Genomic DNA, 56246 nt, shown 5'->3' with positions numbered 1-56246 from the left:
ATGACAGCCGGAGCGAGTAGAAACAAACGACGGTCGGCGGCCGTCGGAACGATATCTTCTTTCTGGAGAAGCTTTAACAGATCGGCAAAGAGCTGGAGCAGGCCCCACTTTCCAGTTTCCATCGGACCCAGTCGATCCTGCATAAATGCCGATACCTTCCGTTCGGTGTAAACACCAACAACGACAAACCCCGAGGCAATGGCGAGAAAAATAGGAAGGGCGAGCATGACTTTTTGTTTGCCTGTTTGGTTGTTTGCCTGTCTGGCTAACGCGGCAAGCGAAAACCCAAACAGGCAAACAACCAAACTACGTTAAAATTCAGCCGTTTTGGGGGCTCTTGGAAACGGAATCACATCGCGGATGTTGCCCATCCCGGTCACAAACAGGACTAGCCGCTCAAAACCAAGCCCAAAACCCGCGTGGGGCGCTGAGCCAAACCGGCGGGTGTCCAGATACCACCAGATGCTTTCGGGATCGATACCGACTTCCTGCATCCGGGAAACCAGCTTGTCCAGGTCGTCTTCGCGCTGCGAGCCTCCAATAATCTCACCGATACCGGGAAACAATACGTCCATCGCCCGCACGGTCGGACCGAAAACTTCGCCACGTGAGTTTGTGGCTGGGCTATCGTCCTGCTTCATATAGAACGCTTTGATGTCGCGGGGGTAGTTCGTCAGGATAACGGGTTTTTTGAAGTGCTTTTCAACCAGGTAGCGCTCATGCTCCGACTGTAGGTCAACGCCCCAACTGACTTCGTACTGGAATTGACCTTTTTTAGCTGGTTTCGAATTAACCAGAATGTCAATTGCTTCGGTATAGGTGAGCCGGACGAACTCGTTGCTGATCACAAACTGAAGTTTTTCCAGCAGTCCCAGTTCGCTTTGTTCTTCCTTTTTCTTGGTTTTTTCTTCTTCCTTTAGTCGGTTATCCAGAAACGCCAGATCGTCGGCGCAATGTTGCAGCGCGTACCGAATAACGGTTTTGACAAAATCTTCGGCCAGATTCATATTGTCTGTCAGCTCATAGAAGGCCATCTCTGGCTCGATCATCCAGAACTCCGCCAGATGACGAGTCGTGTTCGAGTTTTCGGCCCGGAAGGTTGGCCCGAACGTGTAGATCTTGCCCAACGCCAACGCGCCCAGTTCGCCTTCCAGCTGGCCCGATACGGTCAGGTTCGTTTCGCGACCGAAGAAGTCCTGGCTGTAATCAATGTGGCCCTCTTCGGTTAGGGGGGGCTTGATGGGGTCGAGCGTAGTAACCCGAAACATCTCACCGGCTCCCTCAGCATCCGAAGCCGTGATGATGGGCGTGTTCAGGTAGTAAAAGCCATTGTCGTTGAAGTACTTATGCACCGCGAACGCCAGTGCGTGACGTACTCGTAGAATGGCGCTGAACGTATTGGTACGCGGCCGTAGGTGGGCAATCTCCCGCAAAAACTCCAGCGAGTGACGCTTGGGCTGCAGGGGATATTTTTCGGGATCGGCAGCGCCGTAGATGTGTACACTGGCGATTTTTACTTCAACGGCCTGGCCTGCACCCTGCGACTCGACTAACTGGCCGGTAACTGCCAGGCAGGCACCGGTTGTAATAAGTTTCAAGGTGTCGTCGGGCAGTTGACCCGCTTCGGCCACAACCTGTATGTTATGAATCGTTGAGCCGTCGTTGAGGGCAATAAATACGGCGTTTTTACTTTCACGCTTTGTACGAACCCAGCCTTTAATGGTCACGTCGGTGCCAACTGGGGCAGTTTTTAATACTTGCTGAATGGGTAGATAACTCATGCTGAAACGGCAACCGGATGGTAAACGGTCCGCAAAAATACGGATTGTCGGGCGAAACGCCCACTGTGCCGTAAAGTAAGGTTTGCTTAAACAAACTGCCGGTTTGTTACGTATAGGGGTAAGAATAGGTATATACGTCAGAAAGGGCCGGTTTGTTCAAGCTAAAAGAGTAATAGCTTAAACAGGATTAGAGACAGCAAAGAACCTGTACAGACTGGGGCCTGGCTGACCAACGTGCTCAATCAGTTTACCAGCTTAAATCAGTGGGCCAGCTTCCGGGACTGAGCGATTTAATCAGAAAATCAAGCTCATTTGGCCGCACGTCCAGCCTGATCCTTAACGGATTCGTTACTTCCCATTCCCACCAGTCGGGCGTTGACTCACGGTGATAATCCAGTTCTAAAGATACATTGTTCTGCCCTGGAGTCGAAATCCGGCGAATCTGCCGGATAGGGTCTGCTATGTTCAGCGGTTCAGTTGAGCCCTCCGCCAGCCAGCGTTGCAGGCTAGTGAGTTCTGAATGATTAAAAATTTGCCTGAAACGAAGTTGGGGGGGCTGAGTGGCCAATTCCCCCGGTCTATTTCGGCGCTGCCAGATTGTACCCGTTAACAGTGCCTGCCCATCGTCGAAATGAAGTCCGAACGATAACGTACAATTTTCGCCTTGAAACCGCATAAGAGTAGTGACGTCCCAATCGCAATCTTATTTTTGCAATCGGTACTTATAAACTCTTTTCAGGACGATTCGATTAAATAAGATCCGTTTTTGTCGATAGCTTGTTGAACAAAAAATTTACCTGACCCTTTACGTCAGAACTGCCAAGGCCATTTCACTACGTATTTGTTTATGTCTATTGTATTGTACATTGTCCGGCACGCCAAAGCGGAAGACCGGGCGATCTTTATGGCCGACCATGACCGCGAATTAACGCCGGAAGGAATTATGGCTGCGGCCAGAATAGGACACCACCTGCACCAGGAAGGAATTAAGCCCGACTTATTGATTAGCAGTACGGCCCCCCGCGCGCTGGATACGGCCAAAGTGATTGCCGAACAGATCGGCTATGCTGTAGACAAAATAAGCGTTAACGGAGCCCTGTTCGATGGAGGACCGAAGGCCTATCTGGCGGCCGTTAATGCAGTACCCGGTACCGCTAAAACAGCCATGATTGTCGGGCACAACCCGGATGTTTCATATTTCGCTGAGTTTTTAACCCATCAGTCGGTTGGCTCGATGAGTAAAGGGGCTGTAGTCGCCGTAGAATTTGAGGATGTAAGCTGGGGAGAGGTGTCCGGACGCACGGGCCGGGTCGGCTTCCAGATTGCGCCTATACAACTTCAACAGGATTTATAACAAATAGTGTATACGGCTGGACTGAAAGGTTAGTTCGGCCGCATACATTTCAATTTACTGACAAGCCGTGAATCGAAATCGTCGGATTTTCATCGTTGTATTTATCATCTTCACCGCCATCGTTGCTTTGTTTGCGATTGACATGGCGCGCCGGACTACGGCTCCCTGGAATAAGCGCCGGGAGGTTGAACGCGCCTTTCCAGCTGGAAAAGACGGTACTGTGGTCGATACGCTGGCTGGTGATACGTTACTGACCCCCTAATCACTATGCTCCACATTTCTGCCGTTCACCACGTTGCCATCATTTGTTCGGAGTATGAGGTCTCCAAACATTTTTACACTCAAATACTCGGACTAACCGTGGTAGGGGAGGTGTACCGGGCTGAACGGCACTCGTACAAACTCGACTTAGCCGTAAATGGGCAGTACCAGATTGAGCTATTTTCCTTTCCCAATCCGCCGAAGCGCCCTTCCCGACCCGAAGCCGTCGGGTTGCGGCATCTGGCCTTCGCGGTAGCTGATGTGGATGCCGCCGTTGCCCACCTGAACAGTCAGGGCGTCGTGACCGAACCCATCCGAGTTGATGAACATACTGGTCGACGCTTCACGTTTTTCGCCGACCCCGACGGCTTGCCACTTGAGCTGTACGAGCAATAGTAGATGGTGGATTGGGTGGGCTGGCGCAGTCCGTAAGGAGCTACTGATTACGCCGGCACCATCTACTTCAGGTACTCTTCTACACGAATTATTTGCTCAATACATCCTTTAGTACGTCGACCAGGGCGACTGCATCGGCTGGAGTGTTGTACACATGCGGGGCGATACGTAACGCGCGGGCTCTGGCCGAAACTGATACGTTACGGGCCTGAAGCCCTTGCTGAACCGCCATTGGATCGGCGTGTTCCGGAAGCCAGAGACCAACTAAATGATGACTACGGCCCTGATTACCCGCTTCGGGTTCAACGTAACAGCCCAACTGCTCAAGAGCGGGCCAGGCTTCGGCCATAAGCGCCTGATCGTAGGCTTGAATGCGTTCCGGCTGCCAATCCAGCAGTTGAGTCAGCGCGGCTTCGAGCATGGGCATCTGCAAAAAATGGGAGTGCTCACCCACGTTATACCGATAGGCCTTGGACCGATACGTTGGCTGGTAATCCATCAGGCGGTGAAACTGATTACTGTCGAGCCGATTCATCCAGCTTTCTTCCAGCGGTACGCCGTCGTCAAAAGCTGGACCGTAGTAGGCTAAGCCCAGCGAATAGGGACCCATCAGCCACTTATAGCCCGCGCAAATCAGGGCGTCGGGCTGCACGGCGGACAGATCGAACGGTAAGGCACCAATCGCCTGGGTACCATCCACGACCAGCCAGGCACCGACCTCCCGCGCTCGTTTGCCGATCGCTTCCAGATCGAACCGGATACCATACATCCAATGCACAGGTGGGACAACAACCAGAGCCGTATCGGACCCGATGGCGTTTAGCAGCCGCTCATTCCAAAGCCCACCTTTCGGAAATTCGTCGGGCATAGGAACGGTCGTAATCGTTAAGCCAAGTTCCTGACAAACGCGGTCCCAGGCGTAAACATCACTTGGAAATTCACTATCAACCAGCACAATCTGCTGCCCTTTTTGAATGCCTGGTTTACGCGGTAAGTTACGGGCCACTACGGCCATACCATACGAAACGGCGGGGATAACGGCGATACGATCCGGGTCCGGATTGGCGATTAATCTGGAGAACAAAGCCCGGACGCGCACGGCATCCGCAAAGAAGTCATCGGGACGTAAGCCGAACGGATTAGCGTGGTGCGTAAGGGCGTCGTGCCCGGCTTTCTCAACCGATCGGCTGGTAGGGGCGCGGGTGGCGCAGTTTAAGTAATGAATGCCTTCTGGCAGAGTAAACAGGTGATGCTGACAAGTAATGTGTGTGCTATCCGATACCATAGGTGTTAATGAAAATCAATTCAATATCAGTGAACTGGCGCGTTCTGGCATACAGTTTGTTCGTATTACGCTGAAAACTAAAACAGTTGGTCGGTATGACTCTCCTGCTGGGTATCGGTTCCCGCGTTCATCACGCTGAATTTGGCAATGGCGTTGTTATAAATGTAAAAGCCGCCGGCTACACCATTACGTTCCTCGAACAGGGCGTGAAGGTACTCAAATTTGATGCGCCCCTGACGGTTATTGACGCCATTGAACCGGATAGTGACCAGGTTAGTCTGTTCGACGTAGAGCAGGCGCTTACCCGCATACTTCAGCGCTGGTCAGACCAGACCGAACCGGTGCCGCTCGGCGATAAGTGGAAAGGAGGCCAATTGATTCTGAAACCAGGTCGGCCTGACTTAGCGCAGAAAGAGATGCCGGTTGATGCCTTCTTTCATAAACTGGTCATGGTGCGCGATCGGCTTCGGGTGCTGGAACAACGGGTTAACGCCAGCAAGCTGGAGGATGAAGAGAAAGTGAATATCCAGCAATACATCACAAGAATATACGGCAGTCTTACGTCGTTCAATCTGCTTTTCAAGCACCAGCATCAGCAATTTGTTGGTGAAAAAGCAGCCGTTGACGTATAAGTAAGCCAGATCACATAGTTTTGGGTTAGTTAGGTTATGAGTTCCTCGCTATCGGCTCGATAGCGGGGACTTTTGTTTTTGAGCGGAAGATAAAGATGTGGATTAAGTGGGGCAGCTTATAGCGCTTAACGTGGGCCGCTAATCTCTGGTCGTAAGCCCTTGCCGCCTTGCTCTCGGGTGATACTCACGGAGCGTTTGCTGGAGATAGTCTCGGTCGAGGTGGGTATAGATTTCGGTCGTTGTAATGGATTCATGGCCCAGCATCTGTTGCACCGCTCTGAGGTCAGCTCCGCCTTCAATGAGGTGCGTCGCAAATGAGTGTCGAAACGTATGCGGGCTGATCGTCTTGTTTACATCCGCTTCGTCGGCGAGTTTCTTAATCGTGGTGAAGACCGATATACGGGAGAGCTGCTTCCCCCGCAGGTTCAGGAAAATGGTGTCTTCATCGCCTTTCTGAACGGCTAATTTACTACGTACGTGTTCAACATAAATCTGCGTGTAATGAATCGCGTCCTGACCGATGGGTACCAACCGTACTTTATCGCCTTTACCGAGCACCCGAATGAACCCTTCCCTAAAATAACAGTTGGTTAGGCGCAGATTGAGCAGTTCAGAAACGCGTAAGCCGGAGCTGTACAGCACTTCAAGCATGGCCCGGTCGCGGGTACCGCCCGGTGTCGATAAATCGACTGCGTCGAGGATGCGTTCGATTTCCGGAAAGGTGAGCGTATCGGGCAGCTTTCGGCCCAGCTTGGGAGCTTTTAAAAGCTGCGTTGGATCGTGGGTAATCAGGTTTTCCAGAATTAAGTAACTGAAAAACGATTTTAGTCCCGACAGCATCCGGGCCTGACTGTGCGCGGTCAGGCCCAGTTCACCCAGGTACTTCAAAAAATTCATCAGCTCTTTCTCGCCAACCTGAATAGGTGTTTTGGAAGGATCTGTCAGCAGAATATACTCGTACAGTTTTTCGGCGTCGTGCAGATACGCGTCTACGGAATTCTCGGCCAGTGAGCGTTCGAGTTTGAGGTAGTTCTTAAAGGCGTTTATATAACTTTGCCACACAGAAGCTTTACGATTTGGGGTAGACGAATTACGCGGTATTTCGGGTATCCTCAAATTATAAACTGTAATTCATCGTCCTACACATGAAAGACCTCCTCATTATCAACGGCCCTAACTTAAACCTGCTGGGAAAACGAGAACCCCATATTTATGGCAGCCAAACGTTCCTCGATTACCTGAAAACGGTGGAGGAGTTGTTCCCCGATGTCAAGCTTCGGTATTTTCAATCGAACCACGAAGGCGAGATCATTGATAAGATTCATGAACTGGGCTTTACGGTTGATGGTATCGTGATCAACGCGGGCGCCTACACACATACATCTATTGCCATTGCCGACGCCCTGTCGGCGGTAACGGCTCCTGCCGTTGAGGTGCATATTTCCAATGTACATGCCCGCGAATCGTTCCGGCATCACAGCTACCTGTCAGCCAAGTGCAAAGGGGTAATCGCAGGACTAGGGCTAATGGGCTACGAACTTGCGATACGGTATCTGCTAACGTCTGATAAGTAACCCGATTTTCGCAGAACCAGTACTTATACAATCCGTAGTTCGTAACGCATATACTAACTTCATAGCCATGATCACGTTTTATCCCGGTCCGTCAAAAGTGTATCCGCAGGTGGCCGATTATGCCGTCGATGCCGTTCGGGAAGGAATTGTGAGCCTGAATCACCGGAGTTCTGCCTTCATGGGTATTGTGGAGCAAACGATTCGGATGCTTCACGAAAAGCTCGCTATTCCGCCTGATTACCACGCAGCGTTTGTGTCGTCGGCCACCGAGTGCTGGGAAATTGTGGCGCAGTCGCTAACGAAGACCACCAGCCATCATCCGTATACCGGTGCGTTCGGGAAGAAATGGATGGAGTATGCTCACAGGATTAAGCCAGTCGACGAACGTATCGAGGCCGATGTGCTGTGCCTTGTGCAGAACGAAACCTCCAACGGAACCCAGGTGCGGATGGATGCTCTCGCTACGTATCGCCAGAATTTTGCGGGGCTGATTGCCGTCGATGCCGTATCGTCGATGGCGGGGATTGCGTTCGACTGGTCGCTGGCGGATGTGTGGTTTGCGTCGGTGCAGAAGTGCTTTGGCCTTCCGGCTGGACTAGCCGTGCTGATTTATTCGCCAGCGGCTCTGCAACGGGCGCAGGAGATTGGTGAAAATGCGCATTACAACAGTTTACTTTTCATCCACGAGAATTTCGCCAAGTTTCAGACGCCCTATACGCCCAACGGCCTCGGTATCTACCTGATGATGCGGGTACTCCAGCAGGTTCCGGGGATTCAGGAAGTTGATGCCATTACCCGAAATCGAGCGGCTGACTGGTATGCTTTTTTCGAACAGAAAATGGCTCATTCGCCTTTCAGGTTACTCGTCGATGAGCCTACACACCGGTCGGATACGGTCATTGCGATACGTGGTGCTGAAGCTGATATTAAAGCGATTAAAGAAGCGGCTCAGCGGGCTGGTATTACGTTGGGTAACGGGTACGGAGACTGGAAAAACACCACCTTCCGAATCGCAAACTTTCCCGCCATCAGGGATGAGGAGATTGAAACCTTAAAACAGTTCCTCGTGTCTTTCTAGGATAGAAACAACACGTATTACCCCACCATGTTCAATTTAAAAGAAGTTATTTCGGTAACCCTGATTCTGTTTTCGGTCATCGATGTAATCGGCTCCTTGCCGGTAATCATCGATCTGCGCAAGAAAGTAGGTAAGATTGAATCGGAACGGGCCACACTGGCTTCCGGCCTTCTGATGGTTTCGTTTTTGTTTGTCGGCGAGCGAATCTTGAAGCTGTTTGGCGTCGATGTAGCTTCATTTGCCGTAGCAGGAGCCCTGATTATCTTTCTGATCGGCCTCGAAATGATCTTAGGACGGACAATCTTTAAATCGGAAGTTGACACGGGTGGCGCCACGCATATCGTTCCCATTGCTTTTCCGCTCATTGCCGGAGCCGGTACGTTAACGACTCTGATATCGCTGCGGGCTGAGTACCAAATTCTGAATATCGTTATAGGTATTGTCATCAACCTCATGCTGATTTATATTGTCCTGAAATCGTCTGAATGGCTGGAAACACGGCTTGGGCCAGGCGGTCTGGCGGTGTTACGTAAGATGTTCGGCATTATTCTGCTGGCAATCGCCATTAAATTGTTTAAGACTAATCTGATTGCCGATTTTTAGCCGGGCGATTAACCGTCAGGTTATCTTTGCTGAACGTATGCATTTATTTTATCAGCCCGAACCGGTTCAGCATCTCTCCGAAGACGATTCGCGCCATGCGGTCAAGACCCTGCGTTTGAGCGTAGGTGAGCCGATTGCAGTTACCAATGGACACGGAAACCGTTATTCCGCCGTTATTACGCAGGCGGATGTTCGCCGGTGCGCGTTTCGAATTACTGATACCGAAACCACACCCGCCCGACCATTTGCGATTCAGATTTGCGTAGCCCCCACGAAGAATATCGACCGGATTGAGTGGTTTGTTGAAAAGGCCGTGGAGATCGGTATCGAGCGAATCAGTTTCTTTTTTGGTCAGCATTCCGAACGGCGGGTGCTCAGGCTGGAACGTCTGGAGAAGATCGCCATTGCCGCCATGAAACAATCGTTACAGTCGTATCTGCCCCGGCTGGATGAGGCTGTTTCGTTCGCCGACGTATTGAAAACAGCAGACGGTGAGCAGCGGTTTATGGCGCATCTGCCCGCCAACCAGCAGCCCGACCATTTGGCGAAATGGGCGGCAACAGGCGGAACCTATACGGTATTGATTGGTCCCGAAGGCGATTTTGCCGAATTGGAAATTCAACAGGCCATTGCCGCCGGGTTTCAACTGGTAACGCTGGGTACAAACCGCTTACGAACTGAAACGGCGGCTTTAACCGCCTGTCAACTTTTAAATTTTATAAACGCATGAAACGGTTGTTAATTACGCTGGGCCTGATGTGCGCTACGTTATCGCTTACCTATGGGCAGTACGCCTACAAAATTGCCAAGCTTAAATACAACGGTGGGGGAGACTGGTACGCCAATAAAACGTCGCTGCCAAACCTGATCAAGTTTGCCAATTCGAATCTGCGCATGAACATCTTCCCCGAAGAAGATATTGTAGAGCCTGGTAGCCCGGATATTTTTGGCTACCCATTCGTGCACATGACGGGGCACGGCAATGTAACGTTCAGCGATGGCGAAGTGCAGAATATGCGTCGGTATCTGATGGCCGGTGGCTTCCTGCACATCGACGATAACTACGGTCTTGACAAATTTATCCGGCGCGAGATGAAGAAGGTGTTTCCCGAATTGAACTTCGTAGAATTACCCTTCAATCATCCCGTTTATCAGCAGAAATTCAAGTTTGCGAGTGGACTCCCCAAAATTCATGAACACGATGGGAAGGCTCCCCAGGGGTTCGGTTTAATCTACCAGGGCCGCTTGATCTGTTTCTATAGTTTTGAGTGTGATCTGGGAAATGGCTGGGAAGATCAGAGCGTTTATAATGACCCCGAGCCCGTGCGTCAGCAGGCTTTACGCATGGGCGCTAACCTGTTGCAGTACGCAACTACCACAAATTAATTAGCTTATTATTCGTAATCAGCAAGCCAAAACGGTTTAAAAATCGTTAGTTTTGTAGGAGTGATAATAGTGTATCAGTCGTTTACCTTTTAATCAAGCGATATTGTGATTGTACTGGCCGCATTCATTGGACATTGGTATCTGTCCCTGTTCTGCCAAACGTTTTTTCTTCACCGCTATTCAGCCCACAAAATGTTCGCGATGAGCAAATTCTGGGAGCGGTTCTTTTATGCCCTTACGTATATTTCTCAGGGCTCTTCTTACTTAAGCCCACGCGCTTATGCGGTGCTGCACCGGATGCACCACGCGTTTAGCGACACCCCCCGAGATCCGCACTCTCCGCATCACACCAAGAACATATTCACGATGATGTGGCAGACAAAAAATATTTACAACGCGGTGCTGCACCGCAAACAGCCGATTGAGCGTCAGTTCGACCGGAACTACCCTGAGTGGAGCCTGATCGAAAAAGTAGGAGATTCGTGGGTTTCACGGGCCGGCTGGGGTGTTCTGTATAGCGTGTTTTACATCTTTGCGTTCTTCTACCTGGATATGCACTGGGCGTTCTTCTTCCTGCTGCCCGTACATTTCGTAATGGGACCGGTACACGGAGCGATTATCAACTGGAGTGGTCACAAATACGGCTATTCGAACTTCGATAACCACGATCAATCGAAAAATTCGCTGATTCTGGACGTAGTAATGATGGGTGAACTGTTCCAGAACAACCACCACAAGCGTCCAAACTCAGCAAACTTCGGTGCAAAATGGTTTGAATTCGATCCTACCTACCCACTGATCGGTGTTCTGCATAAACTGCACATCGTTCGCCTGAGACCTTCGGCTGAAAGCAAAAAAGCACAGCAGGAAGTTGGGCACGACCGACTCATTGAGGAACGGGAAGTTGAAGCGTAATCAACTTGTTTAGTAACAAAAAAGGTCCGGATGCAGCATCCGGACCTTTTTTGTTTTTAGCTTTATAAGCACAGGTTGGATCTGTGTTACGTTACAATAGAATCGACGCTATATCCTGCCAGGACTTAACCCGCTGAAAAGTCTTATCATCGCGGTTATGTAAGGCATCGAACAGCAGGCCCTGACCCTGAAAGGTGTGCAGATTGCGGGGTAGGTCATCAATCAGATAGGCGGTATTCAGCACACTTTTATCACCCAGGAAAATGTAGTTGTGCCAGGAGATGGCGGGAAAGTGCTCCTGAAGCCAATCCCATTTCTCCCGTAACGAATTCGGGAACTCCTGAGCCGCTGAGGCAATGAATACCTCGTATTTCGTCATCAGGTCAGTAATAACGTCCTGCGCCCCTTCCATGACCGGAATGTCGCGAAAAAAGCCCGGCTCGTACACCCGGTTCGACAGAGCCCGGTACTCGTGTTCGTCGAACAATTCGTGAAACGACTTTTCTTTTAACTCTTCTAACGTATACCGGGGCATTTCACCTTCCAGGTACAGTTTCACAAACTTAGCGTGGGTATCGGCCATGACATCATCCATGTCGATGGCAATTCGTTCTCTCATGTTGTATGAACCGCACAGGCGGCCCTGCTGGATTGTACTGAGGTTTGCTGATTAAGTTGATTGCCTTCGGCATTTGATAAAATCAGTTCTATCAGCAAAAATCAGCTTAATCCCGCAGGGCCGCCTGTGCGGTTTAGATTAGGTTTCTGTTTATATCAAATTGCTCCAGGTAATCGGAAACGCGCTTCACAAACTGACCGCCCAGCGAACCGTCAACGACGCGGTGGTCGTACGAGTGCGACAGGAACATAAGCTGCCGAATGCCGATCAGGTCGCCTTGTGGCGTTTCGATGACGGCAGGTTTCTTCACAATAGCGCCGAATGCCATAATGGCAACCTGCGGTTGGACAATAATCGGCGTACCCATCAGATTGCCAAAGGTGCCAATGTTCGAGATGGTATACGTACCACCGGCCAGATCGTCGGCGGCAAGCTTGTTTTCGCGCGCTCGTTTGGTCAGATCATTCACTTTTTTGGTTAATCCAACGAGGTTATACTGGTCGGCGTTATGAATAACCGGCACAATTAGGTTGCCATTCGGCAAAGCCACCGCCATGCCGATATTAACCGCTTTTTTCACCAGAATAGCATCGCCATCAACCGATACGTTGATCATCGGAAAATCCTTGATGGCCTTCACCACCGCTTCGACCAGTAGAGGAGTATAAGTCAGGTTTTCGCCAGTCTGCTGTTTGAACTGGTCCTTCATACGCGTACGCCACTGCACAATCGGCGTCATGTCGGCTTCGACAAAGGAGCTGACGTGCGGTGAAATCTGCTTCGACTCGACCATACGCTGAGCGATCATCTTGCGCATCCGATCCATCTGAATAATGTCGGATTGACCATTCACAGAGCCGTTGGATTTGCCATTGGACGCTGCTGGCTGCGTAGGCGTAATGGCTTGTTCTGTAGACGGGGCCGGTTGCTGAACGGGGGCTGATTTTGACAATTCGCCTTCGGTCCGGCCGATCACGTACGCTAAAATGTCTTTCTTGGTTACCCGATTGTCAGCACCCGAACCCGGAATTCGATCCAGCTCATCGCGGGTTACGCCTTCTTCTTTGGCGATGTTCAGCACGAGTGGAGAGTAGAAGCGACCGGCAAACGCCGATGCATCGGCGACCTGTGCTAAGGTTGAACGGGTACTCATGGCCGAGATGCTCGCTTCCAGGTCCTGGGCGACCTGTACTTCTTCCGACTGAGGCTCTGCGGTTTCAGCGGGGACATTGGCTACGTCACCCACGCCTACCGGTGTCTGATCGGCATCTGGGGTTTCGCTGGTTGGCTGCGGGGCTTCATCTCCGGCGGTTACGTCGGTTTCGATCCGGGCGATAGGCGCACCCACGGCTACTACGTCGCCATCCTTTACTAGGATTTCTTTCAGAATCCCGTTCTGAGGAGCTGGCACTTCGGTGTCTACTTTATCGGTAGCTACCTCCAGTACGGATTCATCTACTTCGATCCGGTCACCGGGCTGCTTAAGCCACGTAATAACCGTACATTCCATTATACTCTCGCCCATTTTGGGCATTACCATGTCGATGAGGGCCATTTGTTTAAGAAATTAGCGGCTAGCATTCAGGTGTGAGATGTCCCTGGTATAAAAACGTTTGGGGGTACCTCCCTGTCTAATCGCGTCTGTCTATTGATTAATGAGTTCTTCCCGCAGCAAGTTGAGCAGGTACGTTGTAGTAAGCTGAATGTTCTGATCACGATACTGGCCGAGTTTGAGCAAACGAGTAACCGTACGCTGGTTGGTGGCACAGGCAATCCAGATTGTACCAACTGGTTTGTCGGGCGTACCGCCATCCGGTCCGGCAATGCCACTGGTTGCGATACCGACATCGGTACCGAGGGCGTTCCGAACGCCCTCGGCCATCTGGCGAATCGTTTCTTCGCTGACGGCCCCAAATTGTTCCAGCGTCGTAGGCTGTACACCAAGTTGATTGACCTTTATGCGATTGCTATAGCTTACAATGCTGCCCCAGAAGTAGGCCGATGAGCCTGGAACGCTGGTGATCCGTGAAGCAACGTAGCCACCCGTGCAGCTTTCTGCCGTAGCCAAGGTTAACTTCCTGGCGGTTAAAAGCTGCCCCACAACTGTTTCCAGTTCGTCGTTGTCATACCCAAATACGTGCGGTGAGATGAGGGGTAGGACGCGCTGAACCTGCTCATCCAAATCACGATCAAGTACAGCCTCATCGTCGCCAGTTGTGGTCAGACGTAATTTTACACCGCCGAAACTAGGTAAATACGCTAACCGAATGTGGCTTGGTAAGGCGTCTTCCCAGGCCTCAATCCGTTCGGCTAAAAAGGATTCGCCGATACCAACCGTGCGAATGATTTTATGCTTAATAACCGGCGTCTCAAAATGTTCGGTCAGCTTAGGCAAAACCCGGTTGGCCATGAGATTCTTCATCTCGAAGGGCACACCGGGAAGCGAGACGTAAACTCGCCCGCGAGCGTCGCCCCGGTCGTGTTCAAACCACATACCGGGAGCTGTTCCCCAGTCATTCTGGAGATAAACGGCGTTGGCTGGTAAGTCGGCCTGCCCCCGGTTCAGATCGGTCATTTCGCGGCCCCGTTTGGTAAAGAAGCCGGTTACCAGCGCTAGCGCCTGTTCGTTGCGCACCAGATCTACGCCAAAATAAGTACACAGCGTTTTCTTGGTAATGTCGTCTTTGGTTGGCCCTAATCCACCGGTTATGATAATGACATCCGCCCGTTGATGAGCTTCGTGCAGGACGGCTAAGATCGCGTCGGCCTGATCGCCAACCGACGATTTACGAACCGTACGGATGCCAATGTTGGTCAATTCAGTGCCAATCCACTGGGTGTTGGTGTCGGTTATTTGACCGAATAATATTTCGTCGCCGATGGTAATTACTTCGGCCCGGATGGTATTGAGCATAAGATTCTTGAATAATGCTGATGAATTGTGATTTCGCTTGAATGATATTCGATTAGTAATCAGAGTGTTAAAAAATTATTTTCGGCGCTCACTTTACATCAGTCATTAGTTGTGGTCAAAAGTACAAAAAACGATTTAGTCATTTTGGCCGTTAGCTAGTCATCAACCTGAAAGCAAAAATGAAGAAGAAAGTTTTAACCGCTGCCCTGGTAATCATAGCCACTACGTTACAAGCGCAGGATACAACCCGGCAACAATCGTCGGGGGGCGGATTATTCGGAAAAATATTAGACGCCATCTCACAGCCGTCGGGTGGTTCGGTCGGTGGGCTGAGCGGCAGCGAAATCGCGTCGGGTCTGCGCGAGGCTTTGCGGGTCGGCATCAGCAAAGGAGCTGACCAGGCATCGGCAACCAATGGATTTTTCAAAAATCCGTTGCTGCGGATCGCCTTTCCGCCGGAAGCTCAGAAAGTTGCCGCCCGGCTTCGTCAGATTGGCTTCGGGCCCCAGGTCGATAAATTCGAGTTGTCCTTAAACCGGGCGGCTGAGGATGCGGCTAAAGTTGCTAAGCCAGTCTTTATCAAGGCCATTACGTCCATGAGTATTCAGGACGCCGTTGGTATTCTGCGCGGGTCAGACGATGCTGCTACGCAGTACCTGCGCCGGACTTCGGGGCAGCAATTGGTGACCGAGTTTACGCCAATTATCGACAGTACGTTAAAGAAAAACAACGCTACCCGCTATTACAGCGATCTGGTGAACATATATAACAAAATTCCGCTGGTACAGCCGGTCAACTCCAACCTGACCCAGTATGCTACCAACAAAGCGGTAGATGGTCTGTTTGTGCTCGTAGCTCAGGAAGAGAAACGCATTCGGGAGAACCCGGCGGCTCGGGTAACGGATCTGCTAAAGCGCGTATTCAGCAAACAGTAGCCGCCCGTCTTCCGAAGGTTTAGAAGCTATATGAATTAGCCGAACCTTCGGAAGCCGAGGGCTTTTCAACGGCCGGGGTAACTACCCTTCCATGTACGCGTCGTTGTTGATATAGTCGAGCTTGTTACTCCAGACAAGAGCGATCTGCGTAGCACGCTGCTTCACCTGTTCAGCCATGTCGCCGGTAAAGTTTTCGTTGACTGTTGCAGTAAACAACTCCAGCCAGCGCCGGAAATGATCGATGGTCAGCGTTTGCTGCTGATTGACAATCAGATGCGGCCGAAACGGATGCCCGTGGTAGACATTCGTACCAAAGATCAGGTTTTCCCAGAATGCATACATCTTCGGCAAATGCGCCGACCAGTCAACCTGCGCTACGTCCGTAAAAATGGGGCCAATCAGCGGGTCAACCTGCACCTTGGCGTAAAAGGAATCTACCAATAGGCGGACAGTTTCCGGCGAATCCAATAGTTTCTTAGTCATAGCGTAATTCGCAGTCCGTTACGTTTATACACATCTGCTTTTATTCGTTAACGCCACCAATTTATCCTTTCGTTCAACAACTGCGTCGGCTGATTCAGGATTGGCACGTAACGTGCATTGATGCTGGCAGGCCATACCGGCGAATTTACGGCTGCGTAAGCAGTTAGAAAATGACTTCGGTCAGTTAGCGGCCCAAAGATGTCGCGAATCAACAGATTTACGGGACGTAACAACCGGCTTTCGGCACACGCTACGTATTTTTGTGATTATGAAAAAATCAGACATCCATTTTTCGGTCGAGTTAGACAACCAAAATATTCCGGATAAGATCTATTGGGATGCTACGGACAATCCCAACGAAGGCCTCAGCGATACACGCGCCATCGCCATTGCCCTGTGGGATCATTACCACAACAGCACCCTGAAAATTGATCTCTGGACCAAGGATATGGAAGTGGTAGACATGAAGCGCTTCCTGATCGAGATGATGAGTGGCATTGCTGATACGGCTATTAACGCAACTGGCGATAAAAAGATGGCGGCCGATATTGAAAATACGTGCCGGGTCTTGAGTAAGCGCCTGGAAGAAGAGATTAACGAGCAGAAAAAGCAACAGTAACAGACGCTGAACAGCATAGCCTTCGTTAGTTAGCTGATCGATTTGATATGAGAAAAATTATTCTGTTCGTATTGCTGTCCACGGCAGCGTTGGCCCAGAAAGCCGGTATTCAATTCCGTGAAGGCGCAGTCGAGAAAGTGTTTCAGGAAGCCCGGCGGACGGGAAAGCCGGTTTTTATTGAAATTTTTTCGCCGACCTGCCACGTTTGCCAGAGCTTCATGCCCACCTTAGCCGACGCACGGGTTGGCAAGTTTTACAACAGCAAGTTCATCAGCACGAAGCTCGACATTGGCCTGCCATCCACGCGTGCTTTTCTGGACAGCCGACGTTTGTTTGTGCCGTCGCTGCCTTTGTTTTTGTATTTCGATCCGCAGCAAAATCTAGTGCACTTCGCCATGAGTAATAACTCAACGGATGAGGTGATTCGACACGGCACCAACGCCTTAAATCCGCAAATGCGCAGCCAGACCATGAAGTCGCGGTATCAGCAGGGCGAGCGGTCGTCCAACTTCCTGATCGACTATGCCATGTACGGGCGTGTTACCAAAGACACCGCTGCGAACATTGCCGCTATGAATGACTACGCGCGCCAGCAGTCGCCCGCTACGTTTGCGAACCAAACGAACTGGTTAGCCTTGCAGAAGATCGTTCTGGATTATGAGAATCCCTTGTTTCAATACATGCTCAGTCATCTGGATACGTATCGGAAAGCATACGGAGCGCAGCCAAGCCAGCAGGTAGCCGAAAACATCCTGATGTCGTCGCTGTACAGCAGCCGCGGTGCTCAGTATCCTGCGGCAAAAATTATCCAGATTCGTCAGGATTTAACAAAAATCGGAATCGATGCTCGGGTAGCCGCTAATCGCACGTTACTGCCAGAGGTGAATGCCTATTTTCGGGCTCGCCAGACCGCTAAGGCCGTTGAGCGAATGGACAGTCAGACTAGTTCGAACCAGTTCTCTGTGCCTGAGTACATTTATATATCGCGGCTTTTCAACAGAAGCAGTCCGGACGCGGTCGATGCGCCGACGGTAGTGAAATGGGTGAACAAAGCGCTCGCTCTGAAACCATCCCCCAAAGAACAGGCTGATTTATACGCTGAACTGGCTACCGCCTATCGCCGTAGCGGCAAAGCCGATGATGCCCAAAAAGCCGCTCAGAAGTCGAAAGAGCTGGCGCAGGCGGGACGATAAGGCTAGTTATATATTAAAGGGTTGTAATCTTATATAGTTGGCTCATTACCAGTTTACTAGATGAAATTACAACCCTTTGCTGTGTAACTACTTCTGATATACTGGTCGGGTAAAGGGGGGCTGGCGAAGGAGATGGAACGAGTTCTCGTCGCCGAGCGAAACCGCTCTCCGCAGATCGCTTTCCGCCTGTGGTAGCTGCCGAACCTGAATCCGGGCGAGTGCCCGCCAGCGGTACGCGTCGGGCTGTTCATCCCGAAAATGCCAGACCGCCTTATCAAACTCCCGAAAGGCGTTCTGAAATTCTTCAGTTTTATAATAAGCAATGCCCCGGTCGAGGTAGCAATCCGCTAACGTATTATCGCGGTTAACGGCCTGGGTCAAGTCGTACAGGGCGGAATAATAGTTCTCCTGAGCGAGCTGACATTTGCCCCGATAGGCGTAGGCGATTGCTGATTTAGGATATTGTCGAACGGCCTCATCAAAATAACGATGCGCTTCAAAGAAGTTGCGCTTCTGCACTAGGTCGATTCCTTTTCGAAACCGATTCCGGTCTTTATCGGCCGGCGTATCATGATCCGTAAAAAAATAGCGAATGGTCAGATATAGTACGAAAAGCAGACCCAACAGCGCGACTTCCATAACCCAGTCTGGTTTTTACACCCTGCAAAATTACAATTTTTTAAGGCTTTTTTGGCAAACGACGCTTAGATAAGTTGGGCGCGTACAGCCTTGGGCAACCCGTTTCTGACCAGTTCATAGGAGTGGTCAATCCAGGTCTGCACATCGCTTTGTCGAACGCTTCCATCCAGCGTTATTGTATTCCAGTGCGTTTTGTTCATGTGAAAGCCGGGTGTGACGGCCGCGTATTCCTCGCGGAGCTGCGTAGCCCGTTCAGGATCACATTTTAGATTCATTGTTGTGGGTCGGCTCTCGGTATCCAGCAAGGCAAAGATCTTCCCACCAACTTTAAAGACCAGTGTCGACTCGCCAAACGGAAACGATTCGGTTACGCCGGACCTGGCTAAGCAATAGTCACGCAGAGTTTCAGGATTCATGGCAATCTATTCTGGTCATTGAGTAGTCATTTGTTGTAAACCACCGGAGAATGATAGTCAACCACCAATGACTACTCAATGACTATACATCTACCGCGTGCAGGCTCGAAAAATCATAACGCATACGCAGAACAAAAACATGACAATCGAAATCCGGTTGATGCCGTGCATCATGCGCAGGTTCACGCTTGTCGGATGATTTGGGTCAGGTTTGCGGAACACACGGAGGAAATACGCAAAAACAGGCCCTATTTTAAGATAATCTAAGATGCGGTTCATAGATGGTACGGGCAGGAGTCATAGAATACGAGTGGTACTGGTCCTGTCCTGATTAGCTAACAAAAATTAGGGGCTGTTCAATCAAAATGTTTCAACTTTTTCGGGCTCAATCCACCGATTATCTTCCCGAATCAGCTCAATCAGTTCATCGACGGCCCGACCCGCCGGAACCGATTTCTTGATTACCTGCTGACCCCGGTACAGTGCAATCTTATCACGGCCGATACCGACATATCCATAATCGGCGTCCGCCATCTCGCCGGGGCCGTTTACAATACAGCCCATAATACCAATCTTGACTCCTTTCAGGTGATCCGTACGCTGGCGGATCATAGCCGTCGTCTCCTGTAAGTCGAAGAGGGTTCGACCGCAGGATGGGCATGAGATGTATTCCGTTTTGGTTATGCGAGTGCGGGCGGCTTGCAAAATGCCAAAGGCCAGACCGTTCAGCCGTTTCAGGCTAGCTGTTTCGCCAAATGCCGAGAGCATAACGCCATCCCCTAATCCATCGATCAGCAGGCCTCCCAGGTCCGTAGCGGCATACAGCGGCTCGTCTTCCTCAGGCACCTCCGGATAGCCACGCTGAATGACAACCGGCGCGGTAACGCCCTGATTAATCAATTCTACAAACAGCCGACGTAGTTCGGGCATGGCGTGGGCATTGGTCGTACCGACGAGCAGAACAACCGTTCGGTCGATGCGTACTAACTCGATCAATTCACCTGATAGCTCACTCAGCGACAGCCGCACAAAATTCAGCCGCGCGTGCAGCTGAACGGACTGCGAACGAGCCGAGGTAAATTCAGTGACTGTTAATAAGGGGAATGCATTTGTCTGGTCTCTAACGGTTTGCCAGGCTGCATAATCCAGAATTTCTTTCAGACCATTAGGCAGCATAAACTGCGCTGGGTGCTGACCAGTATAGATATAGTCCGCCCCCAGATCATTCATCCGCCACTTATCGGGTACGGGCAGATAAAAATGCCCGATTGGCTGCAAGATGTCGTGTTCAATGACGCGCAGTTTACTGTAGTCAGCGATGACGCGTGGTACGTTCTGAGCGCCAAAATTGGCTACCTCGTGCGTTGCCCGACGTGTGTACTGGAATGGATCAATCGGGTAAGTCGTTACGGGGGGAATGGGCTGGCTTTGGGCGGCCCGGTTTGTGTATCGATCAATCAACGCCTTTGCTACGGGCGCTTCCCGTTCGGGTTCTTCCGTCAACGAAACCCGTACCGTATCGCCGATGCCGTCTTCGAGCAACGTACCGATACCCAGCGCTGATTTAATCCGGCCATCTTCAGCCTCACCGGCTTCGGTAACGCCCAGGTGTAACGGGTAAGGTTTGAGCCTTTCTTCGTCGAGTCGCTGAACCAGCAGCCGGTACGCCTGCACCATCACCTGCGGGTTGCTGGACTTCATCGACAACACAATGTTATAGTAATGCTCATCTTCACAGATCCGCAGAAATTCCAGCGCCGATTCCACCATGCCCACGGGCGTATCGCCATAACGACTCAGAATCCGGTCCGACAGCGAACCGTGGTTAGTGCCGATGCGCATGGCCGTACCGTATTCTTTGCAGATACGTACCAGGGGCAAAAACTTGTCCCGAATCCGTTCGAGTTCGGCGGCATAGGCCGTGTCCGAATAGTCGATGAACTCAAAGCGTTTGCGATCGGCGTAGTTGCCGGGGTTAATGCGAACCTTTTCCACGATACGGGCCGCCAGCTCAGCCGCATTGGGCGTAAAGTGAATATCCGCAACCAATGGCGTTGTATAACCCCGCACCCGCAGTTCCTTGCGAATGTTTTCGAGGTTCTGGGCTTCCTTCACACTCGGAGCCGTAATCCGAACGTATTCACAACCGGCTTCGATCATCCGGATTGTCTGTTCAACGGAACCGGCCGTATCCATTGTATCGACGGTTGTCATCGATTGAACGCGAATCGGGTAGTCGGACCCCATCGGTACGTCGCCGATCGTTACCGGAATGGTTTTCCTACGAACGTATTGCGTTAGGGAGGACGTATAAAGAACAGGTGGTTCTGGCGTATTAGTCAACGCCGAGATAGAAGGAGTAAGCAACGAATCAAACATACAAATGTCGGCAGAGCCGTTTGGTACGGACGGTTGTCATAAGCAAAGATACGGAAAAACCGCTTCTTCTATTGACTGTCCGTGTGAAAGGAAAACGTTAGGGTTGAACGAAATGTTCGCCTGTTGCGGCCGGGCTATATCGGTCGCGTATTCGTTTATTGACTAACTCAATAGTACGTAGCTGAACCCGGCCGACGTGTAATCGAATGCCGTACGTAAACGTTAATGCTGCCAGCGACCCCCAGAACAAAGGCGTATTGAGCGTTGCCGAATTGCCATTCGTGCGCCGGATACCATACACCAGTAAAGACGATGTCAGACAGCTGGCACCGAAGCTCCCAATAAGGCCCGCAATGGAACTTACTTGTCGGGCGTATTGAAAACCGTCTTTAACATCGTTGTCATGCAGCCGATCCGCCAGTTGTGTCAATTGCCAGGCTGGATAGACCCGGATTCCTCGATAAATGTAGTGATTACTGAAGCCATGTCGCGAGATGGCTACCGTATCGGCCCTCGATAGAACAGCCGCTTCGTTTGGCGCGGAAAAATAAGGTGCGTCGAACGTAGTGCTGGCCTGACTCCGCACGAACGTATTGTACGCAGCTACGGCCCGTTGGTATTACCGTTTCATATGACCGTGTGGAATAACGCTTGCATAGACGAATCCGAGGCCGGATAGTAATAACGCTCCACTTCGTTCAAGTAAGTAACGGGGAATCAAAAAACCAGCCGCTGTCATTGAGGTCCCCGCTGCGTGAAGGCCAATCTGATTGGCCTTGGCTAGCCGCCCGCGCCGGACAAACGGTTGTACCGTCGAATCGGGTGTGGTACGTAACAAGGGTGCCAGTTGCGCGTCGGAAAGATGGTTGGCGTAATGGAAACTATACTCCCGCAACACAGAGAGAAGGTGCCGTCGGGGGATCAGGTGAATGGTATCGGTTAAGGTTAACGAATCATATTGAGCAGGAGGGGGAGTTTGAGCACTCAACACCGGTGAGCTTAGCAATATCGAAAGGAAAATAACCCAAAACCGCTTCATCTGTAGTACGCTGGCTAATTGAAAGACGCGTAATGAAGGGAAGGTGCGTAAAAACAATAGGTTTTAAAATCGGTTGTTGTCTCTACATTAATTTCTGGATTTGTCCGGAAGCTCTGTGCAAACAACCTGTCATTTACTCAAACAAATGAACGTTATGAAAACCAAGATAATCAGCGCTTTTGCTTTTATATTATTGATCACAGCAGGCGCATACGCCCAGGATACGACGTCGGCCATGACTAAGAAGGAGATTCGTCGTCAGGAACGCGCCGAACGTAAAGCGAAGGTAAAGTCCGATTTGAAAAATGCCGGTCAGCACGTTGGTGACGCTGCCAGTGAGCTTGGTCAGGGAGCCAAAGAAAACGCTAAAGAAGCAGGACAGGCCATCAGCACGGGCGCTAAGAAAGCGGGTGCCGCTATTGACCGGGGAGTAGACAAAGCGGGTAATGCCATTCAGAGTGAAGCCGACCGAATAAAGGCCAGACGTGATTCGGTTCGGGCGGCTAAACGGGATACCTTGTAGTGCTCTGCGCAGGTCAGATAGTAAGCACAGAAACTCACCAAAAACTAAAAAAGGACGCTCTTGAGCGTCCTTTTTTAGTTAAGTTTTGTCTCAATCTTCGGGTATTTTCCCCGCCAGTGCTTCCAGCGTTTGTGCGACCAAAGCCAGTCGGAGGGGTGCTTACGAATTGTTTCTTCCAGCAAATCGCGATAGCGCTCCAAAATGTATCCGGGAGGAGAATCCGTGTAGGGGGGCGTCCCGATGGGTGTAAAGGTAACTACGTAACGGCCGCGGTTTACTCTGGCTAATTCCGTATAAAATACCGCCAGTTTACGGCTGCGGGCCAACCGCTCAGAGCCGGGATAGAAAGGCGTATCCTGGTGAAGAAAGTCAATCCAGTAAGCCTGTTCCGGTACGTCCGGAACCTGATCGGCAACGAGCGCAATGATCCGGGGACTATTCTTCTGAGCGGCCATCCGGCGGGGCAAGGTGTGCATAGGCACGGGAACAGCCCCGAAGCTGGCACGTACTGATCGCATCAGTTCTTCAAAAAAAGGATTATTTAACGGCTTATAGATGCTATCGGTGGGCATACCGTGCAAAACCGACGCGGACGGAACCCACTCCCAGTTACTGGAATGTGAAGCCATCCCGATAACTGCCCGGCCTGCATCTAGTTCTGCTTTCACCAGTTCTGGATTCGTAAATTGAACGCGCTCCCGCAATTCTTGAGCTGATAGACTAGGCATCTTTATCGTTTCGACCAGCAGATCTGTCAGGTTGCGGTAGAAGCCCTTTGCAATCTGGTTGAGTTCTGAAGCCGACTTCTCCGGGAAGGAACGAGTTAAGTTGCTGAATACGACCGTACGGCGGTAGCGGATGAGGTAAAACAACAAAAAGTACAAGAAGTCGGCAACCCCATATAATATAGGGAGAGGCAGACGCGACAGCAAACGAAAAAAAATCATTCAATAATAAACAGATTATCGCTGTAGTAAAACCGTGATTTTACTACAGCGATACCTAATAATTAAAAATATGAAAAATCAGTTGGTGGTATTGATTTTTTGCTTTACTTGTGAACGGATACGATTAGATTATTGGAAAAGTACCAAGTAACGCCTTCGTCAACAGAATTGCTCATTGAACTCCATTATTTGCCTTGTCTGGATTACGTGTCAGGGTTAATTCAGTTCGAGCGGGTACAGATTGAAGCTCATGAGCATTACCAGAAGCAAAGTTACAGAAATCGCTGCTACGTACTGACGGCAAATAAAGTTGATATGCTGACGGTGCCGGTGCAGCAGGGAACGCGACACCAATTTGTACGCGATCTTCGGGTGGACAATGATCAACGCTGGCAGCTGCACCACTGGCGATGCTTACAGGCAGCTTACGGAAAAGCTCCATTTTTTGAATACTACGCCCCTGATTTTGAGCCGGTATATCATAAAAACTGGACTTTTTTGTTTGATTTAAATCTAGAGCTGCTGACAATTTGTCTGAGATTGGTTCAGGCTACATGCCAGGTAAACCTGACAGATTGCTATACTAAACATCATTCGACCGGTCTATTTGACGCTCGATCGAAGGTAATTCCGCAAAACAGAGCAGAATCGCAGGTATTCCATCACCCTGTGCCTTATGCGCAGAACTTTGGCCCTGATTTTGTAACAAATTTGAGTATTATAGACCTGATGTTCTGCCAGGGACCGGCCGCTTCGGACGTGTTAAAGGCCGGCCTTCAGAAGTGAACAAATCCCTAAAACTCTTCGTTAAGCCAGTATTACGCTTACCTAAGGAGACCCAAAGCGAATGGAAGCAAAATTCTCAAACCGCGTAAAGGAAGTGATCTCGCTAAGCCGGGAAGAAGCCTTACGCTTAGGCCACGACTACATCGGCACGGAACACCTGCTGCTGGGTATGATACGTGAGGGTGAGGGTGTGGCTGTCGGGCTGCTGAAAAAACTCGGCATCTCACTCGACGAACTCCGGGTCACCATCGAGCAGGCAACGAAAGGAACCGCTACCAACAATGTGAAGAACCTGGCGAATATTCCGCTGACCCGTCAGTCGGAAAAAACGCTCAAGATCACGTATTTGGAGGCCAAGATTTTCAAGAGCCCTCTCATTGGCACCGAGCACCTTCTGCTGTCGATTCTGCGCGATGAAGATAATGTCGCCACGCAGATTCTGAACAAGTTCAACGTTAATTACGAAGTCATTAAGGAGATGCTGGAATATCAATCTTCGGGAAGTCGTCCGGTGATGGGTCCCGAAACCGATGATGATGACAACGACCGGGGTATGTTTGGCGGTAGTGGTAGCTCTGGCTCGGGTAAAGACCCGAAAGGCTCCGAAAAATCGCGGACCCCTGTGTTGGACAATTTCGGCCGTGATCTGACCAAGCTCGCTGAAGTTGGCAAACTCGACCCAATCGTTGGTCGCGAAAAAGAAATTGAACGCGTTGCTCAGATCCTGAGCCGCCGGAAGAAAAACAACCCGATCCTGATTGGTGAGCCGGGCGTTGGTAAAACCGCCATCGCCGAAGGTCTTGCCCTGCGCATTGTGCAGAAGAAAGTATCGCGGGTATTGTTCGGCAAACGCGTAGTTACCCTTGACCTTGCATCGCTCGTTGCTGGCACGAAGTATCGTGGTCAGTTTGAAGAGCGGATGAAAGCGGTCATGAACGAACTGGAAAAATCACCCGAGGTGATTCTGTTCATTGATGAGTTGCACACGATTGTAGGTGCAGGTGGTGCTTCTGGCTCACTTGATGCTTCGAACATGTTCAAACCAGCACTGGCTCGGGGCGACATTCAATGCATCGGTGCAACAACGCTTGACGAATATCGTCAGTACATCGAGAAAGATGGTGCGTTGGCCCGTCGTTTCCAGATGGTGATGGTCGATGCTACGTCAATTGACGAAACCATCGAAATCCTGAACAACATCAAGGATAAGTACGAAGATCACCACCACGTCAACTACACACCGGAAGCGATCGAAGCCGCTGTGAAGTTGTCGGAGCGGTATATTTCGGACCGGTTCCTGCCCGATAAAGCGATTGACGTTCTGGACGAAGTAGGTGCTCGGGTACACATCTCGAACATTACGGTTCCTGAAGATATTCTCAAGCTTGAAGAGCAGATTGAGAATATTAAAAAGGAAAAGAACCAGGTTGTCAAGAGTCAGAAATACGAAGAGGCTGCTCAGCTTCGCGATAAAGAGAAACGTCTGATTGACCAGCTTGACCGCGCGAAGCAGGCCTGGGAAGAAGATACCAAGAAGCGCCGGTACACGGTTAACGAAGAAAGCGTAGCCGAAGTGGTCGCGATGATGACGGGTATCCCAGTCACCAGCGTATCGAACGACGAAGGTAAGAAGCTCGTGAACATGGGCGAGGAGCTGAAAGGCAAGGTTATCGGTCAGGACGCTGCGATTGAGAAGCTGGTGAAAGCGATTCAGCGTACGCGGGTTGGTCTGAAAGATCCGAAGAAACCAATTGGTTCGTTTATCTTCCTCGGTCCAACGGGTGTTGGTAAAACAGAGCTGGCTAAGGTATTGGCTACCTATCTTTTCGATAAAGACGATGCTCTTGTACGGATCGACATGTCGGAGTACATGGAGAAGTTCAGCGTCAGCCGTCTGGTTGGTGCCCCTCCGGGCTACGTCGGTTATGAAGAAGGCGGTCAGCTGACCGAAAAGATTCGTCGGAAACCTTACTCTGTCGTCTTGCTCGACGAGATCGAGAAAGCGCACCCAGATGTGTTTAACATCCTGCTGCAAGTGCTTGACGATGGTATCCTGACCGATGGTCTGGGACGCCGGGTTGACTTCCGGAATACGATTATCATCATGACCTCGAACATTGGGGTACGTGACCTGAAAGACTTCGGGGCTGGTATCGGTTTCGCTACCAAGCGATCGGCCGAAAGCCAGGACGAATTGATGAAGAGTACAATTCAAAGCGCCCTTCGCAAAGCGTTCTCACCAGAGTTCCTCAACCGTCTCGATGACGTGATTGTGTTCAACTCGCTGCTACGTGAAGATATTCACAAGATCATTGACCTGATGCTGGGCAAACTACTCGGCCGCGTAACCAGCCTTGGTTACAAAGTTGAACTGACTGATCCGGCTAAGGACTTCCTGGCCGAAAAAGGATACGACCAGCAGTACGGTGCTCGTCCATTGAGCCGGGCCATCCAGCGTTACCTCGAAGATCCCGTTGCTGAGGAAATTCTAAAAGGTGAATTGAAGGATGGTGACGTGATTCAGGCCGACTACAGTGGTGAAGGCGAAACGCTGACCATCACGGTTCGTAAGCCGGAAGCAGTGGTCGAATAAAGTGACAGATTATAAATAAATAGAAAGGCCGGGCAGCGATGTCCGGCCTTTTTGTTGATGTACTACGTAGTAAGTGTGCTGATGATTAGCGCATGGCCTGAACGTACTCGGCTACTTTATCGGTGTTAATAACATCGACGCCCAGCTTTTTCAGTTGTTTCCAGGCATTTAGCGTATCCGGAATTGCCCAGAACCGAATCGGTTTATTGTCGCTGTGTGCCCGTTTAATGACCCGTTTGAGCTTCTCGCGATCCATGTCTGAAAGCTCGCCGTTGCCATCCCACCTGGAATAAGACCGGAAATTGTCGCTGATCAGCGCTACGCGCTCCAGCGTTTCTTTATCGTAAACTTCGCTGGGACGACCGTCGAATTGCAGAAGTATCGGGTAATCGAGATACGTGTCAATCTTGGGGCGGTTGCCGCTGATAATCACCTGCACGGCTTTGGAATTGGCTGACCGGTTGAAGCAGGTAAGGTTTTGCTGGAGAAGCGTAATCAGCTTTGGGAGCACATCGGCTGGGCTATCTTTTACATCAATGACCAAGTTGAACGTGTAATCCCGATCCGCGCTAACCTTATCTTTATGCTGGGCGAACAGTTTAGCAATCGGTTTTAAATAGAGGGAATCGAGGGTTGGGGCATCCGTCTGGGGCTTATCGTGGGATACGACCAGTTTGCCATCCTGCAACCACACGTCGGCTTCGATAAAATCCGCACGTTGTTCATAAGCCCCGACAAACGGCTGGGCCTGGCTGTAATCGTTGTGGGAGTGTACCTTCTGAGCTGATGCAGCCGAAGCCGTCAGCAAGTAACTCAAGAAGAGAACATAACGAATCTTCATACAAATAGCGAAAAATTGGTGGGCTGAGTGAGCAGAAAGTTAAGCAACAGTCTTGGATTATAGCATGATTAAAGTAGCAGACGAGAAAGAAATTTTAGGGCGTAGTGTGAAGTAACTTCTTACCCAGACGTGTATAATTGCTGTGGGATTTAATCAACATTATGAAAAAATACGTATTGACCGTGATGGGGCTGTTTCTGACTAGCGCTGGTTGGGCACAAACTGAAAAAGGCAATGGTATAATCAGCGGATCTATTTCTGTAGATTACTCGAAAGTGAATAGTAGCGATCGTTCAATTGCACCCGACATCAACTTGACGGCTGGACACTTCTTCACTAATAACTGGTTGACAGGCTTATCGACAACGGTCAATACAACGTTTCTAAAAACAAAACCTGCTGCCTTACCCGGTGAACCTTTCATAAATAACCAGACTGCTAGAGTATCTATTACCCCATTCGTTCGTCGGTATTGGCGGTTCGATCCGGTTCATTTTTTCGCCGGGGCGGGGCTTACCGTTGGTGTGACAGGATCACGGCAGACGGACCTGGTGTTTACTAATGGACAGCCGGTTTTTATTAGCCAGCGCTCGACTGGCGTTTCGGTTAATCCCTATTTTGAGGGCGGGTTAAACTACCTGCTGACGAACAGGCTGGGGCTGCAACTCGTGGCCAGTACTACGTCAATTCCGTTTAGAGTCGCTGGAATAAATGCCGGATTAGTGTATTGGACAGGCCCCGGCCGACGGGCAGATGTGCAACGTGAACAGGCCAATCCACAGACCGACAAAGGACGCTGGTTACTAGAAGGCGGCTTATCTGTAACTAACCAAACAACTAAACAAGATGATACCAGCCCCAGAACAACTGTGCGTCTGGCCAATACTACGTACGCCCTAAATCCTTCAGTCGGATTTTTTATCAAAAAGAATAGCCTGCTGGGTATCAGTGTGCCCGTATCAATCAGTACGTATAAAACGGAACCTGGTGATCAGTCGACCACTAACTGGAACGTAGGCGTATCGCCTTACTATCAGCGCTACTGGTCATCAACGCGCCTAACACCCTACACCCGAATAAATGCCAATTATACGCTGGTGTCGTTTACAACCATTGATGAAAAAGTCAACAGCTTCGGCGCTGGACTTAATTTAGGGCTGGCGTACATGGCCGGGCAACGGTTCATTGTTGAAACCTCGCTGGCTAACGTATCGGTTAACTACCTGACAGGAGGCACGGCCTATGATGCCTGGAACGCCAACATTACGGCGGGGCTGACGGGTAATTTTGCCGTCCGTTACGCCTTTAAGTAAGGTTAGGCCACCTTGCCGTTTGCGGGCAAAGCCTTATTTTTGGCCCTGTTGATAACTAAGTCAGAGAAAGCGTACCCGGCAGTAGTACTGGCGTATTATTCTTTGTACTTATGTTATCCCTTGTTCATTATCTAATCAAAAATGGATTTACTGAAAGGAAAAGTTGCGTTGATTACCGGCGCGTCGCGCGGGATTGGACGGGCCATGGCTCAGAAGTTTGCGCAGGAGGGTGCCGCTGTGGCGTTTACGTATTTATCGAGTGTTGAAAAAGGCCAGGCGCTGGAAGAAGAACTGCGGGCTTTTGGCGGTCAGGTAAAAGGCTACCGATCCGATGCGTCAGACCATAAAGCAGCCGAAGAACTGGTTAATCAGGTAGTCGCTGACTTCGGCAAGCTTGATGTCCTGATCAACAATGCCGGTATTACAAAAGACGGGTTGTTAATGCGGATGTCGGAAGAACAATGGGACACCGTTATTAACGTTAACTTAAAGTCGGTCTTTAACCTTACAAAAGCGGCTATCAAGCCGATGATGAAGGCGAAATCAGGATCAATCATAAACCTTACTTCGGTTGTCGGGATTCGGGGTAACGCAGGACAGGCCAATTACGCAGCTTCAAAAGCCGGTATAATCGGATTTACCAAGTCGGTAGCTCTTGAGTTAGGATCACGTAACGTCCGGTCCAACGCCATTGCCCCCGGATTCATCGAAACCGAAATGACCGGCGAAATAAACGAAAAAGCCGTTGAAGAATGGAAACAGCAGATTCCGATGAAACGGGGCGGCCAACCCGATGAGGTTGCCGACTGCGCCGTTTTTCTGGCTTCCGATCTTTCCCGCTACATTACCGGTCAGGTACTGCAGGTGGATGGCGGTATGTTAACGTAATAATTCTGATTTATGGTTTGGGTTACGGGGTACGGTGGAAGATACGTGCGTCAGCAAATCGTAAGTCGCCTATCGCACTTCGTACATGAATGTTACTTTTCAATCCTCGCCCTGGTGGATTCTGGTGTGCCTGCTGGTAGGGGCCGTATATGCGTTTGCCATGTATCAGCCGCTTCCGAAGTTGGTCGGCGGGGCTACCGTGGGCGGATTTGACCGGCGCACTACGTATGGGTTGGCTGCCTTGCGATTTATTGTCGTGAGTCTGCTCTGCTTTCTCTTGTTGAATCCGCTCATTCGCAGCCTTCGTACCTTTACTGAAAAGCCTAAAGTTGTTCTGGCGGTCGACAACTCCGAGTCGGTGGCAGCCGCTGGTCGACCCGCTCTGAATCGAACGCTGGCGGGGCTGCAGCAGATTCGGCAGCAGCTTGTTGATAAAGGATTGGACGTTTCGGTCCGTACACTCAGCGACACGGTTACCGATGCTGACCTAACCCAGATTCCGTTCACCCGGCGTACCACCGATTTGTCGGGACTGCTGGCCAGTGTTCGCTCAGATTACGAAGGCCGGAACCTAACCGACGTGGTGTTGGTATCCGACGGGATTTTTAATCAGGGACTTTCGCCTACGTTCGGTCAATATCCCTTTGCCGTACAAACGGTCGGGCTGGGCGATACGATTCCGAAGCGGGATATTCAACTGAAAGGAATTACGGTGAACCGCATTGCTTACCTGGGTAATCAATTTCCGGTGCAGGCGGAGGTGGTCAGCAATGGATTCCAGGGTCGAACAGCTACGGTGGTGCTGCGTCAGAATGGGAAAGAGCTTGGTCGGCAGTCGGTGAGCTTTGGTCGGAACGATACGTTTAATCAGCTGACATTCCAGGCAACGGCCACCCAGAAAGGCGTTCAGCATTACGTGGTAGAGGTGCTGCCGCAGCCGGGCGAATTCAGCACCCGTAACAACCGGCAGGATGTTTACCTCGATGTGATTGATGGCAAAGAGAAGGTCTTACTGTTGGCCTTATCGCCCCATCCTGACATAAAAGCGTTACGTAGTATTCTGGAAAAGAACCAGAACTACGAACTGGACATCCGCATCCTGACCGGTACCCCCGCCGAGGCAACCGCATCGGCGGACCGTACACCGGCCGACAAAACGTATGACCTGATTATTCTGCATCAGATTCCCGACAATGGAGGAGTAGGAAATGCCTTGATCCAGCGGTATCTGACCAAAAACACGCCTGTTCTGTTTGTGTTGGGGAACCAGTCGTCGATAGGCCCGTTTAATACGTCGAATTCGGTGATGCAGGTAACGGCTCAGCCCAATCAGAGTGATAAGGTAACGGGCGTGTTTAATCCGGAATTCCGGCAACTTAACCTGGATCAGGAACGGCTGACCCTACTGGCTAAACTGCCGCCAATGCTGGTCCCTTATGGGGAGTTTCGGTTACAGCCGGGCAGCGAAGTGGTGCTGTGGCAGCAGGTTGGCAATGTGCGTACGACCAAGCCGTTGCTGGCTTTGAACGTAACGGGCCCGCGCAAAACCGCCGTACTGGCGGGCGAAGGCCTGTGGGGGTGGCGACTTGAAGAATACGCCCTGACCGATAAGCAGGACGTAGTCGATGAGCTGGTTCAGAAAGTCATTCAGCTTATATCGGTGAAAGAAGACCGGCGTAAACTGCGGGTGTATCCAATCCGGAACGAGTTCGTGGCCGGGGAGAAGGTCATATTTGAAACCGAGCTGTATAATGACATCTATGAGCGGGTGTACGACAAGCCGGTTCGCCTTGAGATCAGCGATGAAAAAGGACTGACCCGAACGTACAACTACACGCCCACGACCACAAATAGCCGCTTCGAAATCAGTCGACTGCCCGAAGGGGCTTACCGGTTCCGGGCCAGCGTTACCGTCAACAACCGGGCTGAACAATCGGCTGGTCAGTTTGTCGTGCGCGACCTGCAACTCGAAGCCCTGAACACAACGGCCGACCACGGTTTGCTCCGGCAACTGGCCCAACAAACGGGAGGGCAGTTTTACGGCCCGAATCGGGTTGACGAGCTAGTCCGTAATCTGACCAGTCAGTCGCGACCCGCCCGTCTGACGAGCAACGAAGAAATGAACGAGATCATCAACTGGCGGTGGCTGTTCTTCGTCGTGCTGACAATGGTGGCTGTCGAGTGGGGCCTGCGTAAATTCTACGGCGGCTACTAGGTTGGTTGATCACTGGCTCCAGCTGGCTTATCTGTTACGTTATACTGGGCAAATCCCCGAACGGATTTGCCCATATTTTTTGAAAGCCTACCAAAGTCCGGGGACTAACTTCTGCCATTGGAGCAACGTTACGTTGTATAACTTCTGCCTGCCACGCAACGGCCACAAGTGGATGGTCTTTTCGGCTAGGTAGCGCTTTTCGGCGGGCAAAGTGTACTTTTGAAAAATCGAAATGCGTTGACTACGTGTTGTACTATACAACCTAATTGATTTATTGACTACGTATGAATATTGGCGATCGAGTTCGGTTGTTACGGGCTAAGGAGCAAGGGGTGATTACCCGCTTCCTGGCCGGAAACATGATAGAAATTGAAATAGAAGACGGCTTTCGAATTCCCGTTATGCAGTCGGAACTGGTGCCGGTTTCGCCGTTAGAGGCTGAGCGGTTACTGAAAACCAGCGCCTACGCCCCGCAGAAGTCAACGATAGCCCCAGCGCAGGCGATCCTGTCGAACCAGGGCGTCTACCTGGCTTTTGTGCCGGTAAACGACCGCGAATACACGCTGCATCTGGTGAACAATACCGACTGGGAATTCCCGTACGTGCTGGGTGAAGAATCGGCCGCGGCAGGAGGGGGCGTACAGTTTGTTGGGCTGCAAAGCGGGGTGCTCAAACCCAAGTCGCAGCAAAAAACGAATGAGCTGTATGTTCACGCTAAGTTTGAAGACTGGCCAACGTTTGTGGTGCAGGGATTATGGTTCAGGTCCGGAAAGGCATCGCTGCGACAACCCCTGGTGAAGCGGTTTAAAGCGCGGGCGGCCACGTTCTTTAAAAACAAAACGTCGGTGCCGGTATTGAACCAGCCGGGTTTCATGACGCAGCTGGATGGGGAAACGACTGATCCGGCCCAGGCAGCTGGGCCAGCCAGCAATCGTCCGGCGCAAGCACGGCCGACCACGATACGTCCTGAAGACCTGAAAGCCGAGATGCTGAAGCCCAAAGCCGAAGCCAGTAGCTTATCGGTGGAACGGCCGTCGGCGGTAGTCGATCTGCACATCGAGACCCTGCTGCCCAAGGGCACCGCGAACCGGAACCCGGCCGATCTCCTGAAACTTCAACTCGATACGTTTGAGAAAGCGCTGGAGAATGCCATTGCGACCGGTATGAACGACATTACGTTTATTCACGGTGTTGGCAGCGGAGCCTTGCGGACCGAGTTGCATAAACGCCTGGGTAAACATCCAAACGTACGATTCTTTGAAGACGCCCAGAAACAAAAATTTGGCTATGGTGCCACCAAGGTTACGATTAAGTAGGGGCTATTGGTTTGCGTTCTCTTTTTGGGTATTTATGCTGGCAGGTTGTCAATCCACTACCAGTCGAATCAACCCAAAGGCACCTAAAGAAACCTATTCAACCTCTGAAATGGAAGTTCGTACCGAACGTTTTCTGTCTACTGCCCACGTGCCCGTAGCCATTGCCCTGAATGATGTGGAACGGCAGATTAATGCGCAGATCAGTGGGCTGATCTACGAGGATAATAGCCTAGAAGATAATAATCGGGACAAGTTCATGGCCAAGGTCTGGAAGCGCGGTACCGTTCTGGTCAGCGCCGAAGACAGTCTGTTTCAGTTCACGGTTCCGCTCAAAATCTGGGCAAAAGCGGGCATCTCGGTTCTGGGCCTCACGCAGTATAAAGAAACCGAGTTTGAGATCGACCTGCGGTTCAAAACCAAATTCGACCTCGACAAAGACTGGTCCGTAAGTACACAGACGCAGGCCGATGGCTACGGGTGGGTTCGTCGTCCCACGGTGAGCGTAGTTGGCGTAAATATTCCCATAACGAGCTTTGTCAGCCGGATGATCGACAAAAATATGGGTACAATCACCAGGGCCATCGACCAGCAGGTACGTCGGAACGTAGATCTGAAAACACCCGTACTGAAAGCCTGGAATACACTTCGGGAGCCGTATCTGATCTCGGAGAAGTATCGAACCTACCTACAGGTAGTACCCAAGCGGGTGTTGATCACTCCGCTGCGCTTTGAAGGGCGTTTTATTCGTTCGACCATCGGTATCGAAGGCTTTACACTCACTACTACCGGAGCCAAACCGGATGTTCGTCCGGCGGTATCGCTGCCTGATCTGACGGTTGTTTCGAAGGTTAACGACAATTTTCAGATTGGTCTGCTGAGCGAAGCTACGTACCCGGAAGCTGCGAAATTGGCCGCTGAAGAATTTGTTGGTAAGACGTTCAAGTTCAACAATGACCGGTATGCGATTACGATCACGAACATGGATCTGTACGGCCAGAATGATAATCTGATTATCAAGGCGGGGTTGAAAGGCACGATCAGTGGCGATATCTACCTGCGTGGGCGTCCGTATTACGACCCTAAAGACCAGACTATCTCGCTCAAAGATCTGACGTACGATCTGGATACAAAGAATATCTTACAGCGGTCGGCCAGCTGGCTCTTACAAGGTACGTTTGCGCGAACGCTCGAAAAGCAGCTTTCCATTCCGGTTGGCTCGCAACTGGCCGATATGCAAAAATTGTTACAGGATCGGCTTAAAAATAATCAGGTGGCAAAGGGTATTGTAGTGAATGGACATATCGACGAGATCAAGCCTGATCAGGTGTATTTAACGCCCACGGCGCTGCTAGCCGTCGTGAATGCCCGCGGCCGTATTGATGTTAAAGTCGATGGTCTACAATAAGAAACGGTCATCGCTCGCCATCCGGAACCATTACGTTGCCGACGGTACCGCCTAAATACGTACCTTTGTCGTCCCTAACTAGTTCAGGCTGGCTTATCGCGTCCGAGTCATCGGGCGAGGAAAGTCCGGGCAGCACAGAGCGCCTTACTTCCTAACGGGAAGGCAGTCGATTGGCGACGATCGGCTGACAGACAGGGCAACAGAAAATATACCGCCAAGTTTTAAAGAGTGAAAGGGCGAAAGAGTGAAAGCGTAAAAGCCTCTGGCGAATCGCTCTTTCACGCTTTCACTCTTTCGCCTTTAAGTTTGGTAAGGGCGAACCGGTGGGGTAAGAGCCCACCGCTCGTTGGGTGACCAACGGGGCACGGCAACCCTTAAGGGCTGAAAGACCAAATAAGCGTCGGACGCGCGGCTGCTCGTCGCCAGCGGTCCACCAGGACCAACACCGACGCGGGTAGGTCGAACGAGGTGTCGGGTGACCGGCATCCCAGATAAATGATAAGCCAGTCAGCATCTGCTGATGGACAGAACCCGGCTTATAGGTCTGGATTAGTTAGGGGCTTTTTTACGTTTAGAGCGATAAGACAGCTTTGCGAGCAGGCAGTATTCAATCGCTGCTAGTTCGCAAAGCTGTTCTTCGTTGTGGAGTGGTGTTTTACTGGCAAATCGCAGCCGGCGAAAAGCGTTTTGAATTCGTTGAAAGTGTCTTCTACGTAGTAACTGAGCGGTTAAGCAATAAAATGCTCGAAAGAAAAGTCGGGACGTAACATCATTTTTTCGTTGTGGCTTGTTTCAAGCTGAGCTTCCGTGGCGTATATGAACATCTTTTGTTCATAATCATGGATGGCCGTTTCCAGGGTATCAAATTTTTTGTTTGTCAGGTTATCAGATAAAATTAAGGTGTCCCATAAGCCAATATTCACACCCTGACCCGCGAACGGCGGCATAACATGTGCGGCATCTCCAACAAGCGTTATAGGCAAAGGACGATTGGTTTTCCAAAGCATATCTAATGGTAATCGCCGGGTTGGCAAGCGAACAAAAAATGATGTTGCGCGAAATAATTGTTTGTAGCAGTCGTGCCAATGAGAGAACCTATTCGAAAGAAACGTTTGAATGCTATCTGTATCCTGAACGTTTAGCCCGTTCTCCCGGCTCCATTCTTCCGGCTTTTTAAAAATTACATTGTAGCTCAATACGTCATTATTTTTGGGATTAGCTACTAGTGAATTACCCTGGCTGGCCGTTATTAGTATGTTATCGTTGCACAGTCGGTAGAACTCAGGACATTCTATGTCAGGGTTAGACACTTCACCCTGTATAATGTACGTACCGGTATACTCAATCTCGGCATCTGTTACGTATCGCCTTGCCTTTGACATGCCGCCATTCGCGCTGATTACAAAATCCGCAGTTGCATCCGGCTGATCGTCAAAATGCAACACCCACTTGCCATGCTGTTCGTCAAGCCCTACAACCTTTCTATCCCAGACAACTGTATCGCTGCTTAAGCTGTCCAGTAATATTCTTCTAAGATCGTTTCGGTTGATTTCTGGAGCGTCGTATTTTGGCTTCTCAGAAACCAGAACGTTGCCTTGATCGTCAGCTACGGTTCTTCCCATGGGTACTGCCAGGGCAAAATACCTGTCCAGCAAGCCTGCTGCTTTTAGGGTGTCTTGTCCAGAACCTTTATGCAGATCGAGCGTGCCACCCCAGACTCTGGTTTGAGCGTCTTTATCTCGTTCGTAAACCCGTACATCGATTCCGTTTTGCTGCAGTAATCTGGCCATAGTCAGACCAACGGGGCCTGCACCGATGATGGCTACCCTTTTGTTGTTCAGTAACATGATTTTGCATTCTATGATAACGATGCAAAATTGCTGGGGAGGTTAAACTGAAAATAGTAAAAATCAGCCGTTTGAAGAAGGGAGTTTTTTGATGGCCACCAGGTCAATAAAGTGGCCATCTTCGTTCTTGCTTAACTCTTTGGGCGTAACACCAGCGTATTTCTTGATCTCTTTGATGAAATGATTCTGGTCCGTAAAGTTTTGTTCGGGGAAAAGTCGGCCTTCGCTGATGTGCCTGAACGAAGCTGCGAAACGCAGAATGGTACAATAAGCTTTGAGCGAAAGCCCAAACTGCTGGTTGAAGTACCGATTCATTTGCCGACTACTCCAGGATACGTTTTCCGAAAGCTCGGTTACCGTTATTGAGCCATGGGAGGAGTAAAGGAGTTCAAATAATTTCTTCTTTCGGCTATCGATACGTTCCGTTGGAATGGTTTGTATATTTTGGGTGGCCTTCCTGGAAAAGATTTCCAGACTGCTCACATCGTCTGCTTCAAATTGCCAGAAATCATTTGTCAGGCTTCTGCCTTTATTCAAGACATCGTTAACCGAATTGCCCAGCAGGTATTCCACAGCTAGTAATTTAAGCCCTATAGAAAACATGGATGTGTTTGCGGGGATAATGACCTGACTAGGTACCGTATCAATGCCTCTCAGCGACAGTTCCCAATTCTCGGAATTTACGCTCATCAGTACCAGATCAATCATTCCATTCGGCAGCAAAGTCGCTAAAACGTCTTGTTGAGTCTTGTTCTCCAGGAACCAGAAGCTGTGAACGAAATGCGAAATAGACGGATCAGGTAACGCTGATTGGATTGTGAGTGCCATTTTCTACTGTACCTCCTGACGGTAAGGTATTGTTGCGGGCTGGGTCTTTATGTTTCTGGTTTCTCTGAACTGCAGTTGGATAAAGATAAAGGAAGAGCGGTTTTTGTGATCAGTGCCGAACCAACTTGGTATAAAGTTTTGATTCACCGAAGATTACTGTGATCATCAACAGCAGCCCAAATACGTAGTGGCCACCAGACTTTGTGTTTCTTAACTGACCATTCAGCATGTACATTACGAAAAAAATCGGGGCTCGATTGCTCCCGACCTTACTTTTCTAACGGCAAACTGATAAAAACCGAAAACAGCACTTATAACCTCAACTATTTTTTGTACCTTTGCGGCCACGTTTTACAGGGGGGATGCGTCCCTCATCAAAACTTACAAGCACAAATGGCTGTTAAAATTCGTTTAGCGCGTCGTGGACGCAAGAAGATGGCGATGTACGACATCGTAGTGGCAGAATCAACCTCTCCGCGCGATGGCCGGTTTATCGAGAAAATCGGTACGTACAACCCCAACACCGACCCTTCGACGGTCGCCCTGAAGTCGGACCGGGCTGTTTACTGGCTCATGGTTGGCGCTCAGCCGACAGATACCGCTCGTTCGGTATTGTCGCACGAAGGCGTTATGTATCGTAAACACCTGCAGGTAGGTGTGAACAAAGGTGCCATCACCCAGGATCAGGCTGATGAGAAATACACCACCTGGAAAGAAGACAAAGAGAACCGGAAAGCAGGTGCTGCCGAAACCAAATCGCAAACCAAAGAGCAGAGCCGTGCGGCTCGCCTGGAGGCTGAGCGTAAGGTGAACGAAGCCCGCGCTGAGGCTATCGCCAAGAAAAACAAAGTAGAAGAGCCCGTAGCTGAAGCGCCCGCAGAGGAAGCGCCAGCTGCTGAAGAAGCACCCGCAACCGAAGAGGCACCTGCAACGGATGCTCCGGCTGCGGAATAGTTTTCTGCTTAAATCTGTTACTAAAGAGCCTGTTCGACTTTGGACAGGCTCTTTTTATACCTATAACTACTGTGACAAAAGACGATTGTTATCAAGTTGGCCATATCACCAAAACCCACGGCGTCAGCGGGGAACTGGTGCTTTTCCTGGATGTTGATAATGCCTCCGAATACGCTGATCTGGAGTCCGTTCTCCTGGAGGTGAAAGGAGAACTGATCCCCTATTTCATCGAGTCCATCGCTGTTGTGAAGGGGAGCCGGGCCATTATTGCCTTCGAGGATGTGGATACCATTGAACAGGCCGAACGACTGATCAACTGTGGCGCGTATCTGCCCCTCGATGAGCTGGAACCCATCACGGATGAGACTCGCTTTTATTTCCACGAAATCGTTGGCTATCAGGTTGTCGACGCCGAAGCGGGGGAACTGGGAGTTGTACGGGGCGTATACGCGATGAACGCGCAGGACCTGATTGCGATGGATTACCAGGGGAAAGAAGTTTTGATTCCGATTAACAGCGACATCGTCCGGACGGTAGACCGGACTAATCAGAAGTTGAACGTAGCGCTCCCCGACGGTCTGCTGGCCATTTATATGGAAGACGACGGTAAGGCAAAGCCCGAGATAGACGGTGATGTTGACGATACCGATGAGGATTGATATTATTACCTGCCTGCCCCGGCTGCTCGACAGTTTTTTCGGCCATTCCATTCTGCAACGGGCGCAAACGGGCGGCTACGTAGAGGTTGTGGTGCACGACCTGCGCGATTATACTACTGATAAACACCGGCGCGTTGACGACTACGCTTTTGGTGGCGGGGCCGGTATGGTCATGCAGATTGAGCCGATTGCCCGCTGTATTCGCTCGCTCCAGGCAGAGCGCAGCTATGACGAGGTCATTTATATGACCCCCGACGGCGCGCGATTAAATCAGCAAACCGCAAATGCGTTGTCACTACGTCAAAACCTGATCATTCTGTGTGGGCACTATAAAGGCATCGACGAGCGGGCGCGGGAGCTGTTTGTGACGAAAGAAATCAGCATCGGCGACTACGTATTGTCGGGCGGGGAACTAGCCGCTGCGGTGCTGTCAGATGCCATTATCCGGTTGCTGCCGGGCGTTCTTAATGACGAGACATCGGCCTTGACCGATTCCTTTCAGGACAACTTACTGGCTCCACCGGTTTACACGCGCCCGGCTGAATTTGAAGGCCATCGCGTGCCCGATATTTTACTCTCGGGGCACGAAGCTAAAATTGATGAGTGGCGACACGAACAGGCGCTGGAGCGAACTCGCCTACGTCGCCCCGATCTGCTGACCTGATCACTCCTGCTTCAGGGGTAACGTAATGGTGAACGTTGCCCCTTCATTGGGCGTACCTTCGGCCCGAATAAACCCTTGGTGATTTTCGATAATCTTTTTACAGATTGCCAGGCCAATGCCAGTGCCCCGGTAGCGTCCGCCGTGCAGTCGCTGGAACAGACCAAATATCTTTTCCTGGTACGTTTTATCAAAGCCGATCCCATTATCCGCTACCTGAATACAAACGTAATTGTCAGGACGAACAGGTATCAGGCTGGCTTCAGGATCTGCAAGAAAAACCTGCTGAACGGCAATCACCGGCGTCCGATCGGCACTGCAAAATTTAAGGGCGTTGCTGAGCAGGTTCTGAAAAAGCTGACGGATCTGCCCGGTATTTGCTTCGATGGTAGACAACGGGCCGACGTTGATAGTCGCTCCGCGTTCCTGAATGGTAATCTCCAGGTCGTCGAGGGTGCTGCTGATCACGGCGTTGAGGTCCGTTTCGGTATAGAACATCGCGTGGTTCGACAACTTCGACAGATTCAATACGTCATCAACTAAGTCCTGCATGCGGTTAGAGGTGCTGATCATGCGATTGAAATAGTCACGCTCGGTGGCCGTCAGCTTTTCGTCGGCCGTTGAACGCAGCAGGTTTCCGAACATCTGGATCTTGCGCAGCGGCTCTTTCAGGTCATGACTAGCTACCGAAGCAAACTGCATCAGATCGAAATTCGAGCGTTCGAGCCGGTTATTGGCCAGACTCAGCTCCTGCGTACGCTCGGACACGCGCAACTCCAGCAGTTCCGCTAATCGTTTCTGATCGTCAATATCAGTAGCTGAACCGAACCATTTGGTTATGTTGCCATTGGCATCCCGAACGGGCGTGGCTCTTCCCAGAAACCAGCGATACGTACCGGGGTTACGGCGATCGTGAAACCGGTATTCGACAGCAAAAGGCTCCCCCGTCTTTATGCAGTGGTACCAGGCCTCGGCAGAGCGCTTGCGATCGTCCGGGTGCAGGATAAACGACCAATCCTGGCCTCCGGCTTTCTGTTCTAAGCCTGAAAATTCATACCACTGCTGGTTGTAATAGTCCGATTGCCCGTCGTGTCGGGCAGTCCATACAATTTGCGGCATCAGGTTGGCCAACTCCCGAAAATGGGTTTCGCTTTCTTCCAGCTTTTTCCGGGCGTCTACCTGTTCGGTAACTTCATTTGTAATGACGACAACTCCCGAAATAGCACCGTCGAGTCCACGTAATGCCTGATATACAACATTGAAATAAGCGGTTTGTATCTGGTCGTTACGAGTCAGATGGGCCGATTGTTCGTAAGCATAAACGGGCTCTCCAGTCGAAAAAACCGAGCCGAGCAATTCCTCATAGCCCTGACCTTTCAGCTCGGGCAGTGCTTGAAAAAAAGGTTTGCCAGTTAGGTCTTCATCCTTACGTCCCCACAGCTTTAAATGAGCCGCATTGGCTAATTCTATAATGTGCGCTGGTCCCCGAAAGATGGCAATGGCTACGGGAATCTGAGCGAGGAGGTTATACAACTGCCGCTCCGACTCTCCAGCGCGCTGAAGCGCACGAACTGTCTGGGTCGTTTCGGTAACGGGCACAAGGATGCCCTGTATCTGTCCGGCTTCATCGCGTATGGGTGTATAAGAAAACGTGAAGTAGCAGTCTTCGAGAATCCCGCTGCGATTGAGCTTAACCGGCATATCCTGGGCTCCGAACGGGTTGCCCTGTAAAACGCTGCTGAGTGTAGGTTCCAGCCAGTCCCAGATTTCGGCAAAGGTGTCTTTTGCGCTGTTCCCTAAGGCGGCCGGGTGCTTGTCTGCGCCTAAAAGTTGCCGAAAGCTGTCGTTATAAAACTGGGTGAAGTTCGGTCCCCAGACCAGGTACATGCTTAAATCACTGTCGAGCGTCAGCTGAACGGCCAGACGGAGGCTCAGGGGCCACTTTTCAATGGGACCAATGGCGGTCTGCGACCAGTCGGTTGCCCGAATGATGTCGCCCATTTCGCCACCGTTCAGCAATAGGATATTGGGATAGGTTCGTGGGGTTTGCATAGGCTGCAACGGAGAAAGAACCTGGTTAAAATGCTTGCTAACCAAATGTACAAACTTCGTTTCAATCTTCGTCGGACGGGTCGGCTGCTAACCCATAAGCAGCCGACAGATTTGTCTCTAATCCAGTAGGATAGTGTGAAATCTATTCTCTATTTTTGGTATACGGCTTAAAATCGGCATGAAGGACGATATACGCATTCTCTTGATAGAAGATGACCAGGACGACGTGGATTTGTTCCGTTACGCCCTGTCGTCGAATGCCATGTCATGTAAACTCGATGTAGTTATGGAAGGGGATCTGGTCGCACCCTATCTGCAAACGTGCGCGCACCTGCCCGATGTCATCGTCATGGACCTCAACCTGCCCCGCGTTCACGGACGCGAGGTGCTGCAACTGATTAAAAGTACGGATGTATTCAGGACAATTCCGTTGGTCGTCTTAACGACTTCATCGGCCCTCGATGATCAGCTTTACTCTCTGAAACTGGGTGCTAACCACTTTATTACCAAGCCCACAACAATCCACGGATTCGGGGCTGCGATTACCGCGATAACCAGCCTGGCTATCGCTCAGTAATTGGCATATCAGTGATTTAACCACCGGTGCCGTTTGTCTCCCGCAGGCGTTCTTCTTCCCGTTCGCGCCGTTTGCGCTCACGTCGCTCCTGACGCAACTGCCGACGCGTTTTTACGGTATCGGCCGGAGCGATTTCGCCGGTTGTCGGATCAACGGTCCGACGGTCGGGCTGAACCGCCGGTTGATCCTCCGTCCGGCTGTTGTCCCGATTGCCTTTAAACAAGCGCCGGAAGAAATTGCTGATGCCAGCGGCTTCATCCGTTTCTTCAGCGTCGCCATTGATCGGGTCTGTTAGCAGACTGTCGGTCTGGAAAAGCGAATCGACCGGGGCTACCTGCCGACGGAGCCCTTCGCGAAGCCGGACGCTGTAGAAACCGTACGCTCCAGAATCGGGCGTAGTCAGGCCACGCCGGGCCATAATGCCGCCAATAAGCCGAAAATAACCCCGAACGTTACGTACCTGCAGGGAGCCATCGGGCAGAAACCAGTCGAGGGCGGCTTTCGGACGCGGAACAACAAAGGCCAGAAAAATGCTTTCGCCAAGGGTAAGGTAAGCCGGACTTTTGCCAAAATAATAGCGCGAAGCCTCGCCAATACCGTAAACATTACGTCCCCATTCGATGATGTTCAGATACACTTCATACATCCGCTCTTTCGGGACGATGTGCTGATTCTCGATCAGCCAGACGATCAGGATCTCTTCAATTTTGCGGGAGAGCGTTTTGTTCCGGTTTAAGAAGGCGTTCTTCACCAACTGCATGGAAACAGTACTAGCTCCGCGCTTGAATGACTTTTCCTTGAAGTTTGTCGCGATGGATACCCGAAAGGCTTTTTCGTTGAAACCTTTGTGGGTGAAGAAGTTATAATCTTCCGACGTCAGCAACGCATTCCGTAAATCCGGCGCAATCTGGTTGATGGGCGTATAATCCGGATTCTCGGGACCGACAATAATTTGACGGACAGGCTTTCCTTTTTCGTACGGTGTATACACGAAAGGCTTGTTGATCGACCCGAAATCGGTCCGTCCCATTTTCAGGATGCGGAACCCGTCGGAGGTCAGTCCGGAGTTAAACTTCACCGAGTCGGGTAGGGCCGTATCGAGCTGAAAAGCCAGATCGTACTTCAGTTTGCCGGCTACCTGCATCCCTTCCAGCGATTCAAACAGGCCCTGTGGAAACGAGTTGAACAAAGCCTGAGCGTCAAGTGGATCGGTATGTAACTGAACCTCGTAGGTCTTACTCGGCGATAGCGTGTATTTCACAAACGGACGGGCGCTCACCTCGCCCAGGCGTAATGTTGAGGAACTGTCGACGCCAACGTAGTTCTCGCCCACAAACACATTGGCATCCATCGCGGCCTGTTCCACCAGAACGTCAGTGCGGGCAATGGCCGGATGATTAAGGCGCAGATTCCGCACCGATCCGGCTCCCTCAAGTCGAAACTCACCGCCCCTCCGGTCAACGTCGTGCAACTCGGCCCGCAACGTATCGGCCTGTAGCTTGAGGTTATACTTTTTCTGGATGTAAAGCAGTTCCAACGGTTTTCCGTCGGCGTATAAGGCTAGATTGTATTCGCGGTCGCCGGGGTCAGCGGTACCCGTTACGTGCCAGGTGGCCTGATTCTGGTTGAGTTTCAGTGTCGACGTTACGTTCTCGTCTTTAATGAAGGCCGTCTGGGTCAGCAGACTTATGGTGTCGTTATTGTCCATGGCCCGGAATTCCAGATTGCGGACGTTCAGGTCGTCAGGAATTTTGGATAGCAGGTTATCGATCAGGTTTTCAGCTACATCCGCCAAATCTGTTCGCCGTTTGGTCGTCGTTGCGGTCGAATCCCGTCGCTTCCGGCGCAGCAGAAAATCGATATTCGTCAATGAGTCGCGCTTCACCACCTGAATCAGCCCATTGTCGAGCGTCAGTCCCTGGAGGGCTACTTTTCCCATCAGCAGCGGCCAGAACCGGACGCTGACTTCGGCCTGCTGAATACGGGCCAGACTATCGCGATCCTGGGGAACAACGGATATGTCTGAAAAGGCCAGCGCATTAAAGCCAGTGAATTTTGCGGAGCCAATACGCACATTCAGATCATAGTCGCGTTTGGCTTTACGAATGGCGCGCTCCAGGGCCGTTTGCAGCAGGCTCTCGCGCTTCGAATACGCAATCCCCGCCCCAACCAGGGCTAGTAAAAAAAGACTTAACGATACCCAGCCGACAATGCGGAGAGCTTTACGTTGACGATACGTCATGCTGAATTTTAATTCGGAAGCGCAAAGATAGAGTTTTTGAGAATAGGGGCCCGGCCGCAGACAGCGGGTTTTGCGGTAACCCCGGCGTGTTCTTATGCTGCTAAAAGTCCAGGTGGCAATTGGTCCAGCCATCGTCGAAGCGAGTGCCGAACTGTTGATAAAAGCCGATGGCGGGCTGATTCCAGTCCAGAACCTGCCACATCATGCCCGTACATTTGGTTTCCCGGGCCACATCGATGGTTGCATCCAGTAGCAACTTGCCGATGCCATAGCCCCGGAAATCTTCCGTCACAATTATATCTTCCAGGTACAGCCGTTTCCCTTTCCAGGTCGAATACCGAAAATAATACAGCGACAGCCCGACAATCTTCTGGCTGTCGGAGTCTTCGGCGACGAGCATACCAAACAACGGATTAGGTCCAAATCCATCTTCGGCCATTTGTTCGGCGGTGTTGGAGACCTGATCAGCCGCTTTTTCGTAAACAGCCAGTTCGGCAACTAAGCCAAAGGCCTGCGGAATATCGGCTCGGGTGCCGGGGCGGATGGAAATCATAGTAGGAGGAATGGTTAGCAGGAACGCAAAATTGGGTAAAGGCAACTATATAATGGGCAAGCCAACTAGTTTACGGTTCAAGATTATCGGACAGCGGTCCACTGAATTTGCGCCACTTATCCACTACTGCCTGAAGGTCGTCGGGCAGGGCCGAATCGAACTGAAGCCACTGACGCGTGCGCGGATGCATGAACCCCAGTGACTTCGCGTGCAGAGCCTGACGTGGTATCAGCTTAAACGCATTTTCGACGAAGGCCTTGTAACTCCCCACGGGATTGCCGCGCAGCACGCGGTCTCCGCCGTACATGACGTCATTGAACAACGGGTGGCCAATGTGCTTGAGGTGCGCGCGAATCTGATGCGTTCGGCCGGTTTCCAGATTGCACTGAACGAGCGCTACGTAGCGGAGGTTTTCCAAGGTTTTATAGTGCGTAACGGCCCACTTGCCTTTGGTTTCATCGTCGTAGATCGTCTGCACTTTGCGGTCTCTCACCGAGCGTCCAATGTAGCCGGTAATGGTGCCATCGACCGGATTCGGTACGCCCCAAACCAGGGCGTTGTAGGTGCGCTCGATACTATGCTCGAAGAACTGCCGGGCCAGGTGAGTCATGGCATACTCCGTTTTGGCGATCACCATCAGGCCTGAGGTGTCCTTGTCGATTCGGTGTACCAGCCCCGGCCGAATTTCGCCGTTACGGGAGGTCGGTAGATTCTGAAAATGATACACCAGAGCGTTTACTAACGTACCGTCCCAGTTGCCATGAGCGGGGTGGACGACCATACCGGCGGGTTTATTGAGCACCAGCAGCTCGTCGTCTTCGAAAACAATGGTCAGCGGTATGTTTTCGGGTTTGATGTCGGTGTCGCGGGGTGGGTGCGGCAACGAGACCGTAATGACATCCGACGGCTTGATTTTGTAGCTGGCTTTCGTAATCTTCCCGTTCACCCGCACGGAGTCAACATCAATAGCGGCCTGAATTTTAGTACGCGTCGCGTTCTGCAACCGATCCATCAGAAACCGGTCGATCCGCAACAGGCTCTGTCCTTTATCCACCACAATGCGGTGGTGCTCATATAATTCGTCGTCCTCTTCGGAGCTAACTTCGTGTTCGTCCGTCACTATCGTTATCGTGTTTGGGCAAGCCGGTCGTCGGATGAACCCGCAAGGGTTGACTCCGGTTACGTATCGCTGGCTATTTTTGCCTGATGCCAAGCCACGAAGATACGCAGATGACCGAAATAAACCGGCTACTTACCCGCTCCGACGCCGAATCGCCCCTCCAGTATCTCGATGAGCCATTTCCGGAGCCGGTGCCTATTCGCCTGTTTCTGAAACGGGACGATCTGCTTCATCCGCAGATCTCGGGAAACAAATGGCGCAAACTGAAGTACAATCTGCTGGCGGCCAACGCAGAGGACCGTACTACGTTGCTGACCTTTGGCGGGGCTTATTCAACACATTTGTACGCCACAGCTGCGGCTGGTCAGGCCTTTGGCTTTCGAACGATTGGCGTCGTGCGGGGCGATGAATTGGCCCATGCACCCCGCAACGCTACGTTAGCCTTCTGTGAAGCGTGCGGAATGCAGCTCGTTTTCGTCAGCCGAACGGATTATAAGCGGAAAGACGAGCAGGCGTTTCTGATGGAACAGGAACACCGGTTTGGACCTTGTTACGTCCTGCCCGAAGGCGGAACCAATACGCTGGCTATTCAGGGAACGGCCGAAATCATGCCCGAAATTGTGAGCCGGCTCGAGGCTTTACCTGATTACGTCTGCTGTGCGGTTGGCACCGGCGGAACCGTTCTTGGATTAGCCCAAACGGCTCCGGTAACAACAACTGTACTGGGATTTTTAGCCCTGAAAGCTTCTGATTTTCAGTTACCAAAACCGGCTCCGAACGTTCAACTGGTGCCTGACTATGCATTTGGCGGATACGCTAAAACAACCCCCGATTTACTGGCGTTTATCCGCCTATTTGAGCAAAAAAGCGGGATACGTATTGAACAGGTCTATACCGGTAAGATGTTGTACGGTATTTATGACCTCGCACGTCAGGGCTTCTTTCCCGACGGGGCTAGCGTTGTTGCTGTGCACACGGGCGGTTTACAGGGCCGAAGCAGCGAGCTGGATTAACGCTCTGAAGGCTGGCTCTGCTAATCAAAAAAGCCTTACCTTGGACTTGAATTACGCCTTAAATCGGCCGGGTCAAATCTGGCTGTTACGGCTATAGATTGGCATTACAACATGGAAACCATATTTACCACTGAACGCGTACGACCGTTGATTGCCCGCGTTCGGGAGTTTGTTGACACCGAATTAATTCCGCTTGAATCAGGTTTTTCCCACCATAAACTTGGTGAACTGATTCCCCTGCTGGATGAGAAGCGGGATAAAGTAAAGGAAACGGGCTTATGGGGATTGCACCTGGCTAAAGAAGACGGTGGTCATGGGCTTACCCTGACCGAATTTGGGCAGATCAGCGAAGTATTGGCGTATTCGCCGTTTTTTGGTCACTACGTGTTTGGCTGCCAGGCACCTGATATTGGCAATACCGAACTGCTCCATCGGTTCGCATCCGACGAACTCAAGGCGCGTTACCTTAAACCGCTGATGGCGGGCGAGATCCGCTCGTGTTTTTCCATGACGGAGCCTGAATTTGCGGGTTCTAACCCCACGCGTATGGCAACGAAGGCCGTGCGCGTCGGGGATGAGTACGTAATCAACGGCCGCAAATGGTTTACATCGTCGGCCGACGGGGCTGCGTTTGCCATTGCCATGGTTGTGACGAATCCGGATGCGGCTTTGCACCAGCGGGCCAGCATGATCGTCGTGCCGACTGATACGCCCGGCTTTAACATCGAGCGGAATATTCCCATCTTCGGCGAAGTCGGCGAGGGCTGGTTCAGTCACGCTGAGGTTACGTACACCGATTGCCGCGTACCGGTCACCAACGTAATCGGGGGCGAAGGCATGGGCTTCCGGCTGGCGCAGGAGCGGCTGGGTCCGGGCCGGATTCACCACTGCATGCGCTGGGTTGGCAACGCCGAACGCGCACTGGATCTGATGTGTCAGCGAGCGGCTACGCGCGAGATCGAAGATGAGGTAATGCTGGGCGAAAAGCAGTTTATTCAGGATTTCATCGCCGAAAGCCGGGCTGAAATTGATGCCAGCCGCCTGTACGTACTGAACACGGCCCACCAGATTGATACGGTCGGCGTAGCTAACGTGCGTGATGCGGTGTCGGCGATCAAGTTCTCTGTAGCAAACGCCTTTCTGCGGGTGCTGGACCGGGCCATTCAGGTCCACGGGGCGCTGGGCGTCACGGACGATACCATTCTGTCGGCCATGTACCGCCACGAGCGCGGAGCCCGAATCTGGGATGGTGCCGACGAGGTCCACAAGCAGAACCTGGCAGCCAGCATCCTGAAAACCTACGGACTGGACATAAAGAAAAAAGCCCGTCAATTACAGGAGCTGCGCCGAATGATGGCGGCCGGGCAGCGTGTTATGTGATTGAGCGTGTGTGATAAAGAGTTGATAGGTAAACTGGATTTAGTCGATAGGGAAGCCCCATCCACCGGGTTAACAGCATCTGGTTTGCCGAAGAATACCCTCTGTGTATGATGTCTCCTGACTCTCCGCGCCCGATTCGAGCGGGCGAAGAACTTGATTTAATTACGCTCAATCCGTATTTGCTTGAACATGTCCCCGCTGTAGGTGAGGTGCTGGATATACAGCAGTTTCCGGGCGGATTTTCTAACCTGACCTACCTGCTCAAAACCGCTGGTAACGAGTATGTACTGCGCCGGCCGCCGTTTGGCGCGAACATAAAAGGTGGGCACGATATGGGGCGTGAGTTTCGGGTACTGTCACTGCTCCAGGGGCATTACGACCAGATTCCGGCACCGATTATATACTGCGAAAATCCCGATGTGCTGGGTGCGCCGTTTTACGTAATGGAACGCGTGTCAGGGGTGATTCTCCGGGCGTCGATGGCCCCAAAATTAACCCTTTCGCCTACGCTGATGCGGCAGTTGTCTGAGGCTCTTGTCGATAATCTGGTTGCCATTCATGCCCTCGATAGTCAATCGACCGGGCTGATTCAACTGGGTAAACCCGAGGGCTACGTACAGCGGCAGGTTGACGGGTGGATCAAGCGGTATCGCACGGCTGAAACGGATTCGATTCCGGCTATGAATGTGGTAGGCGATTGGTTACCCGCCAACTACCCACAGCCCCAGCCTCCGGCCTTTTTACACAACGATTACAAATACGATAATGTCGTGCTGGCCGCAGATGCTAACGGAATGCCAACGCCCGTAATTACTGGCGTACTCGACTGGGAAATGGCTACCGTTGGCGATCCACTGATGGATTTGGGTGCCGCGCTGGCGTACTGGTCAGAAGCTACCGACAGCCCGGCGTATAAGAACTTTAACCTGACCTGGCTACCCGGCAATCTGACCCGGCAGGAGGTGGTGACCCGATACGCCGATAAAAGCGGCCGTAACGTCTCGAATATCCTGTTTTACTATGTGTTTGGCTTGTACAAAAATGCGGTGATTGCCCAGCAGATTTACGCGCGCTGGAAGCAGGGCCATAGCCAGGACAGTCGATTCGGTCATCTCCTGCCCATGATTGTCGAATTGGCCAATAAAGCGGTGGCCTCAATTGAAACGGGTAAGGTGTAGTCAATCTAGCGCATACTGGCCCGTCGTAGCCGGTCGTTCATGGCCCAGCCAAGCCCCTGGTTGGGTAGCGTTTCTGCGTAAATAACATCCACATCCAGTCCGTCGAGGAATCGCAGGGCTGCGAAGAGGCTTTTAGCGGCCTCGTTCAGATCGCCGGTGGGGGAGAGCACGCGTTGATTCGTCATCGAAATGCCGCCGAACGGTTCGCGGAATGCCAGGGCACCGATGCGCTCGCCAACAGGGGCGCTTTCGCCCGTTGGCAATAAGATCAGGGGCTTGCGGGGGGCATAATGGCTGCTGAGCATACCCGGTGCTTTGGGGTTCGACGTGGAATGGCTGCGTACCGTGACTGGCCCGATAAGGGCTTCGATCTGATCTAAAGCCATACCACCCAGGCGATATACGGTTGGCTGACCGTCTTCAAAGCCGACGATCGTCGACTCCAGACCAACCGCCGACGGGCCACCATCCAGAATGTACGGCACCTGCTCGCCGAGCTGATCGGCTACGTGCTGAGCTGTTGTCGGGCTGATGTAGCCGAACGGATTTGCACTGGGTGCGGCCAGCGGAAAATCCAGGGAAGAGAGCAGATCAAGCGTTAGGGGATGATCGGGGATTCGTACCGCTACGTTCGGCAGCCCTGACGTAACCAGATCCGGAATGAGCGGCTGTTTGGGCAGCAGAAGGGTTAGCGGACCTGGCCAGAACGTTTCGGCAAGTTGGCGGGCGGCTTCCGGAATGTCGGTAACAAACTGAGAAATCTTGTCAATCGAATCGGTATGAACAATAAGCGGATCGAAGGAGGGGCGGTTCTTGACGCGAAAAATTGTAAGAACGGCGTCAGCATCGAGTGCATTCGCGGCTAAGCCGTATACGGTTTCTGTCGGTATGCCAACCACGTTTCCCTGCTCCAGGAGCGCCTTTGCTGCCTGTCTGTCCTGACCAATCTGTGCCATAATTATGTGCCGCAAAGATACGGAGAAACGGATAGGTCAGTAAAAAAGCCTGCGTAGCTACGCAGGCTTTCTATATTGTCATAAACCAGGACCGGCTTAATGATGTCCGCCAGGCCCGTGTACGTGACCATGCGCCAGTTCGTCAGGCGTCGCGTCGCGAACCTCCATCACTTCGACATCGAAATGTAAATTCTGGTCGGCGAGCGGGTGGTTGGCATCTACCGTTACCGTTTCGGGACCGACGTTGGTCACGGTAATCACTTGCCCGTCGTTGGCCTGAAACTGCATACCAACTTCAATATTCTGACCGCCGAATGCCCCACGGGGCACTTCTTCAACCAGTTGCGGGTCGCGTCGGCCGTAGCCTTTTTCGGGCGTTACGTCCAGCTGAACTTTATCGCCTTTAGCGCGCCCTTCCAGTCCTTCCTCCATGCCAGGAATCAGGTTATTTTCTCCGTGCAGGTAATAGAGCGGATCGCGGCCCTGACTTGAATCCAGCACGTTGCCATTGCTGTCGCGCAGGGTATAGTGGATGGCCGCTACTTTGTGTTTAGTGATGTTCATGACTGATTCTTGGTGCACTGCTTTGGTTATTTTAAGACAACAAATGAACAGGTAAATCGGCTTAGGACCCGTGCTTATTTTTTAATTTTTTTAGCCTGGCTTATTCCTAAAATCACCAGGCGGCACGTAACGATGGGCGAGGGCAGCGGAATTTACTATATTTACCGTATGAATGAGCGCTTTAAAAAATGGATTAGGCGTGTTGGCTGGCTTGGCTTCTTCTTCTTTCTGATAAAAGGACTTTTGTGGATCTTGATTCCATACCTCATAGCCAAAGGCGTACTTTCCAAATAGTTCTGCACCGGATACCACCGGCGGTTAGTATTCAGAAGCCAGTTGGTAAAATTTAATACGTACCCGCGCCTGATTGAGCTGTAAACCAGTTATATTGTTCTGCATTTTGCAGCTCTGAGTTTATGCAGGTGGTTAACGCGTATCGTATCCTCCGTACCAGGTGGGTCTGGATCTTATACTTCCTGATCATAATCGTTCCCTTTCGGGTTAGCGCAACGCACATTATCGGCGGTGATGTAACCATGCGGGCCATAGGGGGCACTCCCGGTTTGTTTCGGGTTCAGTTGAACCAATATTGGGATCAGGCGAATTCCACGAGTGGAAACCAGGATAGATCAGTACGTCTGTTAATCTATCGGAAGCAGAATCCGGTACTAATTGAAAGCCTGACTCTGGACCTGCAGGAAGTGCTGCCGCTTGTGTTTGATAACGAAGCCTGCGCCAGACTTCAAAAGCTGAGTTTCCTGGAAGCCCGGTATTATAAAACCTACCAGTTTGATGTGAATAAATACACTGATCCGGGTGGGTACTACATGGTTTGGGAGCGATGCTGCCGCAATGACGTCCTGACGAATACGATAAGCTCCACTCAGAACGGGTTAGGCATGGTATTCTACATGGAGTTTCCCCCCATGCGCCAGAGCAATACGCCGTTCATAAATTCATCACCTAATTTTGGTATACCCAACGGCGATTATATCTGCCTCAACCGACCATTTACGTTTAACACTGGCGCGACCGACGCCGATGGCGATGAGTTGCGCTATTCGCTCGTTACCCCACTGAATGGGTACACAACACGCCAGACAACCGAAAGCCTGAACGACTCGCCAAAAGCCAGTTATCCAACCATCGCCTGGGCACCCGGCATTAGTCTTCAGAATATTATTCCTGGTAATCCGCCCCTGAGCATCAACCCGACAACGGGGCAGTTAAGCGTTCGGGCTACGCAGGAAGGCCTGTTTTTGTTCACCGTCCAGTGCGAAGAGTTCAGGAACGGGCAGCGGATTGGCGTCATTCGGCGGGATTTTCAGCTACCCGTTATCGACTGTTCGAAAAATACCCCCCCGCCGGCCGTGATCATGGTGAACAACAAACCCGCGCAGGACATTAGCTGGTGTTCTGCACAGCCGCTCGTTTTAACCGTCGAGAAAACCCCGCAATGGGCTTACCAGTGGCAGCGAGATGGCCAAAATCTGCGGGGCGACACAACCAGCACTCTACAAGTGCGTGAGACGGGCGTGTATACCGTGGTGAGAAGCCAGGCCAAAACCTGCGGGAATGATACCGTCTCGCAGGCCCTGCGCGTTACGTTGGCAAAACCGGCCTCCGTGAGCCTATCTGCACTGGGAAAAGCACCCTACTGCGTAGGCGATACGGTTACCTTACAGGCCAACGGGCAGCCGGGCTATCAGTACCAGTGGCGTCGCGATGGGCGAGAGCTACCGGGCCAACAGCAGCCTACGTTACGTATTAATCAATCCGGACAATATAAGGTTGTCGCCCGAGCGTCCGATGCGGCCTGCGAGGGAGCCGACAGCCTGACAATTACCCTAAACCCGCGGCCCACCCTATCGGGAAGGACAGCTTACCTGATTGCGAGGGGAGATACCGTTCGGCTACAGACTCAGGCCAGTGACCCCATCAGCCGCTACCAGTGGACCCCCCCAACTGCGCTCAGCCGAACGGATATAGCCAGCCCGTTAGCCAGTCCAGCCGAAACAACACCGTATCAGCTGACGGCGGTGAGCGAGAGTGGTTGTGCCGCTACGTTCGCGGTGCTGGTCGAAGTGATCGAGTCGATTTACATCCCATCGGCGTTTTCGCCCAATGCAGACGGGATGAATGATTCATGGGTTATTCAAAACATCAGCTCGTTTCCGCAGTGCGAGGTAACCATCTATAATCGCTGGGGCGAATTGGTTTTTTATTCCCGGGGGTACCAGCAACCCTGGGATGGTACCCACCAGCAGGAGTTGGTGCGCGCGGGTGTGTATACCTATCAGATACGTACTGGGGCAGGAACCAAGGCGAATACGTATCGTGGTCAGCTTACCATAGTCCGCTAGCTCCCCAATCCGGACCTTTGGCTCAGATTTTCCGGCTGTCAGGCATTTTTTACCTGTACCTACCGTTTACTCAACAAATCGGAGCAGGTCGCTCCGGGCTTGTCGGACAGGGATGAGCCGGATGTTTCACTTACCAACTATACCCAAATGACAATGAAATCAGGTTTCGGATGGGCCTTAGCGCTTACTTTGCTACTGGGCGCGAAGGCCGCCGTTCACGCTCAGGACCAGAACACAGCCGCTCAGCCAGCTACCGCATCGACCACATCTATGTCGGAAGGTGCGATGAAGTCCGGTGGGTCAACAGGGCGGGATTTAGCCATTAGCGCGGCCAAATCGGCCAACCACACGACGTTATTCCGGGCGCTGCGGGTATCGGGCTTAACCGAACAAGCCGCCGGCAAAGGTCCGTACACCATTTTTGCGCCCACCAACGAAGCGTTCGATAAGTTACCGGCTGGTACCGTCGATGAGCTGCTAAAGCCTGCTGCGAAAACTAAACTGGTGAAATTACTGGCTTATCATGTCGTAAAGGGCAAGCTTACGGCCGCTCAGTTGCAGGATGGGCAGAAACTGAAAACGGTAACGGGTGGCGTATTGACGGTTGGTAAGCAGGGTGATGCGGTTACCATTACCGATGGGGCCGGAAACACGGCTACCGTCAATTATGCCGACGTCGAAGCCACCAATGGAATTGTTCACTCCATTGATACGGTGCTCATGCCCGCCACCAGCACCAGGTAATCTTTCCGAATACATAATTGAGTGAACAACGGCCAACTACCCTGAACACGCGGTAGTTGGCCGTTGTGCGTCTGAGCGGCTGCGCCAGCCTGAACTAAAAGAAGGCTGTAGAGTAAAACGGCCTGTTACGTAATGGGGCAAACAATCTGGTGCAAGGCCGGTTAGAGAAGGTAAGTTTTATCGTATAAACGACTAGCGTTATGGAAAATCAGGACCCGGATCAAGAAGACATTCTGCGGGCTAAGCAGGCTGTTTCGCCCGCTGGTTTAGGCGATCGATCGGATAAGGCAACGAGGTTGCCCGGCAACGACCGCCCCGAAGACTCACCGATTGACGGACTACCAACCGATCCCGCTGAGGATGGTGAAGACGATGACGTAGCAACAACGCACCCAAACCGAAATCGGGATGGTAAGGTTGATATTGGTAAGCCACCGTATAGCTAACCGTCCTGTCCTGCCATTTCTGCGAAGCCCGATCGACCCGTTTAGTTGATCGGGCTTTGTGTTTTCGGGCGGTTTTGGAGACCTGATTTGCCGCAAAATGTCCAAAAAACAACCAATATGGGCCTTTATCGGTTATAAGAAGAGATTACTCAACGAATGAACATGGATAAACGGAAACTAGGAATTAGCCTTGCCATAGTCGCAGGCCTTGTACTGCTGTATTTTGCCGGACGGGAAGTTATTTCCTGGCGTAATTCGAAACAGCAGCACGAACAGGCGGAGCAAAGCCTGAGTAAAGCTAAACAAAGCCTCCATCAGGTATGCCAATATGCCGACTCAGTCGGTATTGATACCAGCCGCTTTGCGCTTAGTGCAGGTATGTCTAAAGCCGAAATCAACGATAAGGTAACCCGCCTGTTGATGGAGGTTCGATACGGCAAGCAGCCTTCGGGGATGCAGTTCACCGGTCTGAAAGAGCAGGTCGATTCGGCCTGGGCGCAGCAGGCCGATACCACTTTCTCGCCAGCCATAGTGGCTGAGTTCGCTAACTTCGCGCCCTACAGTCAGCTGGTTGGGCATTATAATCGGTTGCGGTCGCGCGGAGCCTCAAGCCCTGCGTTAACAGATTCACTGCGGCTGATTCGGCAATCGCTTAATTTTTACCGGTACGTGAACCGCTTCAACGCGGATAAGTTTGCGGTTGTGAATATTCCGGCGAGCGAACTGAACGTATTCGATCGAAGCGGCAAGCGCCTGCTGCCTATGCAGGTAATCGTAGGAA

The 56246-nt window shown here is 51.5% G+C and carries 57 protein-coding genes and 1 other RNA gene (2 of these 58 cut by a window edge); 33 read left to right on the top strand and 25 right to left on the bottom strand.

What is annotated here, in order from left to right; genetic code table 11:
* The 3 genes from ACYVBJ_RS22385 to ACYVBJ_RS22375 all read right to left on the bottom strand — a co-directional run.
* On the bottom strand, positions 1-227 hold the 5' end (the start) of the coding sequence (locus tag ACYVBJ_RS22385; RefSeq protein WP_460984525.1) for a complex I subunit 1/NuoH family protein. Its footprint begins 856 nt before the window's first position; 227 of the gene's 1083 nt are visible here — the first part of the coding sequence; its start codon is at positions 225-227; its stop codon lies off the left edge, out of view.
* A gap of 84 nt (positions 228-311) precedes the next feature.
* The gene (gene asnS, locus ACYVBJ_RS22380; RefSeq protein ID WP_460984524.1) at positions 312-1781 is read right to left on the bottom strand and encodes an asparagine--tRNA ligase; all 1470 of its coding nucleotides are present in this window, start codon (positions 1779-1781) and stop codon (positions 312-314) included.
* Between the two features lie 247 nt (positions 1782-2028).
* Complete coding sequence (locus tag ACYVBJ_RS22375; RefSeq protein ID WP_460984523.1) at positions 2029-2457, bottom strand: hypothetical protein; 429 nt, start codon at positions 2455-2457, stop codon at positions 2029-2031.
* Between the two features lie 171 nt (positions 2458-2628).
* Here ACYVBJ_RS22375 and ACYVBJ_RS22370 point away from each other — a divergent pair, with 171 nt between their 5' ends.
* From ACYVBJ_RS22370 to gloA2, 3 genes are all read left to right on the top strand, one after another.
* Entirely contained in the window at positions 2629-3135 is a 507-nt protein-coding gene (locus tag ACYVBJ_RS22370; protein ID WP_460984522.1) for a SixA phosphatase family protein, read from the top strand.
* A 67-nt stretch (positions 3136-3202) separates the two neighbouring features.
* A complete protein-coding gene (locus ACYVBJ_RS22365) occupies positions 3203-3397 on the top strand; it encodes a hypothetical protein (RefSeq protein ID WP_460975590.1) in 195 nt (64 codons plus the stop codon).
* Between the two features lie 5 nt (positions 3398-3402).
* A complete protein-coding gene (gloA2, locus tag ACYVBJ_RS22360) occupies positions 3403-3792 on the top strand; it encodes an SMU1112c/YaeR family gloxylase I-like metalloprotein (RefSeq protein ID WP_460984521.1) in 390 nt (129 codons plus the stop codon).
* An 88-nt stretch (positions 3793-3880) separates the two neighbouring features.
* Here the strand turns inward: gloA2 and ACYVBJ_RS22355 are convergent, their stop codons facing one another.
* Positions 3881-5077, bottom strand: coding sequence for an aminotransferase class V-fold PLP-dependent enzyme (locus tag ACYVBJ_RS22355; RefSeq protein ID WP_460984520.1), 1197 nt, complete (start codon positions 5075-5077; stop codon positions 3881-3883).
* Positions 5078-5172: 95 nt separating this feature from the next.
* On the opposite strand from ACYVBJ_RS22355, the gene ACYVBJ_RS22350 reads away from it, so the two are divergent.
* The gene (locus ACYVBJ_RS22350; protein WP_460984519.1) at positions 5173-5709 is read left to right on the top strand and encodes a hypothetical protein; all 537 of its coding nucleotides are present in this window, start codon (positions 5173-5175) and stop codon (positions 5707-5709) included.
* 138 nt (positions 5710-5847) lie between these two features.
* Here ACYVBJ_RS22350 and xerD read toward each other — a convergent pair whose 3' ends face one another.
* Complete coding sequence (gene xerD, locus ACYVBJ_RS22345) at positions 5848-6771, bottom strand: site-specific tyrosine recombinase XerD (RefSeq protein WP_460984518.1); 924 nt, start codon at positions 6769-6771, stop codon at positions 5848-5850.
* 83 nt (positions 6772-6854) lie between these two features.
* Here xerD and aroQ point away from each other — a divergent pair, with 83 nt between their 5' ends.
* The 6 genes from aroQ to ACYVBJ_RS22315 all read left to right on the top strand — a co-directional run bounded on the left by aroQ (position 6855) and on the right by ACYVBJ_RS22315 (position 11265).
* Complete coding sequence (gene aroQ / locus ACYVBJ_RS22340) at positions 6855-7283, top strand: type II 3-dehydroquinate dehydratase (protein WP_460984517.1); 429 nt, start codon at positions 6855-6857, stop codon at positions 7281-7283.
* Between the two features lie 67 nt (positions 7284-7350).
* Positions 7351-8361: an aminotransferase class V-fold PLP-dependent enzyme gene (locus tag ACYVBJ_RS22335; RefSeq protein WP_460984516.1), complete on the top strand. Its 1011-nt coding sequence runs from the start codon at positions 7351-7353 to the stop codon at positions 8359-8361.
* 27 nt (positions 8362-8388) lie between these two features.
* Entirely contained in the window at positions 8389-8964 is a 576-nt protein-coding gene (locus ACYVBJ_RS22330; protein ID WP_460984515.1) for a MarC family protein, read from the top strand.
* Between the two features lie 37 nt (positions 8965-9001).
* Entirely contained in the window at positions 9002-9694 is a 693-nt protein-coding gene (locus ACYVBJ_RS22325) for a 16S rRNA (uracil(1498)-N(3))-methyltransferase (RefSeq protein ID WP_460984514.1), read from the top strand.
* Entirely contained in the window at positions 9691-10350 is a 660-nt protein-coding gene (locus ACYVBJ_RS22320) for a DUF4159 domain-containing protein (RefSeq protein ID WP_460984513.1), read from the top strand. The genes ACYVBJ_RS22325 and ACYVBJ_RS22320 overlap by 4 nt, the downstream gene beginning before the upstream one ends.
* A gap of 105 nt (positions 10351-10455) precedes the next feature.
* Complete coding sequence (locus ACYVBJ_RS22315; protein WP_460984512.1) at positions 10456-11265, top strand: acyl-CoA desaturase; 810 nt, start codon at positions 10456-10458, stop codon at positions 11263-11265.
* Between the two features lie 91 nt (positions 11266-11356).
* Here ACYVBJ_RS22315 and ACYVBJ_RS22310 read toward each other — a convergent pair whose 3' ends face one another.
* From ACYVBJ_RS22310 to ACYVBJ_RS22300, 3 genes are all read right to left on the bottom strand, one after another.
* Positions 11357-11884 carry a 5' nucleotidase, NT5C type gene (locus ACYVBJ_RS22310; protein WP_460984511.1) on the bottom strand — a complete coding sequence of 176 codons (528 nt, stop codon included), beginning with the start codon at positions 11882-11884 and terminating at the stop codon, positions 11357-11359.
* A 133-nt stretch (positions 11885-12017) separates the two neighbouring features.
* Positions 12018-13439 carry a dihydrolipoamide acetyltransferase family protein gene (locus ACYVBJ_RS22305; RefSeq protein ID WP_460984510.1) on the bottom strand — a complete coding sequence of 474 codons (1422 nt, stop codon included), beginning with the start codon at positions 13437-13439 and terminating at the stop codon, positions 12018-12020.
* A 90-nt stretch (positions 13440-13529) separates the two neighbouring features.
* Positions 13530-14798, bottom strand: a complete 1269-nt coding sequence (locus ACYVBJ_RS22300) for a competence/damage-inducible protein A (RefSeq protein ID WP_460984509.1) — start codon at positions 14796-14798, stop codon at positions 13530-13532.
* 179 nt (positions 14799-14977) lie between these two features.
* Here ACYVBJ_RS22300 and ACYVBJ_RS22295 point away from each other — a divergent pair, with 179 nt between their 5' ends.
* On the top strand, positions 14978-15733 hold the full coding sequence (locus tag ACYVBJ_RS22295; RefSeq protein WP_460984508.1) for a DUF4197 domain-containing protein: 756 nt from the start codon (positions 14978-14980) through the stop codon (positions 15731-15733).
* A gap of 81 nt (positions 15734-15814) precedes the next feature.
* Here the strand turns inward: ACYVBJ_RS22295 and ACYVBJ_RS22290 are convergent, their stop codons facing one another.
* Positions 15815-16216 (bottom strand): group III truncated hemoglobin, encoded by a 402-nt coding sequence (locus tag ACYVBJ_RS22290; RefSeq protein WP_460984507.1) that lies wholly within the window; start codon positions 16214-16216, stop codon positions 15815-15817.
* Positions 16217-16484: 268 nt separating this feature from the next.
* On the opposite strand from ACYVBJ_RS22290, the gene gldC reads away from it, so the two are divergent.
* Together gldC and ACYVBJ_RS22280 are read left to right on the top strand one after the other, a co-directional pair.
* Complete coding sequence (gene gldC / locus ACYVBJ_RS22285; protein ID WP_460984506.1) at positions 16485-16835, top strand: gliding motility protein GldC; 351 nt, start codon at positions 16485-16487, stop codon at positions 16833-16835.
* Positions 16836-16882: 47 nt separating this feature from the next.
* Positions 16883-18028 (top strand): thioredoxin family protein, encoded by a 1146-nt coding sequence (locus ACYVBJ_RS22280; protein ID WP_460984505.1) that lies wholly within the window; start codon positions 16883-16885, stop codon positions 18026-18028.
* 87 nt (positions 18029-18115) lie between these two features.
* Here the strand turns inward: ACYVBJ_RS22280 and ACYVBJ_RS22275 are convergent, their stop codons facing one another.
* From ACYVBJ_RS22275 to ACYVBJ_RS22250, 6 genes are all read right to left on the bottom strand, one after another.
* On the bottom strand, positions 18116-18667 hold the full coding sequence (locus ACYVBJ_RS22275) for a tetratricopeptide repeat protein (protein ID WP_460984504.1): 552 nt from the start codon (positions 18665-18667) through the stop codon (positions 18116-18118).
* Positions 18668-18732: 65 nt separating this feature from the next.
* The gene (locus ACYVBJ_RS22270; RefSeq protein WP_460984503.1) at positions 18733-19083 is read right to left on the bottom strand and encodes an MmcQ/YjbR family DNA-binding protein; all 351 of its coding nucleotides are present in this window, start codon (positions 19081-19083) and stop codon (positions 18733-18735) included.
* 90 nt (positions 19084-19173) lie between these two features.
* Positions 19174-19362: a DUF6728 family protein gene (locus tag ACYVBJ_RS22265; RefSeq protein ID WP_460975611.1), complete on the bottom strand. Its 189-nt coding sequence runs from the start codon at positions 19360-19362 to the stop codon at positions 19174-19176.
* Positions 19363-19443: 81 nt separating this feature from the next.
* The gene (gene ispG, locus ACYVBJ_RS22260; RefSeq protein ID WP_460984502.1) at positions 19444-21462 is read right to left on the bottom strand and encodes a (E)-4-hydroxy-3-methylbut-2-enyl-diphosphate synthase; all 2019 of its coding nucleotides are present in this window, start codon (positions 21460-21462) and stop codon (positions 19444-19446) included.
* A 97-nt stretch (positions 21463-21559) separates the two neighbouring features.
* Positions 21560-22048 carry a hypothetical protein gene (locus ACYVBJ_RS22255; protein WP_460984501.1) on the bottom strand — a complete coding sequence of 163 codons (489 nt, stop codon included), beginning with the start codon at positions 22046-22048 and terminating at the stop codon, positions 21560-21562.
* A gap of 33 nt (positions 22049-22081) precedes the next feature.
* Entirely contained in the window at positions 22082-22501 is a 420-nt protein-coding gene (locus tag ACYVBJ_RS22250) for a hypothetical protein (RefSeq protein ID WP_460984500.1), read from the bottom strand.
* Positions 22502-22655: 154 nt separating this feature from the next.
* On the opposite strand from ACYVBJ_RS22250, the gene ACYVBJ_RS22245 reads away from it, so the two are divergent.
* Entirely contained in the window at positions 22656-23024 is a 369-nt protein-coding gene (locus tag ACYVBJ_RS22245; RefSeq protein WP_460984499.1) for a hypothetical protein, read from the top strand.
* A gap of 74 nt (positions 23025-23098) precedes the next feature.
* Here ACYVBJ_RS22245 and ACYVBJ_RS22240 read toward each other — a convergent pair whose 3' ends face one another.
* The gene (locus tag ACYVBJ_RS22240) at positions 23099-23971 is read right to left on the bottom strand and encodes a lysophospholipid acyltransferase family protein (protein ID WP_460984498.1); all 873 of its coding nucleotides are present in this window, start codon (positions 23969-23971) and stop codon (positions 23099-23101) included.
* A gap of 132 nt (positions 23972-24103) precedes the next feature.
* On the opposite strand from ACYVBJ_RS22240, the gene ACYVBJ_RS22235 reads away from it, so the two are divergent.
* Both ACYVBJ_RS22235 and ACYVBJ_RS22230 read left to right on the top strand, forming a co-directional pair.
* Positions 24104-24757, top strand: coding sequence for a WbqC family protein (locus ACYVBJ_RS22235; protein ID WP_460984497.1), 654 nt, complete (start codon positions 24104-24106; stop codon positions 24755-24757).
* 61 nt (positions 24758-24818) lie between these two features.
* Positions 24819-27350: an ATP-dependent Clp protease ATP-binding subunit gene (locus ACYVBJ_RS22230; protein WP_460984496.1), complete on the top strand. Its 2532-nt coding sequence runs from the start codon at positions 24819-24821 to the stop codon at positions 27348-27350.
* Between the two features lie 85 nt (positions 27351-27435).
* Here ACYVBJ_RS22230 and ACYVBJ_RS22225 read toward each other — a convergent pair whose 3' ends face one another.
* Complete coding sequence (locus ACYVBJ_RS22225; protein WP_460984495.1) at positions 27436-28191, bottom strand: phosphatidylinositol-specific phospholipase C/glycerophosphodiester phosphodiesterase family protein; 756 nt, start codon at positions 28189-28191, stop codon at positions 27436-27438.
* A gap of 161 nt (positions 28192-28352) precedes the next feature.
* On the opposite strand from ACYVBJ_RS22225, the gene ACYVBJ_RS22220 reads away from it, so the two are divergent.
* From ACYVBJ_RS22220 to rnpB, 6 genes are all read left to right on the top strand, one after another.
* Positions 28353-29504: a hypothetical protein gene (locus ACYVBJ_RS22220; protein ID WP_460984494.1), complete on the top strand. Its 1152-nt coding sequence runs from the start codon at positions 28353-28355 to the stop codon at positions 29502-29504.
* A gap of 141 nt (positions 29505-29645) precedes the next feature.
* A complete protein-coding gene (fabG, locus tag ACYVBJ_RS22215; RefSeq protein WP_460984493.1) occupies positions 29646-30392 on the top strand; it encodes a 3-oxoacyl-[acyl-carrier-protein] reductase in 747 nt (248 codons plus the stop codon).
* Between the two features lie 85 nt (positions 30393-30477).
* Complete coding sequence (locus tag ACYVBJ_RS22210) at positions 30478-32607, top strand: VWA domain-containing protein (protein WP_460984492.1); 2130 nt, start codon at positions 30478-30480, stop codon at positions 32605-32607.
* 284 nt (positions 32608-32891) lie between these two features.
* Complete coding sequence (locus ACYVBJ_RS22205; protein WP_460984491.1) at positions 32892-33923, top strand: Smr/MutS family protein; 1032 nt, start codon at positions 32892-32894, stop codon at positions 33921-33923.
* Positions 33924-34032: 109 nt separating this feature from the next.
* Positions 34033-35328: a DUF4403 family protein gene (locus tag ACYVBJ_RS22200; protein WP_460984490.1), complete on the top strand. Its 1296-nt coding sequence runs from the start codon at positions 34033-34035 to the stop codon at positions 35326-35328.
* A gap of 80 nt (positions 35329-35408) precedes the next feature.
* Positions 35409-35883, top strand: an RNA gene (gene rnpB / locus ACYVBJ_RS22195) — RNase P RNA component class A.
* Between the two features lie 173 nt (positions 35884-36056).
* Here the strand turns inward: rnpB and ACYVBJ_RS22190 are convergent.
* Together ACYVBJ_RS22190 and ACYVBJ_RS22185 are read right to left on the bottom strand one after the other, a co-directional pair.
* A complete protein-coding gene (locus ACYVBJ_RS22190) occupies positions 36057-37175 on the bottom strand; it encodes an FAD-dependent oxidoreductase (protein WP_460984489.1) in 1119 nt (372 codons plus the stop codon).
* A 63-nt stretch (positions 37176-37238) separates the two neighbouring features.
* Positions 37239-38003: a DUF6597 domain-containing transcriptional factor gene (locus ACYVBJ_RS22185; RefSeq protein WP_460984488.1), complete on the bottom strand. Its 765-nt coding sequence runs from the start codon at positions 38001-38003 to the stop codon at positions 37239-37241.
* A gap of 393 nt (positions 38004-38396) precedes the next feature.
* On the opposite strand from ACYVBJ_RS22185, the gene ACYVBJ_RS22180 reads away from it, so the two are divergent.
* From ACYVBJ_RS22180 to trmD, 3 genes are all read left to right on the top strand, one after another.
* Entirely contained in the window at positions 38397-38957 is a 561-nt protein-coding gene (locus tag ACYVBJ_RS22180; RefSeq protein ID WP_460984487.1) for a 30S ribosomal protein S16, read from the top strand.
* Positions 38958-39028: 71 nt separating this feature from the next.
* Positions 39029-39616, top strand: a complete 588-nt coding sequence (rimM, locus tag ACYVBJ_RS22175) for a ribosome maturation factor RimM (RefSeq protein WP_460984486.1) — start codon at positions 39029-39031, stop codon at positions 39614-39616.
* On the top strand, positions 39606-40280 hold the full coding sequence (gene trmD / locus ACYVBJ_RS22170) for a tRNA (guanosine(37)-N1)-methyltransferase TrmD (RefSeq protein ID WP_460984485.1): 675 nt from the start codon (positions 39606-39608) through the stop codon (positions 40278-40280). The genes rimM and trmD overlap by 11 nt, the downstream gene beginning before the upstream one ends.
* On the opposite strand, the gene ACYVBJ_RS22165 is transcribed toward trmD, so the two are convergent.
* Entirely contained in the window at positions 40281-42329 is a 2049-nt protein-coding gene (locus ACYVBJ_RS22165) for a PAS domain-containing sensor histidine kinase (RefSeq protein ID WP_460984484.1), read from the bottom strand. It lies immediately after the preceding gene.
* A 178-nt stretch (positions 42330-42507) separates the two neighbouring features.
* On the opposite strand from ACYVBJ_RS22165, the gene ACYVBJ_RS22160 reads away from it, so the two are divergent.
* Positions 42508-42906, top strand: coding sequence for a response regulator (locus ACYVBJ_RS22160; RefSeq protein WP_460984483.1), 399 nt, complete (start codon positions 42508-42510; stop codon positions 42904-42906).
* 16 nt (positions 42907-42922) lie between these two features.
* On the opposite strand, the gene ACYVBJ_RS22155 is transcribed toward ACYVBJ_RS22160, so the two are convergent.
* The 3 genes from ACYVBJ_RS22155 to ACYVBJ_RS22145 form a co-directional block, all read right to left on the bottom strand.
* Positions 42923-45148: a transglycosylase domain-containing protein gene (locus ACYVBJ_RS22155; RefSeq protein WP_460984482.1), complete on the bottom strand. Its 2226-nt coding sequence runs from the start codon at positions 45146-45148 to the stop codon at positions 42923-42925.
* A gap of 100 nt (positions 45149-45248) precedes the next feature.
* On the bottom strand, positions 45249-45701 hold the full coding sequence (locus tag ACYVBJ_RS22150) for a GNAT family N-acetyltransferase (RefSeq protein WP_460984481.1): 453 nt from the start codon (positions 45699-45701) through the stop codon (positions 45249-45251).
* A gap of 70 nt (positions 45702-45771) precedes the next feature.
* Positions 45772-46821 (bottom strand): RluA family pseudouridine synthase, encoded by a 1050-nt coding sequence (locus tag ACYVBJ_RS22145; protein WP_460984480.1) that lies wholly within the window; start codon positions 46819-46821, stop codon positions 45772-45774.
* Positions 46822-46931: 110 nt separating this feature from the next.
* Between ACYVBJ_RS22145 and ACYVBJ_RS22140 the strand changes: the two genes are divergently transcribed.
* From ACYVBJ_RS22140 to ACYVBJ_RS22130, 3 genes are all read left to right on the top strand, one after another.
* Positions 46932-47834, top strand: a complete 903-nt coding sequence (locus ACYVBJ_RS22140; protein ID WP_460985261.1) for a 1-aminocyclopropane-1-carboxylate deaminase/D-cysteine desulfhydrase — start codon at positions 46932-46934, stop codon at positions 47832-47834.
* 111 nt (positions 47835-47945) lie between these two features.
* Entirely contained in the window at positions 47946-49214 is a 1269-nt protein-coding gene (locus ACYVBJ_RS22135; protein WP_460984479.1) for an acyl-CoA dehydrogenase family protein, read from the top strand.
* A 107-nt stretch (positions 49215-49321) separates the two neighbouring features.
* On the top strand, positions 49322-50392 hold the full coding sequence (locus tag ACYVBJ_RS22130) for a phosphotransferase family protein (RefSeq protein WP_460984478.1): 1071 nt from the start codon (positions 49322-49324) through the stop codon (positions 50390-50392).
* A gap of 5 nt (positions 50393-50397) precedes the next feature.
* Here the strand turns inward: ACYVBJ_RS22130 and ACYVBJ_RS22125 are convergent, their stop codons facing one another.
* Together ACYVBJ_RS22125 and ACYVBJ_RS22120 are read right to left on the bottom strand one after the other, a co-directional pair.
* Positions 50398-51348, bottom strand: coding sequence for an L-threonylcarbamoyladenylate synthase (locus tag ACYVBJ_RS22125; protein WP_460984477.1), 951 nt, complete (start codon positions 51346-51348; stop codon positions 50398-50400).
* Positions 51349-51444: 96 nt separating this feature from the next.
* Positions 51445-51912: an FKBP-type peptidyl-prolyl cis-trans isomerase gene (locus ACYVBJ_RS22120; protein ID WP_460985260.1), complete on the bottom strand. Its 468-nt coding sequence runs from the start codon at positions 51910-51912 to the stop codon at positions 51445-51447.
* Between the two features lie 416 nt (positions 51913-52328).
* Here ACYVBJ_RS22120 and ACYVBJ_RS22115 point away from each other — a divergent pair, with 416 nt between their 5' ends.
* From ACYVBJ_RS22115 to ACYVBJ_RS22100, 4 genes are all read left to right on the top strand, one after another.
* On the top strand, positions 52329-54275 hold the full coding sequence (locus ACYVBJ_RS22115) for a gliding motility-associated C-terminal domain-containing protein (protein ID WP_460984476.1): 1947 nt from the start codon (positions 52329-52331) through the stop codon (positions 54273-54275).
* 153 nt (positions 54276-54428) lie between these two features.
* Positions 54429-55019 carry a fasciclin domain-containing protein gene (locus ACYVBJ_RS22110; RefSeq protein ID WP_460984475.1) on the top strand — a complete coding sequence of 197 codons (591 nt, stop codon included), beginning with the start codon at positions 54429-54431 and terminating at the stop codon, positions 55017-55019.
* Positions 55020-55219: 200 nt separating this feature from the next.
* On the top strand, positions 55220-55465 hold the full coding sequence (locus ACYVBJ_RS22105) for a hypothetical protein (protein WP_460984474.1): 246 nt from the start codon (positions 55220-55222) through the stop codon (positions 55463-55465).
* Between the two features lie 162 nt (positions 55466-55627).
* Positions 55628-56246, top strand: the 5' portion of a protein-coding gene (locus ACYVBJ_RS22100) for a L,D-transpeptidase family protein (protein WP_460984473.1). The gene runs 596 nt beyond the window's last position; 619 of the gene's 1215 nt are visible here — the first part of the coding sequence; it begins with the start codon at positions 55628-55630; the stop codon falls past the right edge of the window.

Source organism: Spirosoma fluminis, assembly GCF_054778895.1.
Note: the sequence above shows the minus strand (reverse complement) of the source record. Positions and strands in the feature narration are given on the sequence as shown.

Bases quoted from the DNA above. Each gene is read 5' to 3' on its own strand.
- ACYVBJ_RS22125 (WP_460984477.1), bottom strand. From the start codon at position 51,348: ATGGCACAGATTGGTCAGGACAGACAGGCAGCAAAGGCGCTCCTGGAG.
- trmD (WP_460984485.1), top strand. From the start codon at position 39,606: ATGAGGATTGATATTATTACCTGCCTGCCCCGGCTGCTCGACAGTTTT.
- ACYVBJ_RS22140 (WP_460985261.1), top strand. From the start codon at position 46,932: ATGACCGAAATAAACCGGCTACTTACCCGCTCCGACGCCGAATCGCCC.
- gldC (WP_460984506.1), top strand. From the start codon at position 16,485: ATGAAAAAATCAGACATCCATTTTTCGGTCGAGTTAGACAACCAAAAT.
- ACYVBJ_RS22350 (WP_460984519.1), top strand. From the start codon at position 5,173: ATGACTCTCCTGCTGGGTATCGGTTCCCGCGTTCATCACGCTGAATTT.
- gloA2 (WP_460984521.1), top strand. From the start codon at position 3,403: ATGCTCCACATTTCTGCCGTTCACCACGTTGCCATCATTTGTTCGGAG.
- ACYVBJ_RS22280 (WP_460984505.1), top strand. From the start codon at position 16,883: ATGAGAAAAATTATTCTGTTCGTATTGCTGTCCACGGCAGCGTTGGCC.
- ACYVBJ_RS22320 (WP_460984513.1), top strand. From the start codon at position 9,691: ATGAAACGGTTGTTAATTACGCTGGGCCTGATGTGCGCTACGTTATCG.
- ACYVBJ_RS22190 (WP_460984489.1), bottom strand. From the start codon at position 37,175: ATGTTACTGAACAACAAAAGGGTAGCCATCATCGGTGCAGGCCCCGTT.
- ACYVBJ_RS22110 (WP_460984475.1), top strand. From the start codon at position 54,429: ATGAAATCAGGTTTCGGATGGGCCTTAGCGCTTACTTTGCTACTGGGC.
- ACYVBJ_RS22330 (WP_460984515.1), top strand. From the start codon at position 8,389: ATGTTCAATTTAAAAGAAGTTATTTCGGTAACCCTGATTCTGTTTTCG.
- ACYVBJ_RS22220 (WP_460984494.1), top strand. From the start codon at position 28,353: ATGAAAAAATACGTATTGACCGTGATGGGGCTGTTTCTGACTAGCGCT.
- ACYVBJ_RS22265 (WP_460975611.1), bottom strand. From the start codon at position 19,362: ATGAACCGCATCTTAGATTATCTTAAAATAGGGCCTGTTTTTGCGTAT.
- ACYVBJ_RS22105 (WP_460984474.1), top strand. From the start codon at position 55,220: ATGGAAAATCAGGACCCGGATCAAGAAGACATTCTGCGGGCTAAGCAG.
- ACYVBJ_RS22200 (WP_460984490.1), top strand. From the start codon at position 34,033: ATGGAAGTTCGTACCGAACGTTTTCTGTCTACTGCCCACGTGCCCGTA.
- ACYVBJ_RS22180 (WP_460984487.1), top strand. From the start codon at position 38,397: ATGGCTGTTAAAATTCGTTTAGCGCGTCGTGGACGCAAGAAGATGGCG.
- ACYVBJ_RS22335 (WP_460984516.1), top strand. From the start codon at position 7,351: ATGATCACGTTTTATCCCGGTCCGTCAAAAGTGTATCCGCAGGTGGCC.
- ACYVBJ_RS22355 (WP_460984520.1), bottom strand. From the start codon at position 5,077: ATGGTATCGGATAGCACACACATTACTTGTCAGCATCACCTGTTTACT.
- ACYVBJ_RS22290 (WP_460984507.1), bottom strand. From the start codon at position 16,216: ATGACTAAGAAACTATTGGATTCGCCGGAAACTGTCCGCCTATTGGTA.
- ispG (WP_460984502.1), bottom strand. From the start codon at position 21,462: ATGTTTGATTCGTTGCTTACTCCTTCTATCTCGGCGTTGACTAATACG.
- ACYVBJ_RS22305 (WP_460984510.1), bottom strand. From the start codon at position 13,439: ATGGCCCTCATCGACATGGTAATGCCCAAAATGGGCGAGAGTATAATG.
- ACYVBJ_RS22275 (WP_460984504.1), bottom strand. From the start codon at position 18,667: ATGGAAGTCGCGCTGTTGGGTCTGCTTTTCGTACTATATCTGACCATT.
- asnS (WP_460984524.1), bottom strand. From the start codon at position 1,781: ATGAGTTATCTACCCATTCAGCAAGTATTAAAAACTGCCCCAGTTGGC.
- ACYVBJ_RS22245 (WP_460984499.1), top strand. From the start codon at position 22,656: ATGAAAACCAAGATAATCAGCGCTTTTGCTTTTATATTATTGATCACA.
- ACYVBJ_RS22120 (WP_460985260.1), bottom strand. From the start codon at position 51,912: ATGAACATCACTAAACACAAAGTAGCGGCCATCCACTATACCCTGCGC.
- ACYVBJ_RS22165 (WP_460984484.1), bottom strand. From the start codon at position 42,329: ATGCAAACCCCACGAACCTATCCCAATATCCTATTGCTGAACGGTGGC.
- ACYVBJ_RS22295 (WP_460984508.1), top strand. From the start codon at position 14,978: ATGAAGAAGAAAGTTTTAACCGCTGCCCTGGTAATCATAGCCACTACG.
- aroQ (WP_460984517.1), top strand. From the start codon at position 6,855: ATGAAAGACCTCCTCATTATCAACGGCCCTAACTTAAACCTGCTGGGA.
- ACYVBJ_RS22135 (WP_460984479.1), top strand. From the start codon at position 47,946: ATGGAAACCATATTTACCACTGAACGCGTACGACCGTTGATTGCCCGC.
- fabG (WP_460984493.1), top strand. From the start codon at position 29,646: ATGGATTTACTGAAAGGAAAAGTTGCGTTGATTACCGGCGCGTCGCGC.
- ACYVBJ_RS22155 (WP_460984482.1), bottom strand. From the start codon at position 45,148: ATGACGTATCGTCAACGTAAAGCTCTCCGCATTGTCGGCTGGGTATCG.
- ACYVBJ_RS22205 (WP_460984491.1), top strand. From the start codon at position 32,892: ATGAATATTGGCGATCGAGTTCGGTTGTTACGGGCTAAGGAGCAAGGG.
- ACYVBJ_RS22130 (WP_460984478.1), top strand. From the start codon at position 49,322: ATGATGTCTCCTGACTCTCCGCGCCCGATTCGAGCGGGCGAAGAACTT.
- ACYVBJ_RS22115 (WP_460984476.1), top strand. From the start codon at position 52,329: ATGCAGGTGGTTAACGCGTATCGTATCCTCCGTACCAGGTGGGTCTGG.
- ACYVBJ_RS22370 (WP_460984522.1), top strand. From the start codon at position 2,629: ATGTCTATTGTATTGTACATTGTCCGGCACGCCAAAGCGGAAGACCGG.
- ACYVBJ_RS22230 (WP_460984496.1), top strand. From the start codon at position 24,819: ATGGAAGCAAAATTCTCAAACCGCGTAAAGGAAGTGATCTCGCTAAGC.
- ACYVBJ_RS22310 (WP_460984511.1), bottom strand. From the start codon at position 11,884: ATGAGAGAACGAATTGCCATCGACATGGATGATGTCATGGCCGATACC.
- ACYVBJ_RS22225 (WP_460984495.1), bottom strand. From the start codon at position 28,191: ATGAAGATTCGTTATGTTCTCTTCTTGAGTTACTTGCTGACGGCTTCG.
- ACYVBJ_RS22300 (WP_460984509.1), bottom strand. From the start codon at position 14,798: ATGCTCAATACCATCCGGGCCGAAGTAATTACCATCGGCGACGAAATA.
- ACYVBJ_RS22250 (WP_460984500.1), bottom strand. From the start codon at position 22,501: ATGAAGCGGTTTTGGGTTATTTTCCTTTCGATATTGCTAAGCTCACCG.
- ACYVBJ_RS22325 (WP_460984514.1), top strand. From the start codon at position 9,002: ATGCATTTATTTTATCAGCCCGAACCGGTTCAGCATCTCTCCGAAGAC.
- ACYVBJ_RS22210 (WP_460984492.1), top strand. From the start codon at position 30,478: ATGAATGTTACTTTTCAATCCTCGCCCTGGTGGATTCTGGTGTGCCTG.
- ACYVBJ_RS22185 (WP_460984488.1), bottom strand. From the start codon at position 38,003: ATGGCACTCACAATCCAATCAGCGTTACCTGATCCGTCTATTTCGCAT.
- ACYVBJ_RS22150 (WP_460984481.1), bottom strand. From the start codon at position 45,701: ATGATTTCCATCCGCCCCGGCACCCGAGCCGATATTCCGCAGGCCTTT.
- ACYVBJ_RS22270 (WP_460984503.1), bottom strand. From the start codon at position 19,083: ATGAATCCTGAAACTCTGCGTGACTATTGCTTAGCCAGGTCCGGCGTA.
- ACYVBJ_RS22240 (WP_460984498.1), bottom strand. From the start codon at position 23,971: ATGATTTTTTTTCGTTTGCTGTCGCGTCTGCCTCTCCCTATATTATAT.
- ACYVBJ_RS22375 (WP_460984523.1), bottom strand. From the start codon at position 2,457: ATGCGGTTTCAAGGCGAAAATTGTACGTTATCGTTCGGACTTCATTTC.
- ACYVBJ_RS22160 (WP_460984483.1), top strand. From the start codon at position 42,508: ATGAAGGACGATATACGCATTCTCTTGATAGAAGATGACCAGGACGAC.